Genomic DNA, 57,671 nt, shown 5'->3' with positions numbered 1-57,671 from the left:
ATCATAAAAAACTGCACATTATTTCAGAAAAGGAGCCAATCATTTGCTCCACCCTTCCTGAAATAATGTGCAAATTAACAATACCTTCAGTCCAATCAAAGTACCTTTTTAAATCAGATAGTAAACACTTTAAAAATCTACATATCTGTAAACCATTGAAGCGGAACGGTAACAATGGACGGAAACAGAATAAGCAGTAAAAGAACAAGTGTTTCTGCAAGTAAAAAAGGCCATATTCCTTTCATAATGTCCTCCATTCCTATCTTTCCAACCCCACAAGCGACATTTAACACAGTACCAACTGGAGGAGTGAGCAATCCAATGCAGTTGTTCAGTATAAACAGCACCCCGAAGTACACCGGATCGATTCCCGCCTTTTCAATAATAGGCATTAAAACAGGAGTTAAAATCAGAACAGTAGGCGTCAAATCCATTGCCGTACCAACTAAAAGAACTAACGCATTAATTGCTAGCAGAAGCAGCAATTTGTTCTCGATTAACGGTCCAAGCATATCCGCAGCTATTGATGGAATATTGGCTACTGTTATCAACCAAGCTGACAACATTGCTGCTGCTACAAGAAACATTACAACGCTTGTTGTTTTTGCAGCAGCTACTAACACCTTAAACAAATCTTGTATTTTAAGTTCTCGATAAACAAACAACCCGACAAATAACGCATAAAATGCAGCTACAACAGCAGCCTCTGTCGGAGTAAAAATCCCGCCCCGAAGTCCTCCAACGATAATAGCTGGAAGTAAAAGCGCCCAAATAGCCTGACGGGTAGCAGACAATACTTCTTTTGCAGATTTTCGGGGGAAGACTTCTACCTGCTCTTTTCTTACCATTAACCACCAACAGACAACCAAGCATAAACCAATAAGAAGCCCTGGAATGATCCCTCCCATAAATAATTTTGTAATCGACACGCCGCTTGTTACCCCAAAAATAATCATCGGTATGCTCGGAGGGATGATCGGGGCAATAATACCGCCGGCTGCAATGAGGCCAGCAGACCGATTTCGGTCATATCCAGCCTTGACCATCATCGGAATCAGAATAGCGCCAAGAGCCGCCGTATCCGCTACCGCTGAACCGGATAAACCGGCGAAAAGGACGCTTGCCATGATCGCTACATATCCTAATCCTCCACGAATATGACCGACAAGAGACATGGCAAAGTTAATAATTCGATTAGAAATGCCTCCTGCGTTCATCAATTCTCCCGCAAGAATAAAGAAAGGAATAGCCATCATCGGAAAACTGTTCGCCCCATTAATGAGGTTCTGTGCCATAATTTGAGTGTCAAAAATATTCAGAAAAAACATGAGAGCAACACCGCTCACCAAAAGCGCAAACGCAATAGGCATCCCCAACGCCATGACACCAATTAATGAGCTGACAAAAACAACAAAAGCCATCTACCTCTCACCTCCTGCCATCCCTTGTTTTTTCCCATGATGTAATTCCACGATTTCTTCATGAACCGCTTCCATAATTTCATCTTCCGATTCTTTCATTCGGATAAGCTTTTCAAGCGTATTTGGCCGAAAGAGAGCCTGATAAATATTAAATATTACTATTATTCCCATTCCGATACTCACCACAATACCCATTCCATACACATAAGCGAGTGGCAAATTCGTGGCAGGAGCTCTGCTTTCCAAGCTGCTCATAGTGATCTTCCAGCTTCCATCCAGAAGCAGCCACAGTACATAAAGAACAATCGCATTACTTAAAATAAATACAATTCGCTTTGCCCCAAGCGGCAGCTTTTTTAAGAGTACATCCACCCCTAAATGGTCGTTATCTTTCAAAGCACCGATGGCTCCTAAAAACACCATCCAAACAAATAGATATCGCGACATTTCTTCCGACCATGTAATGCCGGAATGAAAAGCATAGCGCAATACGACATTGCCAAAGACGAGAATTGCCATGGATGCTAAACATAACGCCATTAATATCTGCAACAGCTTATCTAGCATAAATGCAACCTTTTTCAACCGTACTTCCTCCTCACTTTCAAATAATTGGAAAATAACTCTTAAGAGTGAGCACACTCCTAAGAGTTAAATAGTGTCATCATTTATTTGCCTGCCTCCAATAATTTAGCAACTAGATCTTCACCAAATTCTTTTCCGTATTTTTTATAAATCGGCTGTACTTTGTCAATAAACGCTTGCTTTTGTTCATCTGTTAACTCTGTAACAACCATCCCCTCTTTTTCAATCTCTTTAAATAATTTTTCATCTTCTTCTGCATTTAACTGACGCTGATATTCTTTCGCTTCTTCAGCTGCTTTTTTTATGATCTCTTGTTCTTCGCTGGAAAGTGTTTTCCAAAACTTTTCGCTTATTAAAAACGGGCTTGCATTATACACGTGACCGGTTTTTGTAATGTACTTTTGAACCTCATACATTTTATTAGCTGCAACGTTTCCAACAGGATTCTCCTGTCCATCGACAACCCCTTGTTCAAGTGCAGTAAACAGCTCTGTAAAAGCCATTGGAACAGGATTCGCCCCTAATTCTTTCCACAGATCAATATGAAGCTTGTTTTCAAGCGTACGAATTTTTAATCCTTTAATATCATCGACACTTTTAACCTCTTTGACGTTGTTCGTTAAATGGCGAAACCCGTTTTCCCAGTAGTTTATACCAATAACACCTGTTCCTTCCAGATCTTTCATTAATTCTTGCCCAATTTCGCCATCCAAAACTTTGTAAGCGGTTTCTCTGTCTTTAAATAAAAAAGGTAAGTCCAATACGTTAAATCTTGGAGCGAAAGATGCGATCGGCCCAGTCGACATGGTTGATCCTTGAATAGATCCCATTTTTAATCCTTCAAATACTTCTAAATCCCCTCCGAGCTGTCCATCGGGATATACTTCAACTTTAATAGATCCATTTGTTTCTTTTTCGACGATTTCACCAAATTTATAAAGTCCTTTTGAGAGAGAGCGTTCTTTTGTAGTCGCCACTGCTAATTTCATAATTTTAGTTTCTGAAGATTTTGAGCCTGATTCATTATTTTCTCCCGAACTCGAACCGCTTGAACATCCGACTAACAGCAACAAACAAGATATTAAGATGAAAGAAATTTTTTTCATTTTTTCACACTCCTATCTTACAATCAATTTGATTTTCGAAAGGTTTATAGTTTTGATTTTATTAATAACTAGGCGTTTGGGGGAGCAGAAAAGGGCTGACATGGCATGGATTATCCTCATTTCTACCCTGTCAATAACCCCTTTCTTAGTCCATCTTTTTGAAAATGATCGTTTTTGTTTTCCTGCAAAAAATTGCTTCTTTAATCTTCTGGCAGGCTTCCTTGCGGGCTATAGCACCACAACAACCAAAGCGGTTCATTTCCTGTATTAACATGCTGGTGATATTCGCCCTCGGGTATGAACATATAGTCTCCTTCTTTAAATGGACGGCGGTTTCCATTTCCATCAACCACTTCTCCTGAACCTTTTATAACTACGTCCATTTCTTCAGATTCTGGATGGTTGTGAAGGGAGCTTGCTTCCCCGGGGGAAAAAATCGTAATTCCAGCCATAATATGTTTAGATCCTACAGTTTGCGGGGTAATCAGCTGGAAAACCTTGCGAATCTGGTTCAACTCCGGCTTATCCAGCCCTAACCATAATGTTTTAGCGTCTTGAAAAGGATCAAGAACTTTAATTTTCATGCCTGCGCTCGTTTTCGGCATAATCAATTCCTCCTTCATAATTTAATTGGAAATGTTTTAATCCACTGAAACATGGTGAACTTTCCTATCCGGGGAATAGATGTCCATAATATTCCAATGTCCTGCTGTCGGCGTTGGTACATTGATCATCTCCACATCAATCACAAACGGTTTATTTGCTTCAATGGCCCGCTGCAATGCTGGCTTGAATTCCGCTGCAGCTTGAACTTTTACACCTTCCACACCGTAAGCCTTCGCAATGGCTGCATAATCAGGTGAATACGGCTTTCCATCTTTTCGAAATACCGTTCCGTAGGTTGTGTCGAAGTGGGCTTTTTCCAGTCCGGCTATGGTTCCAAAAGCATGATTGTTCATGATCACCCAGACAACCGGAATATTTTCTTCAACAGCGGTGGCAAGAAGCGCCGGATTTTGTCCGAAGCCTCCATCACCGACTAATGAAACGACCACTTTATCTGGATGTGCTATTTTTACTCCTAATGCTGCGGGCGCACCAAAGCCCATCGTGCAATAGCCCCCAGGCGTGAAAATAGTGCCCGCTTCATATACCGGAAATTGCTGTCCAACCCCATTTTTATTCCAGCCGACATCCGTTGTTATAAAAGCATTTCTTGGCAGCACTTCACGCACTTCTTGTAAAATCCGCTCCGGACGCATCGGATAGCAGTCATTGCGAATATGTTCCTCATTCTGTTTACGAAATTCTTGTTTATATTGAGAAATTTTCTGTTTCAGCTCTTTATTTTCTTTTCCCTTTGGAACGAGCTCTTTCGCCACCCGGTTTATTACGGAAAGCGCTTGTTTTAAATCTGCCACAATTCCGATTTCAGTCGGATAATTTCTTCCAATCTCGTTCGGATCAATATCAATATGAATCAATTTCGTTTTCGGAATGTTAAAGGTGTATTCCGGCTCCCAGGAGCTGCAATCCGCCTCTGAAAATCTTGTGCCGAGTGCTAAAATCAAATCTGCATGCAAACACATATCATTCACAAATTTTGTTCCCCAGAAGCCTGTCATGCCCAAGGCTAATGGATGATCGTCGGAAATGGCTCCCTTGCCCATTAATGTGTAGGCAACAGGAATGTCAAAATGTTCAGCTAATTCCTTCAATTCTTTGGAAGCATCGGCTAGCATAATGCCTCCTCCAGCATAAATCAATGGATTTTCCGCCTTGATTAGTTTTTCGACAATTTCTTTTGCAGTCTCGTTATCGATAGAAGGCTTATGCAACTTTTTCGTATGATGATTCAATTTTTCAAATAAAGCAACATCGACCTCCTTCGAGAAAATATCCATTGGCACAGATACTAAAACAGGTCCTGGTCTTCCGCTTTCAGCTAATTGAAATGCTTTTTCTAAAATTTCCGGAAACAGATCCGGCCGGTCAACCCGCCATGCACGTTTAACAAACGGGCGGTATATTTCGTATTGGGATGCATCTGCATGCAGGTTAATTTCTTGATGTGGGTGCTTTCCATAGAAATGACTCGGTACATCCCCTGCAATGACAACCATCGGAATGGAATCTAAAGCGGCATTTGCAACACCTGTTGCAGCGTTCGTCAATCCTGGTCCAAGATGGCTTAAGACAACTGCCGCTTCTTTTTTTGCCCTCGCATACCCGTCTGCCATATGTGCAGCAATTTGCTCATGCCTTACATTTACAAACTTGATGGAGCTTTTTTCTAAAGCGGCTAAAACAGCAATGTTTGTGTGGCCGCAAAGACCAAAAATATGTTCAACCCCGCGGTTTTCCAAATATTGAACGAGTTGATCGGAAACCAGCTTTTTCATAATTTTTCTGCCTCCTTAAAGCTTAAAATAACTTTTCCAGCATTTCCGGAAGCGGCCGTTTCATAAGCTTCCTTGTAGTCGGTAATGGAAAAAATTTTAGAAACAATTTGTTCGACGGAAAACTCAGGATCCCGTAGATATTCAATCGCTTGCAAATAGTCATCTGGAAATTGATAAATTATTGAACCATATATTGTGATTTCACTGCGCACAATATGGACAATCGGAAAATTCGCCTCCTGCGCCAGCCCAATCAAAACGACAGCTCCTCCTGGCTTCGCCAATTTTACAGCGCTTTCAACTGAAACCTTTGTACCGGCTGCTTCAAATACAACGTCAAACGTTTCAAGCGATTCAATCTCATGCGGCAAGAAAACTGAAATATCACCGATTTCTCTAACTAAATCAAGCTTGTGCTGATTGATGTCAATCGCTGTCACTTTTGCACCTAAATAATGGGCGAGCGCCGCTGCCAGCATTCCTTCATTCCCGCAGCCGACGACAGCTACCTTCATATTTTTTTCCACATTGACCTTTTTAAAGGCATGGACGATAACTGCGAGCGGCTCTACGAGAACTGCTTTTTTATTCGGCAAGTCATCAGGCACTGCTAAAACATATTTGGAAGAAATGTTAATCTCTTGGGCAAACCCTCCATCAATATTTACGCCTAACGATTTCTTGTTTCGGCATATATTTGTCAAACCTTTTTGGCATTGATCGCATACTCCACAAAATGTATTCGGTAAAACAACGCACCTTGTTCCAATTTTAAATGAAGCTTGTTCCCCTTTTTCCACAATCACCCCAACAAGTTCGTGGCCGGCGCGAACGGGATATTTTGCATAAGGGAGCTTTCCTTTATAAACACTTAAATCAGAACCGCAAATCCCTCCATATACTAATTGAATTTTTACCTCATCGCCTTTTGGAGCTGGAACTGAGTTGTTATGCCGCAGCTCTAGTTCGTTCGGTTTTTTTACATATAGCTCAATCAATCTGTACACCACCATGTTTGTTTCATTCAATAAGGATCTTGAAAAACAATCATCTTCATTTCTGTCATTTCCTGAATTGCATAACGCGGCCCCTCCCGGCCAATCCCGCTATTTTTCACACCGCCGTAAGGCCAATGGTCAAGCCGGAAATTTGAAGTGCCGTTGATTACAACGCCTCCTACTTCCAGCTCCTTAGCTGCTTGATAAATGACATCCATGCGGTTTGTAAATAATCCCGCTTGAAGTCCAAAGGACGAATTATTTGTTTCCGCTATTGCCTCTTCAATCGTACAATACGGAATAATGCTGACAATCGGGCCGAACACTTCTTCACATACAACTTTGCTTTGCTTCGGCGGATTCAGAAGAACAGTCGGCTCAACTGTCGCCCCATGCTGTTTTCCTCCGGTAATCAACTCGGCTCCGGATTGGACTGCTTCCTTGATCCAATTCATAACGCGTTCCGCCGCTCGTTCATCCACCAAACAGCCAATATCTGTATCCGGCGATAATGGATCTCCAACCTTTAATTGCTCCACTTTCTCTTTGAAAAGTTTTGTAAACGGCTCAACGACAGTCTCGTGTACATAAATTCTTTGAACGGAAATGCAGCTTTGACCGGAATTGCTGTAGCCTGTTAAGGCACATAAAGCTGCCGCTCTCTTTAAATCAGCATCTTCGTGTACAATGGTTGCGGCATTTCCTCCTAGCTCTAACAGCACTTTTTTCATTCCAGCCAAGTCACATATATTACGGCTGGCAGCAACTCCTCCTGTAAACGAAATAACATTGACCCGGTCATCCTGAACAATTTGCTGTCCAACTTCTGCTCCTCCGAGCACCATATTAATACCGTGTTTTGGAAAGCCTGCTTCAAGCAGAAGTTTCAGCAATTCCGCTGCAATTAAAGGCGTCTGTGGAGCGGGCTTTAACACAACACTATTTCCGGCTGCAAATGCAGGTCCGATCTTATGACAAATGAGATTTAACGGCGCATTAAATGGGGTGATAGCTGCAACAACCCCAACCGGAACACGAAACGTCACGGCCAATGCTTTTGTTCCGCGCTGCGAAGCGCTTCCTGGTATCGTTTCTCCGATCAGCCGTTTTGCTTCTTCCGCTGATTGCTCCAATGTTTCAACCGAGCGGGATACTTCATCCAATGTGTTTTTCAATGGCTTACCGAGCTCCTCGGAAATAAATTTTGCGAATGTTTCTTTTCTGCAGTCTAGCAAGGAAGATGCTTTTTTTAAAATATTGGCTCTCTCGTAAACTGGAATTCCTGCAATCTCTTTTTTTGCTTGAAATGCTGAGGATAAAGCATTTTCAACATCTTCCTTTGTTGACAGCAGCTGCTCACCGATTATTTCGCCAGAATAAGGGCTCCGCACCTGTACTACTGGCCGCCCCGAATTGATCCAACATCCGTTAATAAATGGCTGGGCTTTTCTCATCTTATCACCTGCTTATCACATCGATTTGGCTCTGGTTACTTTTTTATTAGATCGATCCAATATCCGAGCTTTTTTAGATCGATCTAAAATTCTATTAGATCGATCTAAAAAAATATTTATTGTTGAAAATTTTGAAAATAATCTCTTTTTAAGAAGATTATAAATTTTATTGTAAACGGTGTCAATACATAAAAAGCATTTCAACTAAATAAGCGACCACAATGCCGAACCCAATGTACCCTAATGCAAAAATCATATTCCATGAACCGATCCGATAAGATTGTGCCTTTAATTCATCAGACAAAATTGATACTGATATATTAAATGGGCTGAACATCACAGTCGACAAGCTGCTGCATATTAACACAATGGATAGCGGAATTGGTGGTATGTCGACTAAAAACGGCTGCAAGAGCTCTGCCAATAAAGCAAAACCTACTAAAGGGTGAAAACCAATTAAAGATGTAATGAAAAAATAAAGTCCTATTGTACTATATAAAATCAACGTCTTTTCAGTTCCTAATTCAAAAACAGGTTTTAAAAATGATAGTAATTGCGAGTCTGCCAGCATTTCTACAAATAAACCTGCTCCCAAAAACATGAAAAAGTAATTGGCTAATCCCCTTGTCCGCTCTTTCCAATGCTGGATTGCAACTGTAAAATATCTTTTTCCTTTTTTAATAAACAAAGACCAAATAGCAGAAAATGGGATAATCAATAATACAACAGAAAACAGAAAACCTTTTTGTAAAAAATGTTGAACAGTCGACACCATGAATATCAACAAAAGCAGCATTCCGATTAATTCAAAAGCTTTTTTATAACCCTTTTTCTTATTAAAAAAATGAGGCGTATGAAAGGCGATTTGGATACCTTTATATTTATACGAAGACATGAGCCAATCAAACCCAAGCATTATGATTGCCATCGAAAGCAAAATTGGAAAAATGATAAAATACTGCACTTTTGTAATGTCTATCGTTGAACTCACCATCACCTCCATCGGGCTCCAAGTAAGACATAAAGCATAGGCGCGCAGCAAGTTTTGCGAATAAAATTTCGTTAGCACTTTTTTGGGCAAATCATGCAGTATAACATTTAATGATTTAATAAGAAGGGGGGCTGTAGCAATATTTAAAAATAGACCGAGTATATGACAAACTCCTGAGCTTCGCCGATATAAATGGTTCAGATCAGCAGCTTGATCCTGAAGTAACAAGCTTAAATGTTTATCATACCTTCCGACACGAATGATGGAATTCATAAATGGCAATACAAAAAACAATGAAAGCAAACCAAGCACTTGCTCAAAATGCAAAATAAACGTATGCCATGGCTGCTTACTTTGAATAAATAAAACAAATCCAATCAATAAAAATATGGCACCTGAAATGAGATATAGTCCTCTGGCATAAACCGCTGAAATTGCGAGTGCTACCAAAGCGACAGCTCCAGTGCTATAGCTTATGACTGGAGCATGAAAAAAACGAGATAAAATATAAATAGCTATCAAAACTGTATACACAAAAATGCGCAAAACCTTTCTCTCATCCTTTCTTTCTTAAAATATACTAATACATAATCTACGGGATCTTCCCTTAACATAATACAGTCTATCAAACACATAAACATTTTTACAAAACAAAAAGTCCGGACTCGATATGCCGGCATCTTTTATATGAAAAAACGCACTCTGATAACACGCCGATCCAAAAAATATAAATGCCTCCTCTCCCAAAACGGCTTGAGAAATGGAGGCAGAAGTGAATCATTATTTACATTCTTCTTAAATAATCCCCGGCTTTATCCGCTGGCAAAGGTTTACTGAAATAGTATCCTTGCATAATATGACAGCCCTTCCCTAGCAAATATTTGAGCTGAACATTTGACTCGACCCCTTCTGCAATGACATCCAAATTTAGAGAATGAGCCATTGCGATGATGGCGTTGACGATTGGATTTTCCTTTTGCCCCTGCCCGATTTGCTGTATAAACGAACGGTCGATCTTAATTGCATTGACAGGAAGTCTATTCAAATAATAAAGAGAGGAAAAACCTTTGCCGAAATCGTCCAGATGAATGTGCACACCTAATGATTGGAGCTTTTGAATAATTTTTACCGCATGTTCAAAATCTTTTATGGCCGTTGTTTCCGTTATTTCGATGACAAGCGAAGAATACGGCAGCTTGTATTTTGAAATCGATTCCTGGACTTGATGAACTAAATCACTATGAAAAAATTTACGTGCCGACATATTAACCGCAATTGTTAATTGTTGATTACTAAATTCCTCCTGCCAGCATTTAAGCTGTTTACACGCTTCATCCAATCCTAAGTTTCCTATCAATTCAATCGTATTATCTTCTTCAGCCAACTCAATAAATTCTGATGGAGATAGAAACCCTTTCTCCGGGTGATTCCATCGAACTAAAGCCTCAAACCCGATGGTTCTCCTTTGAATGATGTCAACTTTCGGCTGATAATATAAGACAAACTCGTTCTTGGCAATACCGCGCCGCAGCTCCTGCTTCAAAAGAAAACGTTCGTAATGATGTTCCATAAAAGATTGATAGAAGCGATATGTGCTTTTCCCATCCTTTTTTGCCTCATACATGGCTAAGTCAGCATGATGGATCAGTGTGTCTGCATTGTGGCCATGCTCAGGAAAAAAAGAAACTCCTATGCTTACTGTGATAAACACAGCATTTTCTCCTAAAATTAGTGGATATTGAAGCTCATTGACAAGGTTTGCAGCTAAATTATAAACTTGATCCTTTTCTACATCTCTCAGCATGATGACAAATTCATCGCCGCTATTGCGGCAAAGAAGCGCGTTTTCGTTTTTCATTATGTCTTTTAATCGTTTTGCAAATTTGACTAACAGCTCGTCTCCCTTCTTATGCCCGAAAGAATCATTGATCATTTTAAAATTGTCAATGTCAATAAAGAAAAAGCCTCTTTTTATTTCAGGATGTTTTCCTATTTCTTCATCAACCATTTTTCGAAAAGTAGCCCGTTCTAATAAATTAGTCAACGAATCGTAGTGTGCCAGCTTTAATAATCTTTTTTCCTTTTTATTCCTAGCTATTTCCTTCGCAGTCCGATCCCTAAACAAGCGAAAAATCGTTTCGGCTTTCTCCTTTGTCTCCGTCGTCTCTATGTTTATAATAAAAATGAGCCCAATGATCTCCCCTTTGCTGCTTTTAAGAGGTATTTCCAAATAACCGGCGCCTTCTATATCTCCCTTTAATCTAGAGAATAACTGGTGAATTAATTTTTCGTAAAAGCTCGCTTCCTTTAAAGAACTTTCCAAAGCTAGTATTGGCTGAACATCTCCATCAGACAAATTTCCGTTTCGATACATTGCTAGTACATTTATTTTTGAAGATGTTTCGTCCACTTCTCCGACAAGGACTATTGGCGCATGTAATGTTTCTGCAATATACTTAACAAGGGAGCGAAAGTATTCTTCTCCAACATGAGTCAGCACTTCAACAGCCCGTATACCCAGCACTCTCTCAATCTCTTCCAGAGCTTCGTGTCTTTTCATCCCCACTACGATACCCTCCACATAATACGATTCCATTTTCAAGCACCTTATACAGAAAATAGAAGTTACATTTATAGTAATAAAATACAGGAAATTTGTCATCTGATAGATGCCAAAAAATAGCTAAAAAGAAGGATAAAAAGCATGCGTTTGGTTAAACTTCAAATAAATTTTGTCAGCAGCAAAAGTGACAAACTTGACTTTTCTTTAAATTGAGACTCGCAATGATAACGCTTTAAAATTTAAAATGTAGAAACATTATTCTAAAAAAATAAAAGGGGTGAACACAATGGCAGAATCAAATGTTAAAGTAAAAATACAGAGATTCGGCAGTTATTTAAGCGGAATGATTATGCCAAATATCGGCGCATTTATTGCGTGGGGACTCATCACTGCGTTATTTATACCGACTGGTTGGACACCAAATGAAGCTTTAGCAAAACTAGTGAATCCGATGATACAATATTTGTTGCCGCTTCTAATTGGTTTTACCGGCGGACGCATGGTGTATGATCTGCGCGGAGGAGTTGTGGGTGCAACCGCAACGATGGGAGTAATCGTTGGAGCGGACATTCCCATGTTTTTAGGTGCCATGATAATGGGCCCTCTTGGTGGGTATATTATAAAGCAAGTGGACAGACTGTTCCAAGGAAAAGTTAAATCCGGATTTGAGATGCTTGTCAACAATTTTTCAGCTGGTATTGTCGCTGCTATTTTAACGATTATTGCTTTTTTAGGAATCGGCCCGATTGTCTTAACTTTGAGCAGCGTTTTGGCAGGTGGAGTTAAATTCATTGTCGATGCCAACCTGCTTCCGCTCGCAAGTATATTTATCGAACCCGGAAAAGTGCTGTTTTTAAATAATGCGATTAATCATGGAATTTTAAGCCCGCTCGGAATTGAACAAGCAGCAGAAACAGGCAAATCCGTTTTATTTTTGCTTGAAACGAATCCAGGGCCAGGTCTAGGAATTTTGCTTGCCTATATGCTGTTTGGAAAAGGAAATTCTAAACAAACTGCTCCTGGTGCAGCCATTATTCACTTTTTGGGTGGAATTCACGAAATTTACTTCCCTTATATTTTAATGAGACCATTATTAATTTTAGCTGCTATTGCCGGCGGAGCGAGCGGAGTGTTAACATTCTTACTTTTTGATGCCGGACTTGTGGCAGTGCCTTCGCCGGGAAGTATTATTGCATTAATGATTATGACTCCAAAAGGACATTATATAAGTGTGTTGGCTGGTGTTATTGTTGCAACTGCTGTTTCATTCCTCATCTCAAGCATCATCTTAAAAGCAGCGAAAGCAGACAGCAAGGAAGACTTATCAGCAGCAGCAGAGAAAATGCAGCAATTAAAAGGTAAAGAAAGCAAAGCAGCAGAAATGCTCACAAATCAAGCGCAAAAAGACAGTGAAGATGCCGAGCTGCAAGAAAATGAATTAGACAATGTCCAAAAGATTGTTTTTGCTTGTGACGCAGGCATGGGATCCAGTGCAATGGGCGCTTCCATTTTGCGAAACAAAGTCAAAAAAGCTGGGTTAAATATCGAAGTAACAAACACTGCCATCAACAATTTGCCTGATGACGCAGACATTGTATTTACACATAAAGATTTAACAGATAGAGCAAAAGCAAAGCTTCCAAATGCAACACACATTTCTGTTGAGAATTTCTTAAACAGTCCTAAGTACGATGAACTGCTAGAAAAATTAAAAGAACAGTCATAAGCAGATTGCACAGCTGTGCACTTTAAAAGGGGTGAATTCCATGTACTTGCGGGCGAGAGAACGGGAAATCATCGAATTAATGCTGCAGGAGGACCGACACATTTCCACAAAAGAGATCGCTGAACGATTAAACGTCAGCTCAAGAACAGTTCACCGGGAGCTTAAAAATATAAAAAAAGTGATAAAAAAATATGGTCTTTATATTGACAGCCTGCAAGGAAAAGGAATTCGCTTATTCGGTCCATCGCTGCGGAAACAAAATTTATTAAAAGATATCCGATCTGGAGAGCACACAGACTTTAGCCAAGAAGAAAGAAAAGTGCTTATCCTATGTTCACTTTTAGAGGCCAGCGAGCCTCTAAAACTGTTTACACTAGCCGAAAAATTAAACGTCACTTCTGCAACCGTAAGCAATGATTTAGATCAAATCGAAGAATGGATTGCTCAATTTGATTTGAAGCTCATCCGAAAAAGAGGATACGGAATAGAACTCATTGGACCAGAAAATGGAAAGAGGGCTCTCCTTGGAAACATTATAATGGAGAAATTGGATGAAAAAAGTTTTTTGCAAGCAATTGAAAGGCAAATAAAAGAAGAGAAAAATGAAAAAAGGGAGAAAATTTTTGAAATCATTGATGAAGAAAAAATAAAAACGGTTGAAGGAGTACTTGAAAATTTTCGGCAAACCATTTTATTTTCTATTGCGGACAGTGCCTATATTGCTCTTGCAGTCCATTTAATGCTGGCAGCGGAAAGAATCCAAAAAGGCGAAACGATCGATATCGATCCTCAAGTTTTTCAAGAATTGAAAGGCACAAAAGAATTCGAATCCGCCCGTATGATCGTCAAAGAATTGGAAAAAGCCTTTCAGGTCAAGTTTCCTGAAGCGGAAATCGGCTATGTCACGACTCATTTATTAGGAGCGCGCAGAAAAGAAGATAAAGATTTTTCCTTCTTTGATGTAGATGTAGACATTTCAAGAAAAGTCCATGCGCTCATTGAATTTGTTTCCAACAAAACCGGCTTTCCCTTGACGGAAGATCAATCTTTATATCAAGGGTTGGTGGCCCATTTTGTCCCTGCTATTACACGTTCAAAAGAGAAGATTCATACGCACAATCCTCTGCTGCAACAGATCAAAACAAAATTTTCCGCCCTTTTCGCGTCTGTCGAAGAAGGGGTAAAAAAAATCTTTTATGATCTTCATTTATCAGAGGATGAAATTGGCTTTCTCGTACTGCATTTTGGCTCCGCTTTGGAATCAAAGATGGAGAATATTTCGCTGCAGGGATTAGTTGTTTGCCCCAGCGGAATCGGTTCTTCCAAAATGCTGGCAACGAGACTTCGCAAGGAATTTCCTGAAATAGAAAACATTCATATTGCTTCTCTTATTGATTTAAAAAGGCTGGATGTCAGCCAATACGATATTATTATTTCAACTACCGATCTTCCGTATCGTCATGTGCCATATATTACAGTTAACCCGCTGTTAAATGAGCATGATATCGCCAAAATAAAAAGGTACATGAATGAAAAGCTGACAGAATTCAAAAGAATTGAAAACAATGTTCCGGGCATTCCTTTCCGGAAAAATCCTTCAAACGATATGATTCACATCATCGATCAATTTTTTGAACTGGGCGATATTATCAAAACAGTTTTGCTCCATTTCAATGTGAGCTTGCTTGAAAATACAGGACAGCATAAAAAAAATCTTTTGGAAATCGCCCGCACATTGCATAAAGAAAAATTGATCACAAATGATGAATCCGTTGCGAAGAAGCTTTTGGCGAGAGAACAAAAAGGAGGATTGGGAATTCCCGGGACAAAAATTGCTTTATTTCATTTAAAAGATGAAGAAGTATTGATTCCTTTATTTCGTATTTATGATTTGGACAAAGCGGACAACGTCCTCGGAATGGACGGAAATGCGATGGAAATCAGCCGGATATTGCTGCTTTTAGCTCCTGAACAGCTAACTCAAAATAAGCTGGAAATATTAAGCCAAATCAGTTCAGCTATTATTGAAAGCAAAAGCAGTTTAGCATTATTTGAAAACGGAGATGAAACAGCCGTCTATCATAAACTGAATGTGATTTTCCATCATTATATGAAAGAAAAATTTTTTAATTGGAGTGAGTGAGATGAAGCCAATACTAACAACTGACAACATTGTTTTAAATGCAAAGGTGTCCAATCAGGAGGAAGCTATTAAATTAGCCGGAAAGGTACTTGTTGAAAACGGGTATGTGAATGAACACTATATCACTAAAATGCTTGAAAGAGAGCGAATCACTTCCACATATATGGGGAACCATATAGCTATTCCACACGGAACAGACGAAGGAAAAAAAGACATTTTAACATCAGGTATTTCCATTATTCAAATTCCTGAAGGCGTAGAATATGGAGAAGGCAACATTGCTAAAGTAGTGTTCGGAATTGCCGGAAAAGACAACGAACATTTGGAGCTCTTGTCGAAAATCGCCATCCTTTGCTCAGAGGAAGAAAATGTTGACCGTATAATCAATGCAGCAACCAAAGAAGAATTAATCAATTTATTCAATGAGGTGGAATAAACATGATCGCTTTGCAGTTCGGCGCTGGAAATATAGGAAGAGGATTCATCGGCGCTCTTCTAAATCAAGCTAACTATGAAATATATTTTCTTGACGTGAATGAAAATCTAATCTCTGAGCTAAATAAAAGAGGAAGTTATATCATCGAATTAGCCAGCGAAAAAAAAGAAACAATCACCGTCACAGGTGTAAAAGGAATTAACAGTGCAAAACAAACTGACAAAGTTATCGATCTCATTTGCCAAGCTGACTTAATTACAACGGCTGTCGGTCCAAATATTTTAAAAATCATTGCACCGACAATCGCTTCAGGACTTAAGGAACGATTTAAACAGTCAGTCCAGCCTTTAAACATTATTGCATGTGAAAATATGATCGGCGGCAGCCAATTATTAAAAGAAGAAGTGCGCAAATCGCTTACAGATGAAGAAAAACAAAAATTGGATCAATATGTTGGCTTTCCTAATGCAGCTGTCGACCGCATCGTTCCATTACAAACCCACGAGGACCCTTTAAAAGTTTCTGTTGAACCATTTTTTGAATGGGTCGTGGAAAAAACAGACATAAAAGGAAGCTTGCCAAATATTCAAGGAATCACCTATGTTGACGACTTAAATCCATATATTGAGCGCAAGCTATTTACTGTCAACACTGGACATGCTACTGCAGCTTATTTAGGCTATTTCAAAAATATAGAAACAATCGACAAAGCTGTATTGGACCCGTTTGTCCGCCCAATTTTAGAAGGCGCGCTAGCTGAAACCGGCGACATGCTGGCGAAAACTTATCATTTTGATCGTTCCGAGCATCAAAAATATATCGATAAGATTATCTCTAGATTTGAAAACAAACAAATTTCCGATAATGTCACTAGAGTAGCCAGATCGCCTATTCGCAAGCTTGGCGCAAACGACCGATTAATTTTACCAGCAAAAAGATTAATGGAATTCGGTCAAAAACCTGAAAATCTCGCAACAGCCGTAGCAGCTGCGCTATTGTTTGACTATAAAGAAGACCAAGAGGCAGTCGAATTGCAAGAAATCATTAAAACAAAAGGAGCAGCTGCAGCTTTGAAGCAGTACAGCCAGCTTGACGAAAACGACCCGTTAACAAAACTAATTCTTGAAAAATATGAACAGCTCATCAAATTGAAATAATGTAAGCAGGATGGTTCATTCTGCCTGTTTAAACACCGGGGCTGTCCGATAAGTCCCTAAAATGAAGCAAGTGGAGAAAAACAATTCGTTTCTCTCCACTTGCTTTTATATTTTTTCGATTTTTATCTGAAAGTAGCTGGCGGATGCCGGCTACTTTCAGGAAGTTGTGGGCTAATGCCACAATCCCGTCAATCAAATGTAATGAACAAGAAAACATATTCATCATTCACAATCAATACTAAAACTATACAAAGAAGGCTGACTCAACATCGCTGAAAAGCAATGTGTTGAATCAGCCTTTTACTTTTGATTTCTCCGATGCTCTCTCCATGAATTGGAATATATGATAGGAAGATGCTGCGCTTTTTCCAAGGAATATACGTAAACAAAACCTTCTATATTTTGCCGGCTATCCTTGACCCAAACGCGCTCATACTCATTATTCGGCCGCCCTTCTATAAAATCCTCCAGCAAATCCATTTGCCTCAATCCTTCTTCTGTTACAATGAACCATTCACCGGCAACTTCATCTTCACCTTCATCAAGGACAAGCGCTGGATAATCTCCTACATCATATAGGCGTCCTTTCACATGTCCTCTTTCGCAAGAGATTAAATAAGGCTCTACAACATGATGATTTGCTTCCCCGACTAACAACGTTCCATACACAAAAACTTGATAAAGCATGGCTGCTCACCTCAAAAAGTATAATCAGATCAGCGAACACCGACATTTAGTTGAAAAAGAGCTATTGCACACTTCAAAAAGCATAGTCCGGTCAGCGTGTCTATGAAAGCTAGTATGTATAAAAATTTGTTTCTTAGACGACAAATACTTCGGAAAATCAAGTTGAAATGAGCGATTGTCCACCTTAAAAGCATAGCCTAGCCAGCGTGTCCTATGAAAGCTAGTATATATAAAATTCGTGCCTAGACGACAAATGTACCGGCAAACTAATTGAAACGAGCTACTACCCACCTCAAAAATCAAGTTGAAATGAACGATTCCCCACCTCAAAATGCATAGTCTGGTCAGCGAGACTATGAGAGTTGACATGTATAAAAATTTGTTTCCTAAGCGACAAACACACGTCAACCAATTGAAACGAGCTACTGCCGAATGATTTTCATAATCATCCGATTCAATACTTCGGAAAACACTAGTCCCATGGCGATGGCTCCTGATATGATAAAAGCTTTAGCTGCTAGTTCAATCGCCATAAAATAGTCTTGCTCGACGACATGGCGCATGGCATCATACGCAATCCCTCCTGGGACAAGCGGAATAATACCTGGAACAGAAAAAATGATGATCGGCGCTTTATACATTTTCGTAAACAAGTGACTAATGAAGGCAACAAGAAGCGCTGAAATAAATGCAGCGATAATTAAATCCATCTTAAAATGAATCAAGAATAAATACGAAAGCCATCCAACTGCTCCCGCAATTCCGCATGCAAATAACGTCTTTTTTGGTACATTAAAAATAATTCCAAATGCAAATGCTGCAATAAAGCTTGCTGCAAGTTGTGACAGCATGACAACAATCCTTTCAATTAATAAATCGATAAAACGATGGCAATTCCTGACCCGATCGCAAAAGCTGTTAAAAACGCTTCAGCTCCCTTTGATAATCCAGCCACTAAATGTCCTGCCATCAAATCGCGGACAGCATTCGTGATATGCAGCCCCGGTACAAGCGGCATGACAGAACCGATAATAATTTTATCTAAATCTGTCCCGATGCCCAGCTTCACCTGCCAAATGGCTGTAAATCCAATGACAAACGATGCTAGGAACTCTGAAAAAAATTTAATTTTAGCAAAACGATGAACATAAACTAAAAATGCAAAACCTAAGCCGCCTGAAATCATGGCAGGAACAAAATCTGCCCACTTTCCTTGAAACATGATTAAAAACCAGCCGCTCAAGATGGAAACGGAGGTCAATTGCAGCCAAACTGGATATTCAGGTTTTGATTCGTCTATTTGCTTCAGTTCCAGCAAAGCTTCATCAACAGATATTTCACCCTGCGCCATCCTTCTAGAAATGTTGTTCACCATCGCAACTTTATTTAAATCTATTGTCCGTTCCAGCACACGTACAAGTTTTGTCTGTTCCATTTCGTCAATGGAAAATATAATTCCAGTGGGCATAGCAAAACAATGAGACTGCTTTACACCAAGGGATGTAGCCATCCTCTGCATCGTATCCTCAACGCGGTACGTTTCCGCTCCATTTTCAAGCATAATTTTACCAGCTAGCAAACAGGCTTCAATAATCTTGTTGGAATTTAATTGCACGCTAATCTCTCCAATAAACTTCATTTCCTATTATTATATCCAAGTCTTTTGGTAAGTGAATGGCAAAACGATTCAGCCTTTTATAGGTCTTTAAGTATTAAATCTTAGCACCTCATCGACCAAATGCTCAAGCTTTTTCTTCTGATCAATTTGGGACATCACCGCGTAAATCAGCGCTCGCCGCGGAACAGAAGATTGCAATTCTTCCTTTAGAAAGGATAGCAATTCCTTTTGCTCCTCATCTGCCGATTTTTTTATTTTATCAATTTGATTGAAAAGGGATTCCTTTTTCTTTTTCCGATTCAAAGCCTCTTCCGGCTCCAGCCTTTCTACTATATCCGGATCAAATAGCTGATCCTTCGCTTTCACAACATTTTCCGCTATTTTTTCAATTCTTCTCAACGAATAAGCGATTATGCTGTTAATTTCTATTTCTGCTCCGGCAGTGACAGCGAAATGAATGGCGTTTTGAACCATTCCATACAACAACACGGCCAAATCAACCGAATACGGACGTATTTGTTCCCCGAATACTTCTGCAATCCTCTTCTGTGCCCAGCAAAGTTCATCAAAATGATACTGCTGCACCAATCCTTTAAGCTCTTCATCTTCTGACATCAGCACACCATAAAACAGAGCGAATAGTTTATTTTCTTTACTGATTTCCATCTTGACTTGAATTTGTTCGATAAACGCGTTTTTATCGTTTGCTTGCCTGCCAGCCAACACTTCCATTCTCCGCTGATCTGTTTCCATTTTAATCTTTTCAAAAATACTAATTAAAAGTTCTTTTTTCGATGAGAAATAATTATAAAATGTCCCTTTCGATATCCCGCTTTTATCTAAAATATCTTGAACTGATGTTCTCACAAATCCCTTTTCAACAAAAAGAGTATGCGCCGCTTCCATTACTTGTCTTTTTCGATCGTTCAATTTGACTGCACATCCTTTATGATTGAACTCAAAAATAAAAGTTATTGTTGATTTTTTTATACTATCAGTATATATTATTATTATCTTTTATAACAACAGTATAAAATAATATACTATAAGTACAAGGAGGATTCTCGCTTGACCAATCATGAAACATTAAACAAACCGCCTTATGGGATGATTGCCATTTTATTTGTTGGTGCCTTTGTGTCTTTTGTTAACGAAACGTTTCTAAATGTTGCACTTCCATCCATTATGAAGGATTTTGAAATATCTCCTTCATCCGCGCAATGGCTGTCAACAGGCTACATGCTGATTAATGGGATTTTAATTCCTGCCAGCGCATTCTTGTTGCAAAAGTTTACGAATCGCCAACTATATTTAACAGCAATGAGCTTGTTTACAGCCGGTACAGTGCTAGCTTCACTTTCGCCGACATTTGGCGTGTTATTGGTTGCAAGAATGTTTCAAGCGGCCGGTTCAGCGATCATGGCTCCCTTATTAATGAATGTCATGCTTGTCGCTTTTCCTGTTGAACGGCGCGGCACAGCAATGGGATTTTTTGGACTCGTAATGATCACTGCGCCAGCGATAGGGCCAACGCTATCCGGATGGATTGTTGAGCATTATTCATGGCGTACATTGTTTGACATCGTTATTCCGATCGCTGCTCTCACACTCATCCTTGCAATCTTTAAATTAAAAAACATTTTGCCTCAAAAACAAATATCTTTGGATATTTTATCGCTCATCTTATCAAGCATCGGGTTTGGCGGCATTTTATACGGGTTTAGCTCCGCCGGGGAAAAAGGCTGGGATTCCGTTTATGTATATGGAACCATTATTGTCGGAACGATCAGCTTAGTCTTGTTTATTGTGCGGCAATTAAAAATGGAAGAGCCTCTTTTGCAATTTCGAATTTATAAATATCCGATGTTCGCCTTATCATCCGCTATTTCGATCGTCCTTTCGATGACGATGTTCTCAGCGATGCTGCTTATGCCAATATATATTCAAACAATTCGCGGCATTTCACCTTTTGATTCCGGACTTTTAATGCTGCCGGGAGCAATCATCATGGGAATTATGTCGCCGATAACAGGAAGGCTTTTTGATAAATTTGGTGCTAGAGCGCTCGCCATTATCGGCTTATCTATTACCATTTTTACAACATATGAATTCAGCCACTTAACAATGGATACATCCTACAGCTTTTTAATGCTTATGTACTCATTAAGAATGTTGGGAATGTCGATGGTGATGATGCCCGTCATGGCAAACGGAATCAATCAGCTGCCGCAAACCATGAACCCGCACGCTACAGCGATGAACAACACGTTGCAGCAAGTTTCAGGAGCTGCTGGTTCAGCGCTGCTGGTCACGCTCATGCAAAACAAAGCAGAGTCGGAAGCGGAGCGATTGGCGCAATCCGCAGCGGGTGATCCAGCAAAAATGGCCGATATCATGAATGAAGCAATGCTAAATGGAATCAACTTTTCTTTCAAAATATCAGTGTTAATTGCACTGATCGCCCTCGTTCTCACTTTCTTTATCAAACGGGCAAAACCAGAAGGAGAAACATTTTTAAAACAATCCGCATCATAAAATAGAAAGCCTCTAGACTAAGTTCATCAGTCTAGAGGCTTTTTCATTCAAAATATCTAGATTTTCCAGCCGGAATTAAAAGGCAGCTTCAACAGCAGCTGAACATTTCATACCTATTTACTTATCATCAACCCTCTTATAATCAAAAAGCTGCAGAGACTGCTTCAATAATATGTTCTGCATCAGAAGTTGACATCCGATACAGTTACCCCATTTTTCTTTTGAAATCGCCTTGCCGCATGGAAACAAATAAGGCTTGATCCGACAATATATTTAACCCGTTATTTTCTCGTGTAGCCGAAGCATTCAATTTTTTCTGCGGATTTACAGCGCTTCCCAAACAGCGGCGATTCCTTGTCCTCCGCCAATACATGCAGATACAGCGCCATATTTTTTGTTTCGCCTTTTTAATTCATAAATAAGAGTTGTCGTGATTCTTGTTCCGCTTGCAGCAAGAGGATGTCCTAGCGCAACGGCTCCCCCATTTACATTACCTATTTCAAGATCAAAGCCTAATTCTTTTTGGCATGCTAAATATTGAGCAGAGAAAGCTTCATTGATTTCAATTAAGTCCAAATCAGAAATCGTTAAATTTGCTTTCTTTAATGCATTTTGAATAGCAGGAACCGGACCGATCCCCATATACTTCGGTTCTACTCCTACAACATCCCAGGAAACAAGGCGGGCAATCGGTTTTAACCCCTTTTCTTCTGCATAATCACTTGATGCAATGACAACAGCTGCTGCTCCATCAACCATACCGCTTGCATTTCCCGGCGTGACAACACCATTTTCAATAAATCTAGGCTTTAATTTACTAAGCTGCTCCATGCTCGTATGGCGGATATGTTCATCTTGATCAATAATGATGTCTCCTTTTTTCCCTTTCACAGTAACCGGTACAATTTCTTCTTTAAAATACCCTTTTTCTCTCGCTGCAATCGCACGCTCATGGCTAGATAAAGCATGACGGTCAATTTCTTCCCTCGTTAAATTATATTTGACAGCTAAATTTTCAGCTGTTTCAGCCATTGTGCAGCCGCCATACGTATCATATAGTCCATCCCATAACCAGTCTTCTACAACAGGCGAACCTAGAGGACTTCCCCATCTCATACCGCGAATGACATGCGGTACTTGACTCATATTTTCCGTGCCGCCAGCCAGCACAACATTTGCTTCTCCCGTTAAAATGTAGCGGGCGCCTGTTAGGATTGCTTCAATCCCCGTCCCGCATAAACGATTAATCGTTACGGCAGGAACTTCAATCGGGGTGCCGGCTTTTAATCCAACATGTCTTGCTAAAATGTGTGCATCTCTGCTTGATTGCTGAACGTTTCCAAACACAACATGATCAATTTCATCAGGCGAAATATTAGATTTTCGAATAGCTTCTTTAGCCGCAAATGCACCTAAATCAGTCGCAGTAGTGTTTCGAAATGATCCAGATATTTCAGCAAATGCCGTTCTTGCTCCTTCCAGCAAAACGATATCTTTCATTTTATTCACTCCTCTAAACATTTCGGTATTCCAACAGTTCCTTTGCATGTATCAAATATTTCTGATGCGTTAGTGCACAAAAACGTTTTCATTTATCAGAATAATGAAAATTATTTACACGCTCATTATAAAATTACGAAAATTAAATAACAATGTTAAAAATACTTAAAAATCAAAGGAGAATTCAGCAAATTTGCGTATAGATGAACTAAACGTCAGGTAAAAACGGTTTTTCAAAAACAACCGCTGGATTGTTAATAAGGTAAAAAATGGAATGATGTCAAAATAAGTTGGGGTGAATATTTTCGATCATTTGATGAAAGTATGATGGTTTAGTATTGGATCTTGAAGAATTAGAGATACATTATATTCTAGAAAAAAAGAATTAATTATTAAACCACTCTGGAATGTACAATTTAAAAATGGTAGAAACCCGGAAAAGAAGATGGCAGCTTATCTTATGGTACTAATCCGGACGTGTTGTTTTTAAAAACCAATCATCGAATATTACATTTCTCGCTTTAGGAAAAGGACAGGTCATTTTTATTTTCTGGTTGTTTGATTATTTTTATGGCGCTTTCTTTATATCTCTTTTCCAGCTTGGTTCTTTCGTTTTGAGAAATAGCGAACTTTTCATGAGTTAACCTCTTTTGTTTCTACTAGAGTTCTATATAGAGGCAGCGAATGCATTCTTAAATGGTTCTGTAAAATATAAATAAATGAAAAATTTTACTTGGTGTGACAAAAAAAGGGAGGTAAAATGAATATTAAGTAATTGCAATATATTGTATAGGTTTAATAAAGAATTGGTGATTAAAATATTTAACCATACCTGAAAAAGCAGTTTTCGTACTTCTAAAGAAGGCGAAATATTAAAGAAAATAATACGTGATGAAGCCTTTTTTAGTTGGCTTAGAAGTAAAGACGAGTTTTATCTAACGCTGCTAAAGAGTTACTTTTGATCTTAAAACTCAGCTTACTTCTCTTCCCAGCTAGACTACTAGATACTTCATATTTCTGATGATGATTTAACAGCTTTTAATCGAAAAAAAGGATCATTATTTTTGAAAGAAGGTGCGAAAATGATTAAGGAGCTTCATCGTTCTTTAATGGAAAATTTCGAACAATTGGTTTCGTGGAGAAGATATTTGCATCGTCATCCTGAGCTTTCTTTTCAAGAGGAAAATACACCGAAATTTATTGCAGAGAAGCTTTCCTCCTTTGGGATTGAGGTAAAGACCGGAATCGGTGGAAATGGAGTTGTCGGAATGATCAAGGGCGGAAAAGAAGGAAGAACCATTGCCTTCCGCGCTGATTTTGATGCGCTTCCGATCCATGAAGAGAACGACTCTCCTTACAGATCGTCCGTAAAAGGAGTTATGCATGCATGCGGCCACGACGGGCATACAGCAGCTCTCCTCGGGGTTGCAAAAGTATTAAGTGAAATCGACCGCAGCCGTTTAAAAGGCAACATCGTATTCATCTTTCAGCACGCGGAGGAAAAACCGCCCGGCGGCGCCAAGTTTATGATTGAAGATGGATGCCTGGACGATGTTGACCTTGTATTTGGCGCACATGTTTCCACTGATATTCCGTACGGCAAAATAGGCTTACGAGAAGGACCCGTTATGGCTGCTGTCGATGCATTTACGATTCAAATAAAAGGAAAAGGAGGCCATGGGGCCCGTCCGCATGAAACAGTAGATGCTCTTGTCATCGGCAGCCAAATTGTGAACTACTTGCAGCAAATTGTCAGCAGACGCGTGAATCCGATAGATTCAGCTGTTGTGACAGTTGGTGTGTTTCAAGCTGGAACAGCTTTCAATGTCATTGCAGAAAACGCTAGAATAGAAGGGACAGTAAGAACATTTAATCCAAACGTTAGGAAGCAAATTGAGGAGGAAATCAGAGCGATTGTTCAAGGACTATGCCAAGCTTCGCACGCAAGCTACGAAATTGATTATTTAAACGGCTATCCTCCAGTTATCAATCCTAGAAATGAAACCGAACAATTGCGAGCCATTATTAGCGAGACGTATGCATCTGACTGTTTTTATAATTATCAGCCGTCAATGGGAGCAGAAGATTTTGCATACTATTTAAAGCATAAACCAGGTGTTTATTTTCATGTCGGTGCAAGAGGAGACGATCCAAAAACTCATTATCCTCATCACCATCCCCGCTTTGACTTTGACGAGCGTGCGCTTCTCGTCTCAGGGAAAATATTTTTAAGTATTGTCAATCATTATCTTTTACAATAAAAAAATGATGTCAATTAAAAGTGGTGCAACAAATTCGAAATGTACATTGAAACAACAATAATGATGATTTTATGTAGCGAAACTGTCAACAAGCAAATGCACATTCTGTTCAGCCGCTTCGATCCATACGTTAAAGAAACGCAAACAAAAAATGCGAAATTTTGTACGCAAAATAATAGTTTACAAGGAAATGCAGGTTTTCTGTTATAAGGAGAAAACCTGCATTTTCAATAAATTTTTGAAAACAGCTTACGTACATTTTTCGCGTTTTATTTCTATATTTCTTGAGAGATGTTTTTGGTGTATAATAATGTTCATTGAGCTTAAAATTTCCCATTGGCGAGCTACTCGCCTGGGACTTTTATTTTTTTCTTTTCCGGTGTGTTACTCCATTTGAAAATCTTATTTAAAAACTTGTAAATATTTTTGCTTTCTTTCGCAAGTAGCGGTCCTACGATCGCTAAAATAAGAACATAAAGGGCAGTAAAAGGAGTTAAAATGGGATTTAATCCTGCTGTAATCCCTAAATTTGCAACAATGATCGAAAATTCTCCACGAGCCATAATGGTTAAACCAATATTGGTAGAAGCTTTATGGGATAGCCCCGCTTTCCTCCCCGAAATCATACCAGCTACAAAGTTCCCAGCAATTGTGAGTGCGGCAGCGCCTAAAGCTAACCAGATCGCACCAGCTAATGTTGATGGATCAATACTCAATCCAAAGCTGAAAAAGAAGATTGCGCCAAAGAAATCTCTAAACGGAACTACCATATGTTCAATGCGGTCTCGATAGTCAGTTTCTGAAAAAACTAGACCTAACAGCAATGCGCCAATCGCTTCTGCAACATGAAGGGTTTCTGAAAACCCAGCAACAAAAAACAATGTAGCAAATATAACAATAATGAAAATTTCGTCAGATTTAATATTCAACCATTTATTTAATAAAGGCGAACCTTTTCGTGCAATGAAAAAAAACAGCAGCATATAGCCAACCGAAATAAGAACAGAGGTAATGATACCGAGGACAGAAGTAGAGCCGGCAAGCAAGACACCTGACATTGTGGTTAAAAATAAAGCAAGGAAAATGTCGTCAAATAAGATGATCCCAAGGATTAACTCTGTTTCTGGATTTGCTGTTCTTTTTAAATCAACAAGGACTTTGGCGACGATTGCACTGGAAGACACGCTGACAAGCCCAGCAATAATAAGAGTCTCCATCCATGGCATCCCGACGATAAATCCATATAAAAGGCCTAAAACAAAATTGATTGCTACATAAAGACTCCCGCCTACCACAATATTTCGGCCTGATTTCATCAATTTTCCAACAGAAAATTCCAAACCTAAATAAAAAAGCAAAAACAGAACACCAATGCGTCCTAAAAATTGGATAATTTCTTTGCTTTCAATAAAGGTTAAGTCGATAATCCCAATCGTTGGGGCATGCGGGCCAACAAGCATACCTAGGACAATCAGGAAAGGGATAATGGAAAATTTAAGCTTATTTGCGATAATAGCTGCAATTGCAACAAGGACAAGTGCTGTTCCAACTTCAAAGACTAAATGATCCATCTATAAACCTCACTCCTTTCCTTTGTTCGATAATAAGTTGTTAACTAGTTGTTTTAGTTGGTTTCGTTCTCCTGAAATTACTAATGTATCGCCTGCCTCAATCACCGTATCCGGACCTGGGTTGTGTGTCTTCTTTGTCTTTTTTTTCTTAATAGCAATGACCGTAACTCCATAATTGTTTCTTATATCAATCTCACCGATCGTTTTATTCACAACTGGTGCACCAGGTTCTACTTGATACCATTCAATAATTAAATCATCAAACGCAAAGTCAACGGTTTCTAATGCTTTAGGTTTATATGCCATTCCGCCTAAAATTCCAGCAATTTGTCTTGCTTCTGAGTCATCAAATGTGGCAGTACTTAAAACCTCATCATGATCATCTGAATCAAAATGATAAATTTCTCTCCGTCCATCATCATGGATGACAATAACAAGCTTATCTTGGTTCTTTGTAATAATTTCAAACTTATATCCAATTCCCGGAAGTTCACTTTCTCTAATATTCATGCAAAAATTCCTCCTTATAAATGTTTTAAATGAATGGATTAAGGTTGTTGAATATTAAAGGTTTACATCAATTTCCGTTCTAATTTTTTCATCTTTCGAAATTCCTAGATATTTGAGTGTTTCAGAAGGAGACGAATGGTGAAAATATTTCTGAAGCAAAGAAATGGCGACTCCTCGTTTATAGGCATGAAATCCAAAGGTTTTACGCATAGAGTTCGTTCCAATTTTCCCTTGTATGCCGACCGCTTCTGCGGCACGATGGATAATGCGGTAAGCCTGTTGACGCGTGATGGGCTTTTTCGTTTTCGCGGACTGGAATAAATAATCTTCGCGGTTCAATTGTCTCGATTGGATATAGTGGAGAATCGCCCTTTTTACTTTTTGGTTGAGATACACTTCCTTAGTCGTTTTAGATTCTTTATGTGGAAGCAGATAAAAATCCTTTATGTAGCCGTCATCCCCCAAAACATCTCCTACTTTTATTTCCAATATTTCTGTGATCTTTAAACCGGTATTGATGCCAAACACAAAGAGTACATAATCTCGCTCTGAATGCTTTTTTAAATATCTTTTCATGGCATTGATTTGTTTTATATCTCTTAGAGCTTCAACATATTCCATATAGTTATTCCCCTTAATCCACGTTACTTAATACTATTATATACTATTATTATGTAACACGCAAACAAAGCTTTGGATTTTAAGACGAAAATAAGGGATAAGGTAAACAAACTGTTGTTTTTATGTTTAGCGGTCCTGTTATTCCTAATAAAGAGGAATTTTAATATGTAATCCTGCCCGTTTCAAGCCTTCTTTAAACAATTTTGCATACGGTTTTTTCTTCATTCCATTTCATAGGAAACAATTTAGGTACCTACTTTTTATCTTGCACTTTTATGAATTTCGCTTGAACCTCATCGCTTCCCAAATTTCGAGTTGCACCTTTGTCCTTTTGCGGCATGCCCTAAGCCCATATTGTGCACCATTAAAATAATCGTTTTTGCTCAATATCACAAAATCATCAAGAAAAGACTGATCTATTTTTAGAAAATCGGCTTATTGACGCCCCCATTAATGTTTTAGAAGCGTTGATATATCGGTGTTTATGATTTTTTGTTTTCAATGGCGATTTGACTTTCTAAGACAGCCCCCAAAGTCATCACAACCAAGCACAATTGAAAGAAACAGTTATGCTATACTTTTATATAAAAAAATGACTATTTTTCGTTCTGTTTGTGGCACATGATAAAGACGTTTTGAACTGGGGTGAAAAGCCAATGCACATAAATGGAATAGAAGTGAAAGGTAAAGTTGTCGACAGACAATCTCGTTGCAAGCATTACCATAAAGATGTGGATATTATTGCAATCAAATTTTATTGCTGCCAGACTTATTATCCATGTCATAAATGCCATGAGGAAGAGGGATGCGGAAATCCACAAGTTTGGCCCAAAGCCTTGTTTGATGAGAAGGCGATTTTATGCGGCCATTGCGGGAAAGAATTGACTATTAATGAGTATTTACACAGTGCATATCAATGCCCGAACTGCAATGCGCAGTTTAATCCAGGCTGTGGACTTCACCGTCATTATTATTTTGAAACTTAAAAAATTCATTTCAAAACGCATTACAAAAAGCCATTTCAAACTTACATTTATCAAAGTTTGAAATGGCCCTCATTTTTTAAAATAGACGTGTGTTACATACAATCTCAAAAACTAACTAAATTTTAAACTGCTGTATTAATCGATCAAAATCCATTGCTTCTTTATCCAAATGTTTTGCTGAATTTGCTACTTCCTTCATAGAAGAATTAGACTGTTCAGCAGTAGCTGTCACCTCTTCTATTCCAGCTGCAGATTCTTCTGATACAGATGCAATACTTTCAATGGATTCTCCCATTTTTTTCGTATTGTCAAGAACACTGTTAATCGATTCTGACATACCGCGAATTTTATGCGAGACTTTTTTAATGGTCTCTTTTAGTTCATTAAAGATATCACCTGTTTTGGAAATAGTTTCCGTACCTTCTGCTACGTTTCTATAGCCATCCTCCAATGAAATAACAACATTTTTAGATTCAGTTTGAATGCCTTGAATGATAGAAGTAATTTCCGAAACAGAGGAAGCTACCTGTTCTGCAAGCTTGCGCACTTCATCAGCGACAACTGCAAAACCCTTTCCATGTTCTCCTGCTCTCGCAGCCTCAATCGCAGCATTCAACGCTAAAAGGTTGGTTTGATCGGCAATTTCTTGGATGACGTTAATTAATTTGGCAATATCGTTTGTTTTTGTATCTAACCCTTTTACCATTGCGAGTGAACCTTGAATTTTCGCATCAATTGATTCCATTTTTTCGATTGATTTTATCATTGCCTGACTGCCATCCTCCGTCAGAGTAAGCATGGAGTCTGAAAATGTCTGCACTTCTTGTTGATTTTTTAATACATTTGTTACGATCGATTCAAATTCATTCATCTGTTCTAATAGCTCTGATGCAGAGTTCGCTTGTTCTTCAGCACCGCTTGATAATTCCTGCATGGTAGAAGCAATCTGTTGGCTGCCTTGCTGAACCTCTTCGGAATATTGTGACAGCGTTCTGCTTTGTTTGCTTAAATTGCCTGAAACATTTGTCATATGTCCAATAATCTGATGCAAGTTTCCTTTCATTTTATTCATAGCATTGATTAATTGGCCGATTTCGTCTTTACCGTCATAAATGACTGCATGACCTTGCAGGTTCCCGTCTGCGATTTGATTCGCCATTTTTACTGCTACAAGTAAATTTTTCCTTATAGTCCGTGTAATAAGGAAAACCACTGTTACCCCAAGAACGATTGATAAAAGGACAGATAAAACCAATATGAGTAGGCTGTGCTGCATAACATTGAATGTTTGATTGACAGCTACAATGCGTTCTTCCTCTACGGCCTTTGTCAATTGATCTAGCTGAGCAACTGTTTCTGTACGCAATTCAGCGATTTGTTCTCTTAACTTGCCGATTTCTTCCTTGTTTCCACCCTTCAAAGCCGGAACTAGCTGGTTTAAAAACAGATCATTAATCATTTCCTTGTTTGTTTCAATCTTTGCTAATAAATCCCGTTGATTTTTAGTCTCCAGTTGAGACTCTATTCCCTTCTTTTTGTCTTCATACTCCTGCATACGATCATTAAACTCTTGCAAGTTTTTTTCATCCATTGTATTTATATAATCGGCCACTCGTATGTCAGCAGCTCTGAAAAGCGAAGCCATTTCTGTTATATGTACAGCCTTTTCTCCTCTACGGTCAATTTGTTCAATGTTGTTTTTTATTTGAAAAAATTGGTTCCCTATAATAATAGACGCTATAATAAATAATCCCACTGTTACGATCAAACCAATTGAATATTTCCAGCCAATATTTAAATTTTTATACATACGTATCATAATAATCCCCCTCGTACCTTCTTATGTAACTTTTTTCTTTTTCTAGTTGGAAGTTACACATCGGCAAAGAACGTATGAAATCACTAAAATGAAAGCGGCAAAGCAGGAAGCTATTTGAATATAGCCGTTGCAAAAGAGCCGGAAAATACTAAAAAGAAAACAGGTAAGCCAGAAAGCACTTAAGCTGCCGCATAACCAAAAATCTTTCTATTTTGAGCACCGACTGAAATATAAAAACAACCACTTCGGGAAAAATGCAATATAAAATCTTTCCGAATGGCATCACGAATAAGAAGCAAGCCGAATGCTAACCAAATAGATAAAATATTTTTCCTTTAGAACCTTATATTCATTATCGTCTCACCGCTTTTTCAAGCCATTGGAAACTCCCCCTAAACCAGCCTCTGATTCATGCAATGCTAATTTCTCTTGCATTATGACAAAAGCACTAGTATATGTTTCATTTTAAACCTTTACAAAAATATTTTCATTAAAAAGAATCACACATTTGTACAAATGATTTATGAGAAAGAGTAAGCACTGACCCGTCCTTTGAAGATGGAAACCATCATTGAGACAAGCTAGTATAAAACAAAAATTAAGAAAGCAGGCACTGTTCTTCTCCAGCTTTTCCGTTATATTCGTGTTGCCTGCTTATGAAATGATTAACGCTTAAATTAGCCCTAGCTGTTTGATATCCCACTTAGTTTTGATACAACCATTTCCAGCCTGTCCGAATACGTTCAAGTTCCCCTTATTTATATCCAACTTAGTGATAAAACAAATCTACTTTTTATTTCGGTTCTAGCGGAAAAAACTTTATATCCCACTTAGTTTAGATAAAATCCTTCCGGGAACGGTCAGAATATTCCTTGTCAGTGAATTTATATCCCACTTAGTTCAGATAAAACTCACACTGATCAGACATTTCTTTTCTTAGAAGATTAATCTTTATATCCCACTTAGTTCAGATAAAACTTATACTTGTCTGCCAGGATTACCAGTCTCAGATTAATCTTTATATCCCACTTAGTTCAGATAAAATCATTGACATACCTAGTCCGCGACATGTCGCCAAAACCCGCTTTATATCCCACTTAGTTCAGATAAAACCCCCATCAAACAAAAATGCCAAAATAACGATAGTATCAAGCTTTTTTATAGACTTGCGAGATCAAGTATTTGTGCAGTTTGCAGTAAAGGTTAAATCGTGTTTTGGGATCTATGAAAAAAAGCTTTGAAACCTAGAATTCATCGAAGGTTTCATCACTTTTTTCATATAATAGGTTTGCTGCAAATATTGATTTTTGCCTTCAACATTGAGATAATGTTGATACTTGTTGACAAAAACAACATTCCTTAGGCTAAGAATATTTGTCTATCCTTGCTACTCTTCCAATCTTGATCCATATCCCTACGAAAACAAGTCTCATTTAAGTCTTTTTCATTAAAATTACAAATACATACTAGCTGTAAGTAGCCCATTTCATGCATCATCATGAATTGAGTTCATTAAAATAATGAATGTATACTAACCTTCCCAAAAAAAGATTAGAAACACTAGTACCCTATGTCAATCAATACAATCTATTATAACAACATTGTTCTCGTAAACACTATCACATATTACTGAATTTTTTAAAAAATCGGCACAATCAATTATACTGCTTTTTTCATTAAAGGAATAAAGCCTCAAAACTTTTTTCCTGCCCATACACTTTCTTTTTTATGTTCCGCGGTTTTTTCACTTCATAAACATAAATCGAATCTTCGTTTTTGTTAATAATCGCCTCAAGCTCTGACATGCATTTGGCAAGGCTGCTTAAAGTGATTTCCCCTTCGAATACAGAATTTTGCGTCCAATAAAGATACTCTTTTAATTTTTTTCGAACTTTATTTACTCTTTTCTCTCCAACATCGTACGTTATTATGACAAACACACTTACCACCACGCTTTCAAAGGCTTGTATTTTTCGTCACCGATTACATGCTTGATCAGCTTATAGCATTCCAATCGGATTAAATATCGATACGTTACTTGACGCTTCAACTTTCGATGTTTTATAGAAGTTTGCATTTTCTTTTCCCAACTTTCAATAAACCGTTTGCGCCCTTCTTCATTTAATAAACAGAAGCCATGTTCATATGAAAATTGCTTTGGTGTAATTCGACGGTTATTAATCAGCGAAAAAATTAGCGGCTCTACGATAAGGGGTTTAAAAATTTCCGCAATGTCCAAGCTTAAAGAAAATCGTTTAACTGAAGGTTCATGCAAATAGCTAATCGTAGGGTTTAACTGTGTTTTATATATTTCCGTCAACACTGTCGTATACATTAAACTATTCCCAAAAGAAAGTAAGGCATTTATCGGACTGGTTGGCGGACGCTTCTCTCTTTTTTCCATAGAGAACTCAGGACGTAAAAATTGTGAAAATGATTGATAATAACAATTTCGAATTCGGCCTTCAATTCCCATTATTTCTTGAACACTATTGGCATTTTCCAATTTTTTTCGTTCTTCAGTTATCATGAGAATTGTATCTGACGTCTTTTCTTTATGAGATTTTAAATTCCGCAATATATGAAATGACGCACTCTCTATAAAAGAACGGGCAATTTCCAGTCTTTTTTCTTCTTTCAAATAATGTTCAGCCTGTTTAACTAGTACGAAACCGGAAACCTTTTTTTCTCTTGGAACATATGAACCAGCATAAAAACCATATTAATTGTATAAATGAAGAAAACGTTGATAGTTGATCTCGTTAACAGCAAAACAGCTGCAGACATCGGAGGATTCATTTTTTCCACATGAAAAGCATTGTTTCTTTGATTTCTTCTCTTGCTATGTTCATGAACGAAAACAGAGGACAGTGTGCTAAAGCGGGACGAATAACGTAATGCAGATTTCCATAAAATAACGGTGATTCGCTCTGTTATTCTTTTCAGCCAAACCATTTCTAAATTTGCAGCATGCTTTTTTAAAAAAATGAAGCAAAAGTGTTGACTAATTTATAGTAATCTTATAGGATTTAATTGACTAATGAGTCAGTCAGGGGGGGTATAGTGCAGGCAGAAGCTCGAAGACAGGAAAGAAAACAGCAATTATTGCAAATTGCATTAGAATTATTTGCGACAGTTGGCTATGAAAAAACGAAAGTCTCAGATATCGTCGCAAAAGGCAATGTGTCCCAAGGGACATTTTATTGGTATTTTAAAAGCAAAGAAGCGATCGCGCTTGAGATGCTAGAAATAGGTCGTGCCCAACTTTTAGATGCAATCAAACTAGGGTACCGCACAAAAAAAGTGGACTTGCAAGATTCCGTTGCTTCCACGACACAAATGTTTGAACGTATTTTTCATTTCGCTGAAAACAATAAGTATTTCATGAACATATTGCTAAAAGGCATTCATTCTCAGCCAAAGATACAAGAAAAAGTAGAAGAGATTAAAGCAGACATGGAAACAGCTTTTGCGGAAAATATTGCACAGGCCAAAGAACTGAAAATGATCTCGCGTGAAGTAGATCCAAAATTACTGGCAGTATTCATCATGAGCCTCCTGGAAGGAGTTTTAGCCAGATGGCTATTTCAATCGCCATCATCAAAAGATGCATTACAGCAAAAAACACTTCAACAGCTCATTGAAGAAACTGTACACTTTGAATTTTTTGGAATCTTTGGTGTCTAATGAAGGAGGATAAACATGAAAAAAATAAGATGGTTCATTTCACTCATTGCAATAGCAGCTCTAATACTTTCAGCATGCGGCAATAACAATGATCAAAAAGAAAAACAAACTCAAGATCAAGAGAAAAACGCATTACAGGAAATCAAAGATAAAGGCGAAATCACTGTCGGCATTATGGGTACTTATGCACCGTATAATTTTATGAATGAAAACAAAGAATACGACGGCTTTGACGTTGACATTGCGAAAGAATTGGCAAAACGTCTAGGAGTTAAAGCAAATTTTGTTGCACAAGAATTTTCTGGTTTAATTCCTGGGCTTCAAAAAGGTAAATTCGATATTTTAGTAAGCCAAGTGACAATCACAGATGAACGGAAAAAACAAATCGATTTTACAGAACCATATATTACAAATAAAGTCAAAGTGATCGTTCGGGAAGACAATAATGACATCAAATCTGTTAATGATTTTAAAGGAAAAACAATCGGAGTTGGACTTGGTACGAATGATGAAGCATATTTGCGAAATGAATTATTGCCAAAAGTGGGCGATTTTAAAATCAACACATATGATGACGTGATTACAACATTAAAAGACTTGGATGCTGGCAGAATTGATGCAACGATCAACAATGTCTATGCATTAAAACCAGTCATTGAAGAAAACGGCTATAAAATTAAAGCCGTCGGCGATCCAATTAAGGAGGACCAAGCTGGCGTTGCTGTGAAAAAAGGCAATAAAGAATTGGTGGATGCTTTAAATAAAGCATTGAAAGAAATGAAAGAAGACGGAACATATAAAGAAATTTATGTAAAATGGTTTGACGAAGAGCCGACCGAAGAATGATGAAAGTAGGTTGCCAAAATGGACTTAGTCATTGAAAACTTGCCTTTTTTGTTAAAAGGGGCATATTATACATTACTCATTACTGTAGTTTCCATGTTCTTCGGTTTAATCATTGGTTTAATCATTGCGATTGCCCGGCTTAAGGGCAATCGCATTCTGCGTGGTATAGCAAGAGCCTATGTGTCCATTATTCGGGGGACACCGGCATTGGTGCAAATCGTCATCGTTTATTATGGCTTAGTTGATTATGGGATTGAATTAGGCCCATTAACTGCTGCGTATATTGCACTAAGTATTAACATCGGCGCTTATGTTTCAGAAGCGTTTCGCGGTGCGATTCAATCCATACCAAAAGGGCAAACAGAAGCAGCGCTCGCAACTGGTATGACGGAACGCCAGGCGATGCGCCGAATTATCATCCCTCAAGCGATTCGCTACGCTATTCCCCCACTTGGCAATACATTTGTCGGAATGTTAAAAGAAACATCGCTCGTATCCGTTATTGCGGTCACAGAATTAATGCGCTCTGCTCAATTATTAGTGGCGCAATATTATGTTTACATGCCGTTTTATGCAGCCATTGCAGCGATGTATTGGATTATGAGTACATTCTTTACATTTTTATTAAATAAAATCGAAAAACGGCTGTCTGTTTATTAAGGTGGTGACAGCATGATAGAGATTAAAAATTTACAGAAAAATTTTGGACAGCATGAAATATTAAAAAATATTTCATTATCCATTCCAGCCCATCAAGTAGTGGCAGTCATTGGTCCAAGCGGTTCAGGAAAAAGTACGTTTTTAAGATGCATCAACGGACTTGAAACAATTACAGGCGGCACCATTACAGTCGACGGTCACGTGATTGATGCAAATGCTTCAAAAAAAGCACAACAAAAAGAAATTTATGCCATTCGTCGAAAAACAGGGATGGTGTTTCAACAATTTAATTTATACCCGCATAAAACGGCCGTCCAAAATGTAATGGAAGCTTTATTAGTAGTGAAAAAAATGCCGAAGGAAAAAGCATACAGCATCGCAGCCAATTTGTTAGAAAAAGTCGGGCTTGCAGCAAAAGAAGATGCTTATCCGTCTCAGCTGTCAGGCGGGCAGCAACAGCGTGTAGCGATCGCAAGAGCTCTTGCGATGGAACCGAAGTTGATGCTATTCGATGAACCGACTTCTGCACTTGATCCGGAGCTTGTAGGAGAAGTATTAAAAGTAATGAAAGAATTAGCAGAAGACGGCATGACGATGATTATTGTAACGCATGAGATGAAATTTGCCCGGAGTGCCGCTGACCGCATTTTATTTATGGCAGACGGCGTTATCGTAGAAGATGCGAAGCCAGCAGCATTTTTTGAACATCCGCAAACAGCGCGGGCACAAAAATTTTTGCAACAAGTTACAGAGTTTTAAAAGAGAGGAATTGAACAATATGCAAATTAAAGCAACATGGCAGGGCGGCCGTGCTTTTGAAGCAGTCGGTCCATCCGGATACAAAATGGCAATGGATGCCACGGAAAACTACGGTGGAGAAGGAAGTGCCGCAACCCCAACAGAAATGCTCCTAGCGGCTCTTGCCGGCTGCATTGGAATTGATGTAACGATGATTTTAAGACATGAATTAGATCATATTGAGGCAATTGATATTACAGTCGACGGCACGCGTCGCGAAGAATTGCCCTCTTCTTTCACCGCTTATACCATCACATTTACAGTAAATGGGGATATAACGCCGAAAAAAGTTTGGCGCGCCATCCAATTAGGCAAACAAAAATATTGTGCGGTTTCTGCATCTTTAAAGGGTGACGTTACGTTCAAACTAATATTGAACGGCAAAGAAATTCCTGCTGAAAAAGAGTGAAAAAACGAAGTAAAGTTTTGATTGCAAAGGATATTGAAAAATCTTTTGCAATCATTTTTTTATACAAATTTTGTTTTAGCAGCTGCCTTTAACTACCTATTTTCTTGTTTCTAACAGCTGTTCCGCTGTCCAAGCCGGAGTGTTTGCGGTTTTAACTAACTATTTTCTTGATTGGGGCTGTCTAATAAGTCGTTTTTTGGCTTATTGACGGCCCCCTTTTATGTTTTAGAAACGTTGAAATATCGATGTTAATGATTTTTGGTTTTCAATAGGGATTTGACTTTCTGGACAGCCCCGTGCCACATTTTTTGTTTTTGCTGAAAAAAATAAACGACCTTTTCCCGCAATTCATTTGGAAAAGGCCGCAATTCGGATATCTATTCTTTTTCCAATCAATTTTTGTAACCTACTTCACAAAAATCGTTCTGCCATTTTTTATTTATAAATTTTCGACAGCTCGCTCATCTTCTTTTACATAGGAATATGCTAGCTCATGGAAGGACACTTGATTTCCAATAACATAATCATGTTGTTTTCGATTTTCATGCGCTTTTTGGAACACATCGCTGTGGAACCAGCCTTCGAAGCTTTCTTTGTTCTCCCATGTTGTGTATACACGAACTTCGTCATAATCTTTTAATCCGTCCGTTACTAAGAGATCTAAACGAATGAACCCAGGAAATTTCTCAATTCCCTTTCTAATTTTAAAACGCTCCACTAACTTTCCGGAATATCCTTTTTTCACGCGAATGGAATTGGTAACGATGTACATTCTTTTTTCCCCTTTCTTTTGAATCGTTTTGGAATAAACATTGGTTTTCCATCCATATCATGGATGGAGACAGAAATACCAAATACCTCTTCAAACATTTTTTCCGAAAATACTTCCTCTGGACTGCCTTGTTGATAAATCGTCCCGTCTTTCATCACGATTAAGCGGTCACTATACTGTGCGGCTTGATTCAGATCGTGAAGAATCATGATGACCGTCCTGTTATACTGTTGATTGATCGTTTGGACAACCTCCAAAATTTCCAATTGATGTACAATATCTAAAAACGTGGTCGGTTCATCCAATAATAAATATTCAGTACTCTGGGCAAGAACCATCGCAATCCACGCTCTTTGCCTCTCGCCTCCTGATAAGGAGGACAAGTGTTGATGTTCATATTGTTTCACATTGGCAAGAGCTAACGCCCAATCAACGATTTCTTTATCTTCTTGACTGAATGGGGCAAATTTGCGTTTATAAGGGTTCCTGCCGAACTCTACTAATTCACGTACGGTAAAATCGAGCGTAACATCATGTGTTTGCGGCAGCATAGTTAATTGTTTTGCGATATCTTTTCGATTCGCAGAAACGATATTTTTTCCATCGAGAATGATCTCGCCATTTTGGGGCTGTAATAAGGCAGCGATGAGCCGCAGCAAGGTGGATTTTCCTGATCCATTAGGCCCGATAATACTAATCACTTCACCCTTTGGCAATTCCAGATTCATTTCGTTGATGCCGAATCGTTTGGAATGGTGGTAAGTCAGATCTTTAACGGTGAGCATGCTTCACTCCCCCTTTAAAGACCAAATATAGGAAAAACGGACCGCCTAGAAAAGACAGCAGGATCCCTACCGGCAGTTCAATAGGATCAAACCAGCTTCTTGCCGCAGCATCTGCGAACACAACGAGTATGCCGCCGCCTACACAGGATAATGGCAGCAAATAACGATAATCGTTTCCGATGAGCAATCGAATGATATGCGGAACGATAAGACCTACAAATCCTACCAGTCCAGCAACACTGACGGCTATTCCAGCTAAAAGAGCACTGACAAAAATTAAGAAAAATCTGCTTCTTTCCACTTGATGGCCTAATAAAGTGGCCACCTCATCCCCCAGCATCAGCATGCGGATATGTTTGATGGAAAAAAACGCTAATACCAGTGCAAAAATGGCATAATAAACAATCATCTCTACATGCACCCAGCTTACGCCGCTAATCCCGCCATTTAGCCACGGCAGAACCGCTTGAACTTTGTCGCTATGTAAAATCATAATACATGACATGATCGCACCTAAAAAGGCGTTGATTGAAATCCCGACCAGCATAATTCGAACAATGGAAGTTCCATCTTGCCAAGCTAGCAAATAAATGAGCATAGCCGTAAGAAAAGCGCCAAGAAAGGCTGCTAAAGGCAAAATGTGCAGTTGATCGGGATACAGCACCATGATCACCGTCGCTGCCAGTCCTGCCCCAGACGTCACGCCAATAATACCGGGATCCGCAAGCGGGTTTTTCATTACACCTTGTAAGATAGCACCCGAAACCGCTAAACACATGCCGACAAGCAGCCCAACGAGAATCCTTGGGAGCCGCAAATCCCAAACAACACGGTACACTAACGATTCCTTATCGCCCATATCCGCAAAAAATTCCTTAAATGAAATAGAGATACTGCCTGCTGTCAGGCTATAGAATACGCTTAGAAACAATAAGATGATCAGAATGATGATAAGCCATATTCGTTTCTTTCGATTCATCATGAATCCTTTCCTATATCTTTCAAGCTTTGACGCATATATTCCACTGCTTCTGTGATCTTTGTCCCCGGATTAGTGCCAAACAAATTCGATGGCAGCACCACAATGTTTCCTTTTTTTACTGCATCTAAGTTTTTCCAAGCTGCATTTTTTTCCATTTCTTGTTTAAATGCTTTTTCTACCCCGCTAGGATCACCGTGTGTGATTAAGTAAATGATATCTGGATCAGCTTCCACCACACGTTCTACCGCTAATTGAGCGTATTGCGGATATTCTTTTAACTTTGGAAAGTTCGATGCTACATTAATTCCGCCCGATTTTTCTAAAATATCTCCTGCCAATGACGTTGGGAGAGCTGCTAAAAATGATCCAGGTGCTCCATAAACAAGCAATGCTTGAGCTTCGGAAGCTTCCGTTTGCTTCTCAACGACTTGCTCGATTTGTTTAATCAGCTCTTGAGCTTTCGATTCTTTACCGAGAAGAGTTCCATATGTTTCGATGTTTTTCTTTATATCTTCAATGGAATTCGCTTCCGTCATGAGAGTTTGTATTCCTTGATTCTCCAATGCGGGGATGTTTTTATCAAAACCAACATTGGCAATTAACACATCTGGCTTCAAACTTACGATCTTCTCTATATTCGGCTGGTGTGTATTTCCGATTTCTTCTACTTTTTCTAATTCTTCCGGTATCTCTACCTTCGTACTAGGCCTGCCGACAATTTCCCCTCCTAATTGATGAATGATATCCATATCACCGATCGTTAATGAAGCAAATTTTTTCGGATGAGTGTCAAAAGCAACTTCACGACCTGATGCATCGGTCACTTTCACTTTGCTTTCTGTTACTTTTGTCCCTCCTGTTGATTCAGTTCCTTTTACCCCGCATCCGGTAAATAAGAGCAATAAGAAAAACGTGAGGGTGAATTGGAAAAGTTTTGTTTTCAAAAGTATCCCTCCTTTACCATTTTAATTAAAAATGATTATCATTGTCAATTGTTATTTTCGAAATTTTCTACCATTTACTTGTTCTCCTTTAATTTTGCATGTATGACAAGTCTCCCTTCTCCTCCAGGAAACGTGTAATCACAAGTAGATAAAGTTAAAATTTGATCATTCGGTTCGATATCAATATCGGTCTTATAAATGGAACGATCTTTTAACTGATTGACGAATGATAAAAATTCGTCATCAGAGGAAAATTCAGTATCGATATAATAAAAATCTGTAGTCGTTTTATATACTGAAAAGATTTCAGCATCGTAGCTTTCATATAACGTATCAAAATAAATGGTGCGGTGATGCTGGAAAAACGATTCATCCAGATATTTATCTAATTGTCCAAACATCGTGTCATCTTTCATACGATGTCCGTAAAGGATAACATTTTGATTTAGGCCTTTCACATCATTTCGATAATCCATAAAAATGCTTCCAGCCCTTGATTTCTCTTTTTTATAATTTCTTGTTAAATAAAACTCATTGTTTTCCGCTTGAAGAATCGGATACGAAATGTATGTGTCGGGAATTTCAATCCAACCAACAATATCTTGGTTAATGCGCTGCAATTCAATAAAAGACGAACGAATTCTTTCAAAGTCCTTGCCTTCATGAGAAGTTCTCTCGGTACGATTTTCTTGATAAACCTCTTGAATTTCAGCTAAAACTTGCCGGTTTGTATAGTAATCGTAAAGGATACTTATAATTTGATACGCTGAAAAAAACAAAATCCCAATGCAAACAATGCTAACGAGTTTCCCAATGATCTTTCTCAATCCCCGATCATTCATGTCGCATTGTCATTCCTTCTAGCAACTCCCATTGGCACAACATAAAATCCGCTTTGATCATTATGATTGACTATGGCTCTTACCCCATAAATGCTTTCAATCATTCCTTCCGTGATCACTTCTTTTGGAGAACCTTCCGTCACAATTTCGCCGTTTTTCATCACAATAATCCAATCACTATAACGAATGGCTTGATTCATATCATGCAGCACCATCACAATCGTAATGTTATACTCCCTGTTTAACTTCTTGATGAGCTCTAAAATTTCGAATTGATAATAAACATCCAAATATGTTGTCGGTTCATCCAAAAACAAAATAGGAGTTTTTTGCGCCAATGCCATCGCTATCCAAACTCGCTGTCTTTCTCCCCCAGACAGCTGTTCTACTTTTTCTTTTCGTTTTGATTGCAAATTGGTAATGGAAAGCGCCCAATCAATCACTTCTTCATCCTCTTCTGAGTTATGATGATGAAAAAATCTTTTATACGGCATGCGGCCGTAGCTCACCAGGTTCTCGACATTGATATCAAAAGGAATTTCATTTTTTTGATGAACAACCGATAGTTTCTTCGCCAATTCCTTCGGCTTATATTGTTGAATCAATTTTCCGTCCAAAATAATCTGGCCTTTTTGCGGTGCATTGTGGCTAGACATAACTTCTAATAATGTGGACTTTCCGCATCCATTCGGACCGATAATCGTCGTAATTTTACCAGGTTCAACAGCAAGGTTAATTGATTTTAACTGATCCTCTTTTTGATTATATGAGAATGAAACATTTTTAACCTCCATAGATGCGATCACTCCTTCTAATCAATATAATCAAAAAGGGACCGCCGATTAATGACATAATAATGGATGCAGGAAGTTCCGTCGGCGCTAAAAACACCCTTCCGATTGTGTCGGCCGTTAAAATAAGCAAAGCTCCTGATAAAATGGAGAATGGTGTTAATATTTTATAATCTGAACCGACTAATAGCCGTCCAATATGGGGAATTAGCAAACCGACAAATGCAATGACCCCAACAGTTGCGGTTGTGACGCTTGCCAAATAAACTGCAATCGCAGATATAATAACCCGAGCTCTTGTCACGTGAAGCCCCAGATTTCGCGCCGTTTTATCTTGTAAAGCCAGCATGTTGCACCAAGAATAAACGAGCAAGGACAATATTAAACCGATGGAACCATATATAACAATTGTTTGAACATCGTCCCACGTTTGTTGAGATAATGTTGATGCAGTAGCTTTCGCAGAACTGGTTGTCGTATAGCCTCTGTAGTTAAAGGATTCATATAATGCAGTAAACACCGCATTGACTGCCACCCCAACTAAAATTAATCGAAGGGGGCTGAGTCCTGATTTCCATGAAAAGGAATAGACAAGAAAACAGGCAAGTATCCCTCCAAGAAAAGCAAACAGCGGCATCCAAAAAAACAACGTAGGAAAGAAGCTGATCATAGTTAATGCAACAAAATTGGCTCCTGAAGAAATCCCGATGATCCCAGCTTCCGCCAAAGGATTTCTCATAACTGCCTGCAATAATAATCCCGATACCGCCAAATTTGCTCCAGCAAAAAGGGACACAATGATCCGTGGAAATCTCATATCCTTTATGACTTCTACATCTTCATTTCCACCAAACAAAAGGCCTCTGATCAACTCAGCAACGCCAATTTCCAAACTTCCGTTCACAATAGAGAAAAAAGTGACAACAACCAGCATTGTGGTCACTACTGCAAAAGTTAGCCACGTTTTCTTCATGGATCAGCACCCTTTTCTTTTTTGTCCGCTTATTCATGAAACTCAGGATACAAATATTTCACCAATTCATCTAAAGCTTCATCCGCTCGAATGGTTGCGGTAGTCGGGAACAATTCTTCTTCCAGATCATACACCCTGCCATTTTTGACAGCATCAAAATGCTTCCATATATCGTTTTTCTTAAATTCTTCATCGAACATTTTGACTACTTCCTCCGGCATGCCGTGAGCAAGCCTTAATATGACATCGGGATTGGATTCATATAAATATTCTGTGTTAGATTCTAAATACTCCACTTTCTCTCCTTGAATCACGTTGTTTCCACCCGCCAATTTCACTAGATCGCCAATATAGGAATGCTCTGTTGCCACTAAGTAACTTCCGGGAACTCCGAGTAAGATTAAAACATTTGGTTTTTCCAAGTTACGAGTTTTTTTCTGGATTTCTTTTACTTTTTTTTCGAATCTATCAACGATCTTCTTCGCTTGTTTTTGTCGTTCATATTTTTCTCCGAGTGCAAGAATTTCCTTTTCCATTGATTGAAGACTGGTTAAATCCAAAAAATCTACTTGAACGTTATGTTTTTCAAACACTGGCTCTAAATCATATTGAATAGTTGAAACAGAGTATACATCAGTAGGTTTTAAAGACATCAAAACTTCCATATCAGGATTTTTAGCATACCCCACTCTTTTCGCATTCTTATACCGCTCCGGCAGTTTTTTGCTGCTTGTGGGGACGCCAACTAAATCAATATCTAATGCATCAAAAATTTCCGTAACGGCAACAGATAATGAGACAACTCGATGATCCTGTTTTTTCGGCTTTTTTTGTTCCGTTGATTCAGCAGCAGATGAAGAACAACCGGCGACGACAACCAGCAGCATTATCAAAAGGATCAGCCATCCCATTCTTCTTTGTTTACACACTTAAACAAAGCCTCCCCGCTTTCGACCGACCTAAAAAGTCGTTGTCATATTTTTTAAATAAGAAAATGTTGTCTTGATGCGCATGTCCGCATCAAGACAACAGTCAGGTTATTTTTTCAAATGAATAAGGAGCCTTGAGCGATTCTTCCAAACTATGATGGCAAGAGATCCTAGCAGCAATGCCAAATACAAACCAATTTGGGAAAGATCAGCCGTTTTGGCATTCACGGTTGAATTATTTGAGTTATTGGAAGCGTCATCGTCTGTCGACTGTTGATCTGCATCTCGGTTAAAGGTTAGTGAATCGTCATCGCTATTGCTATTTTGTAGATTTTGATCCTGATTTTGGTTTTGATCTTGATCGCTGGAATTCGTATTCCTCGTTGGAACATCTGTTCCATCATATGGTTTTACACTATCTGGATCAAAAGCAATTTGGATATCATACGTATTGTGATATTGAAGATCTGGAATATCCACCTTGATCTTAGCATTCACTTTTTTAGATAAATCTTCGATCGGGAAACCTACTACTCTTGTATCTTCTTTTTCATTTTTGCTTCGCACTTCCACATCTTGATATTGGCCGTTTCTTTCCACTTGTAATTTCGTGATCCATGAGCTTTTTAGCAATGTGAACGCAACATCTAATTGTCCATTTTTTACAGTTAATAGTGCCGGGCTGACAACATAATCATTGACCATTGACGGTTCTTCTGTACCATTTTTTAATACAGTAAATTCCACGGTATATAGACCGTCAGCCAACTCATTTCTTGTTTGTCCGCCATTGTTATTTCCAGAATTTTGATTGTTATTGTTCGATGGATTGTCTCCAGGCTTATTTGTACCCGGATCTTTCCCAGGATCTTCTGGTTTTTGTCCATCCTCATCCGGCTGATCCTTCTTTACTGGTTTGATGCTGTCTACATCAAACTGGATTTGAACCGTATAAGATCCATCATAACCATATTGCGGTATAACAACTCTTGTTTGAACATTCAGTTTTTTCGTTAAATCGTCCACTTCAAACTTGACGACTCTTGTGTCTTCTACGTCATTCGTCGATACAACCTCCGCATCGACATATTGACCGTTTCGCTCTACTTGAAAGCTTTTAATCCATCCGCTGTTTTTTAACGTCACGGAGACGTATTTTTTGCCATCCTTCACCGATAAGCGAGCCGGTTTCACAGTATAGCCATCCATCATCGAGATATCTTCTGTCTTGTCTTTTAAGACCTTAAAGTCAATCGTATATTCACCGTCTTGAAGCTCTTCAGCAGGCTGTTCATCCTGATCGCCATCTTCTCCCGGCTGCGGATTTGGCTCATTATCTCCAGGAGCTGGATCATTCGGTTCCTCGCCATCTTCTTGTCCTGGATTTTCAGGCTCTTGGCCTCCTTCTTCCGGCTGCTCCGCCTGCACTGGTGTAATGCTGTCTACATCAAACTTGAATTGAACGGTATGCGTCATTTCATACATGTTCGGAACCGAAACAGTCAATTGAGCATTCAATTTTTTTGTTAAATCGTCTACTTCAAACTTGACGACTCTTGTATTTTTTTCTACATTTGTCGATACAACCTCTGCATCGACATATTCTCCATTTCGCTCTACTTTAAAGCTTTTAATTAATGAACTGCTTTTTAACGTCAATAAGACGTATTTTTTGCCGTCCTGCACTGTTAAACGGGCCGGCTTCTCTGTATAGTTATCCATTGATGAGATATCATCTGTCCCGTTTTTGAACACTGTCAAGTCAATCGTGTATTCTCCGTCTTGAAGCTGTTCAGCAGGCTGTTCATCTTGATCACCATCTTCTCCAGGAGCTGGATCATTTGGTTCCTCGCCATCTTCTTGTCCCGGATTTTCAGGCTCTTGGCCGCCTTCTTCCGGCTGTCCATCCTGCACTGGTGTAATGCTGTCTACATCAAACAAGAATTGAACAGTATGAACCGTATCATATACCCCTGGTACGGCAACTCTTGTTTGAACATTCAGTTTTTTCGTTAAATCATCTACTTCAAATTTGACGACTCTCGTATTTTCTGTCTCATTCGTCGATACAACCTCCGCATCGACATATTCACCGTTTCGTTCTACTTGAAAGGTTTTAATCCATTCGCTGCTTTTTAACGTCACTGAGACGTATTTTTTGCCGTCCTGTACTGTTAAACCAGCTGGCTTCACAGTATAGCCGTCCATTGTTGAGGTATCTTCTGTCCCGTTTTTCAAGACCCTAAAGCCAATCGTATATTCGCCGTCTTGAAGCTGTTCCGCAGGCTGTTCATCTTGATTGCCATCTTCTCCCGGCTGCGGATTTGGCTCAGTATCTCCAGGAGTTGGATCTTTCGGCTCTTCCCCATCTTCTTGACCTGGATTTTCAGGCTCTTGCCCGCCCTCTTCCGGCTGCTCCGCCTGCACTGGTGTAATGCTGTTTACATCAAACAAGAATTGAACCGTATGAACTGTATCATATACGCCTGGTACGGCGACTCTTGTTTGAACATTCAATTTTTTCGTTAAATCATCCACCTCAAACTTGACGACTCTTGTGTTTTCTGCTTCATTCGTCGATACAACCTCCGCATCGACGTATTCACCATTTCGTTCTACTTGAAAGGTTTTAATCCATTCGCTGCTTTTTAATGTCACTGATACATATGTTTTGCCGTTCTGCACTGTTAAGCCGGCCGGCTTCACGGTATAGCCGTCCATTGTCGAGGTATCTTCTGTTCCGTTTTTCAAGACCCTAAAGCCAATCGTGTATTCTCCGTCTGCTAAAGCCGATTCAGCAAAAACAGGCTGTATTTTGACGGTCGGCAATAATAGCAGGACAACCATAAAAATGGCAAAAAACTTTCTAATCCTTTTCTTCACAAGAAACCTCCCCTTCTACGAAACTTTAAATCTAGATTTGAATTTAAAAGTTAGAAATGCTGCAGATAATAAAAATAAACCGATGAAAACATAAAGTGACGTGCTGTCACTAGTTTCCGGATTATTTTCTGTCTGCTTGTCTGTTTCATTTTGATTGTTTGTTTTATTTTGACTACTTTTTTCATTGCTTGTTTTTGTAGAAGCAGAGGTAGATGATTCGTTTGAACTATTAGAATCTGAGCTAACAGCTTTAATGCTATTTTGATCAAACTTTAGTCTTATTGTGTAATGGCTGTCATAAACACCCTCTCCAGGAAATTCTTCTTCTGGAATATAAACATGTATTTGAGAGGTTACAATGTCGGGAACTTGATCTACTTCAAATTGCGCAACTCTTTTATTTGCAGAAGTATCTGTGCTTATCACTTTTGTATCTACATTAGAGACTTTAAATTCTTTAATCCACGAACTATGATTTAATCTTACTTGAACAAAGTATTTGCCATTTTTCACAATTAGTTTTGCAGGCTTTTCCCAATAATCATTGGCTATGGATACCGAATCATTATCTGCTTTTAAAACTTTATAGTTGATGGTATATGTTCCATCAGCCAAGGAATTATTCGCCGATGCCGGCAATGAAGCATAAAAAACTACAAAAAGTAAAAAGACGACTGAAAAAATTTTTTTCATTTTTTGATCCGTACCCTCCTTTAAAATTTAATTAATAGATTGTTATATTCCAGAATTAAATAGCTTTCCCCCTTTCGGCCACTTATCAATAATGATTCTCAATCTCAAGAGTCATTTTATTAATAACGATTCTCATTGTCAATAAATTTTTATGAATCTTCCAGTTTTCCATCATTATAGAAATTTTTCATTTAGTAGTTTTTTATTCAGTGGGATACTCCGTATTAGAAGACTTTAGTCGAATTTTTTACAGGAAAATAGAAAAATCTTGTTTAATTGAATTTCATCCATAAAAAAATAATTTGTATTTATCGGAATGATTGATTCGCTTTATGTCTGAAAAATTATTCGGACAGTGTATTATTCATGTGAATATAAGCTATCGATTAACAAAATGAATAGAAGAAAAAATGGAGATGCAACAAATTAGATCAGTTCCCTTTTTTCGGAAACGTGGTAGGGTAATAAAGCTGTTAAGGCCAAGGGGAAAATGGAAGATTTGGAGTATTTTTAAAAAATACTGTTTCATTGATTAAACTTTATTAAGAAAATTTAATGTTTGTACCAGCACTTTCTTCTTTATGTATCGATAACGCAATATGAACTCCATAAAAATATGTATGGAGAAGCTGTTATCTCCATAAAAATAAGTTTAGATTCTATAAAAAAGTAATATAGAGCAGATACAAAAACGGTAAAAATTGGACATGAACTTTTTTAAAAAGTGTGAATACGAAATGGAGTGTAAAACGGAATTAATTATTTTTGAATAATTTTTTTAAATAATATTCGCCAGCTATTCTATATGAGTTTACAACTAGGAATAAAGTATTGAAAATACATATGAGCATTTCTTCAAACAATAATATTTTCGCTGCACCTACAATGAAACTTCAAAACAAGCTCAGAATACTAGTAACTCTCATGTCTTTTTATCAATTTGTCCGATCTGTACAATCAACTGTTGACTTTCAAATTATTAAGATCTATTATTATAGAAAATTAAACCTAGCTAAATAGTATGATTTAAATTTAGAACGACTCAATTAGATGGTGCAGATTTTTGAATGGATAAAAGGTGCAGACGACGAAGCGGCAGGTACAGATTTAGCATTACTCATCTACTAACAGAGTGTGGATCAAATACATCCTCTCGTTCATCAATTGACACTGCAAAAATAGTGATTCAAAAGCTTGCATATGACAGAGCCTATCCTTATGCAAATGAAATCATATATAATTTGTGACTGCACAGTCAGTTGGATTAAAATGTTCAGGCATTTAGAATGCTCATTCCTCAAACGCCGGCTGCAGCACTTTCAAATTTTTGTACAGCCACTGTCAATTTTATTAAAGCACATCATTAAGTCATAGGGTGCCATTGCATGAAATAATATTAAGAGCTTAACATGTCGGAATTTTTTGAATTTTATATTGATATGTAGTTTTGGAGAATATTTATAAAACTACCAGACTTAAGCTTGAAGGAAAGAGGTGGATAACATGCTGGAAATTAAAAATGTACATAAATCATTTGGGAAAAACAAAGTTTTAAACGGAGTTGATTTAAAAATAGATAAAGGGGATGTTGTCGTCATACTTGGACCGAGCGGATCAGGAAAGACAACATTGCTAAGATGCATAAATTTTCTTGAAAAAGCAGATCAAGGTCAGGCAATTTTTGGGGATATTCAGGTTGATCTTCATAAAGCAACTAGAAAACAAATTCATGCAATAAGACAAAAGACTGCATTTGTATTTCAAAATTACAATTTGTTTAATAATAAAACAGCATTAGAAAATGTAACAGAGGGGCTTATTATTGGCAGGAAGATTCCAAAAGAAAAAGCGAATGAAATTGGAAAAAAAGCATTGGATAAAGTAGGACTGTCCCACAAATACAATGCTTACCCTAGTGAATTATCGGGCGGGCAGCAGCAAAGGGTTGGCATTGCAAGAGCGATTGCTTTAAATCCAGACATCATTTTATTTGATGAACCAACTTCAGCACTGGATCCGGAATTAGTTGGTGAAGTTTTAACAGTTATGAAGCAAATTGCCAAAGAAGGAACAACAATGTTGGTTGTAACTCATGAAATGTCTTTTGCGAAAGATGTTGCCAATCGGGTGATTTTTATGGATGGCGGAGTCATTGTAGAAGAAGGATCACCTAAAGAAATTTTCACACATCCAAAAGAAGAAAGAACAAAACAGTTCTTAAAGCGGGTAATACCCGAGGATTTTACTTACTATATTTAAACAATTGAACAGCCTCTGTCCTTTCACATCACTGTAAATACAGACCCAAACACAGAATTCCTAGCCCTAAACGATTCAAATACGAATTGTTTAGGGCTTTTGCCGAATATTGATTGATTTCCTTCAATATCCTTTACGAGCACCACTATTCAAGCTGTTTCCACTGGGCATCCTACGGAATGAACATATCAGGATGTGGAAGCTCCCGTAAAAATAAAGAACCTTCGAAACGATCCGAAATTTCCCATTAAAGTATTAAATAGCCATCACTACCAAATATTTTAACAACACGACAAGCAAAAGCAAGTTTCTCAAGAACGTGGTAAAATAATAGCATCAGCATAGCACTGTTCAGCAGCGTAGTATTCTTTCGAAATGCATGAGTACAAGCACTTTATTGATCCAACAGTAATGCAAAATTCTCACACCGTTATGCGAAGAAGTTTTTCAAGGAAGATTTCGATCAAGTGGCAATTATACAAAGCTGAATATCTATCCATATGTTTCCAGAAAAAATGTCCTATTCTTTTGAAACCCGGCAAAATGTAAAGCATCGTTGTCTGTGCAATGAACAAGCAGTTCATCGGTTTTACCCAGATTTTATCCTATACGTTCGCCAACTTTTTCTAAAATAGGTAGTTTTGAAAACGTTTACTTTTTATAATTTGTCAGATCTCCTGACGATAATATTGAGAATGCTGCATTTTAAAAAAATAATCTATTTAAAGACAGTTTAAATGGGATGCTGCTTTTAATAAAGACGGAATATTTTCATTATAGATTATTAAAACCATTTTAAGGAGGTGGAATTATTCAATTAATGATTGCAGATGTTGTGCTTGAGCCTAATACCATGAAATTGGTAAGATCGCTGCCGAATGTAATGAATTGATGACGACACCTTTGATTTGTGAAACTGCTGAACAATCGGCAAGATTAATTAAAAATAACTATGAACTAACAGAGATTTTTATATATGCTGACCCCGTGTTTTTCTACTTAGCAAAAATCGCGTTTCCTATTAGTAATTTTTCGTATTACATCCCTTTTGCAGGATAAATGATCGGCAAAGAATCGATCAATCAAAAAGGAAAGCCAGGCCGAATTTAGGAAAAATCAATATTACGAAATTAGCAAAACACGTAAATGAAAAAAGAAAAGCAAATATTTAGTTTTCTTCATAACTGTAAATCCTTGGAGAATTGGCTGCATTTATAGAAGCAAACAAAATGTAATCTGCGATTCTCGGTGTTTGGCTGACCATGTAGAGATTCTTTTTTCGCTATATTACTCTTTATGTTACCTTCGGCGGTATGAGCTTCTGGCGCAGAATATTTTGGTACGAATCTTGTTTAGGCTTTCTAATTGTTCAGAAATTTTTTTCAATAATGATCGACAAAACGGGTGATTCTTGTTCATTTCAATTGACCCTTCATTATTGGATTTAGGACTGTAAAAATGCAAAAGGGGGGCAAGAATTAATGAGGAATTCATTAGGCTATCCACAATTACTTTCGCAGTTGCGTCAAGACGATTCCCTAGACCTTTTGGCAGACCGTATTGGTGAAATGCTTGAATGTCCAATTACGATAGAGGATTCCAATCATCAGATCATTTCCTACAGCAGACATAAAGAAAATGTAGATGAAGCAAGAATGGCCACGATTATGAGTAGAAAAGTGCCAGATAAAATCATTAACAGCCTTTGGAAAAATGGGATTATGGCAAAACTGTTCGAAAGCGATGAACCTGTTATTGTCCCTGCAATCAAAGAAGTTGGACTAGGCAACCGTGTCGCTGTTTCGATTCGAAAACATAATGAGGTTTTAGGTTTTATATGGGCACAAATCAATGATAAAACAATGGACGATGATCAATTGCATTTGCTCAAGGAAGCTGCAAAGCTTGTGAAAAACCAGCTCCTCCTTCAGCGAATAAGAAAACGAAAAGAAGAAGAGAGTCATCAAGAATTTCTATGGAAGCTATTAACAGGTCATCTGAACGATGTGTCTAAGATTAAACACCAGGCTAAACGAGTTGGGGTTAATCTGGATGGAAATCTTGCTGTTGCTATCATTAACTTTGAAAATGATATAACACAAGCTATTGAAAAACATGCCTATTATTTAGCTGAAACATTGCACCAAGTTCAAGTAGTCAGCAAATTATTTGATCAAAATCAACTAATATTGCTTACCCGGCTCAGAACAGAAAAAGAGGCGATTAACGCTCTTTCCGGTTTTATTAAAGATTTTATCAACAAAATAAGTATGCGTTTACAAATCCGAAATATATCTGGTGCTTTCGGCTCCGTTTATCATTCTCCGGAGCATGTTCATTGCAGCTATAAACAAGCATTGAAAGTATTAAGGCTTAAGGAAAAATTCCCCGATGAATTACAGCAAAAGTATAGTTTTCAGGAGATCGGCATCTATCAGTTTTTAGATGAACTTTATCAAATCCGAGTTCGTGACCACTATCAAAGTGAGGCAATCAAAAAATTAAGAGAGTATGACCTCAAGCATCACACCGATTTATTGCTTACGCTTAAAAGTTATTTAGAATGTGACTGCAATGTTTATCAAGCAGCGCAATTATTACATGTTCATCCGAATACGTTAAATTACCGTTTAAAAAGAGTTGTAGAAATAACAGGAGTAAACCTGAAAGACCCTAACCAGAAAATAACATTATTTCTGGATTTAAAACTTGAAAGCATGAATGTCGAGTAATTTGTATATTTACACAAATTACTTTTGCGGTTTTCTGATTTTTTCATAAAGTAAGGTTCAACTAAAAGAGATATGATAGTGGTGCAGATGTTATTTTAAGGAGATGGTGAGGATGATCATCGGGGTACCGAAAGAAATTAAAAATAATGAAAATCGTGTAGCTATCACACCTGCAGGGGTTGTGCAATTAATAAATGCAGGACATAAAGTTGTTATTGAAGCAAACGCTGGAATCGGAAGCGGTTTTACCGATGAAGAGTATAAACAGGCTGGTGCCGAGATTGTTGAAAGAGCTTCAGAGGTTTGGGAAAAAGCAGAAATGATTCTGAAAGTAAAAGAGCCCCTCCCGGCTGAATATGTATATTTCCGAAAAGGGTTAATTTTATTTACCTATCTCCATTTGGCAAATGAACCGGAATTGGCCAAAGCTTTAGTGGAAAATGAAGTAACCGCTATTGCTTATGAAACAATTACCGTCAATAATACACTGCCATTATTGACACCAATGAGCGAAGTTGCCGGCCGCATGGCAGCTCAACTCGGGGCGCAATATTTGGAAAAATCTAAAGGAGGAAAGGGAATACTGCTAAGCGGTGTTCCTGGTGTCAAACGCGGGAAAGTCACGATTATTGGCGGCGGTGTAGTCGGAACGAATGCAGCAAAAATTGCACAAGGCCTTGGTGCAGATGTAACAATTATTGACTTAAATCCTGCTCGCCTGCGTCAATTAGAAGACATTTTTGGTTCAACTGTGCAGACGTTAATGTCAAATCCTTATAATATTGCAGAATCTGTCAAAGACTCCGATTTAGTTATCGGTTCGGTGCTGATTCCCGGTGCAAAAGCACCTAAGCTTGTAACGGAAGAAATGGTAAAATCTATGCAGCCCGGGTCAGTCATAATCGACGTTGCTATTGATCAAGGCGGAAACTTTGAAACGATTAATTATGCAACAACTCATGACAATCCTATTATCGAAAAATATGGAGTGCTGCATTATGCAGTCGCCAACATTCCAGGTGCGGTTCCACGTACAGCAACAATTACCCTAACAAATGTCACGATTCCATATGCTGTGCAAATTGCTTCCAAAGGTGTAATCAAAGCAATTAAAGAAAGTGAAGCGATTAAAACAGGCGTGAACGTCATGAATGGAAATATAACCTTTAAAGCAGTAGCACATGACCTTGGCTATGACTATGTTCCAGTCGATGACGTTATCTCCGAACGATTGTATTCTTAAAACGCTGATGAAACACCCTTCATGCTTAGCTGTGAAGGGTGTTTTTAGGATTCTTTAAATGGACGAACGTTCATTTGCATTTTTATTCCATCTTTTTTTCGGCACATCATGCCAATTATTGAATAATAATTCTCAACAACACTCAGCAACTGAAAATTAGATGTGTGTATTATGCCACTGTGTACGGATTTTTCATTTCATAAAATCCAGAAGGGGAGATCGCGTCCAACAACGATCTCCCCTTCTTATGTATCTACTATTCTTCTAATAGCAATGATTTAAGTTCTTCTAATCCTTTTTGACGCTCAATTGGATCCAGAAACCCCACACATGAATAGATTCTTAAGCAATAAAAAAACACCCATTCACAATTGACCATCATCTAAAATGAATGGGCATTTAAAAATTTTTAGAGCATATGTTCAGGAAAAATCTACTTTTGGACTGGAGGCTGCTTTATTTTATCGAGTAGAGGACTCTACATAGCCTTTCTGACCCAGCACATAGAAGACATCTTGACGACTCTCCAAAATGTAGGAGGGAGCAGGCTTGCCTCGGTTCGCCCGGTGACCAGCAAGGTGAGCCTCGCTCTTCTCCCAGGCTTTCCAAGCCTCTTCTGATTCCCAGCGAATCATAACGAGTACTTCTTCATTCCCTTTTCTCTGCCTTTTCTTAAGCACGCTTAAATCGATAAAACCCGGCTGCTGTTCGATTATTCCCTGTGAAGTGAAGCGGTCAACAATTCGATCGGCATGTCCTTCTGTCACTAAAATAGTTTTTATTTGAACAAACACTCACATTACTCCTTTCATTGTGATTATACATTATTATATTTGATAACAATTATCATTTTCAATAATACCCGCAAGAAATATTCATCTTTTTTCAAAACGCTTCTCTATCAATTCATTTAAAAAGATGATGGCCAATAGCAAAGCGCCTGATCCGCAGCACAACATATGACGATATGGCTCCGCTGTCTCCACCAGATGAAAAATTGAATTTCCGGCACACTATCACTATTTAATTGTTTCTCTACTTGTCCGGCTTTCGTATCAGATACTCCATTAGCCAAGATAATATTCATTCATTATTTTAAAAAACTATTTTAATATAAAAGTTCACAACAAAAAAACACACGTTTATGAAGTCAAACGAAATCAGCTCCTAACATGTATTTTTTACGTGACAATATTGTTGTCAATCTTGATAAATAAGTTTAAATTTTATCCAAGACAGGTGTCTTTTTACGAACACAAGTTTTACAATACTTTTAAGGCTGCGGCAGAGCAAGCTCTTTATTGTCAAAATGGCTTTCCATTCAAATTCCGCATGTGTGTAACACCGTAAGGATAAACTCTTTTGGTTATCATAATAAAACTCCCCATGAAGATAAACAGATTTTTATTTTTTAATCTGTCTACCTAATGGGGAGGCATATCAAAAATCAAAACGTCATTAAAACAAAAAACACATAAACATCAATATATAAACGTTACTAAAACATTAAAGGGGAGGTCTATAAATCGAAAAAACGACTTATTAGACATCCCTCTTTTTTTCGTCGTGACAAAAAATTTTTAAAAACGGATTATTTTCAATTATATTCTATTATTCTGCAATTTTTTTATATTAGCTCTGCTTTAAAATCATTGACTTATCAGTCTCTTTTCTTTATTATAGAAACAATTATCCACTGATGAAAAGTGGCTGTTTTAAACTTTATTCATTCCACACCTTTGTTTCTCATCCAAGAAATTAGCTATAAACCGGTTCTTTTTCGTTTACACCAGAGATCGGTTCTTGTCCGTTTAGACCGAGCGTCTCTGCTGTTGAAGTATGAAGTTCATGGAAAAGATCCGGGTTTTCCACTAGTGACACACCATAAGAAGGAATCATTTCTTTAATTTTCGGTTCCCATTTATTCAAATGTTGAGGGAAGCATTTTTTAATTACTTCAAGCATTACGTGTACGGCAGTAGAAGCTCCAGGAGAAGCACCTAGCAATGCAGCGATCGAGCCATCTGCAGCCGTAACAACTTCTGTACCAAATTGAATCGTTCCTTTACCGCCAGCTTCAGTATCTTTGATAATTTGCACACGTTGGCCTGCGACGACTATATCCCAGTCCTCTGATTTAGCCGTCGGGATAAATTCACGCAACTCATTCATGCGCTTTTCTTTCGTTAACAGAAGCTGCTCGATCAAGTATTTTTCCAAAGAAAAGTTTTTAAAGGCTGATGCCAACAAAGTTACGAAATTGTGCGGTTTTACGGAAGCAAACAAATCCAAATTTGAACCAGTTTTTAAGAACTTAGGCGAGAAGCCTGCAAACGGTCCAAAGAGCAATGTTTTTTTGTTGTCGATATACCGTGTATCAAGGTGCGGAACTGACATAGGAGGTGCACCAATTTTAGCCTTACTGTAAACTTTTGCATGATGCTGCTCTACAACTTCTGGATTATTACATACCATAAATAATCCGCTTACAGGAAAACCACCAATATGTTTACCTTCTGGAATACCAGATTTTTGAAGCAAGTGCAGACTTCCCCCGCCGGCTCCAATAAATACGAATTTAGCCTTATGGATTTCAACTGAACCGCTATTGAGATCCTTCACTTTCAATTCCCACAAACCGTCGCTTGTGCGTTTAATATCCTTAACACTATGCTTGTAGTATATTTCGACATCTTTCTCTTTTAAGTAGTCAAATAACATGCGTGTTAAAGCTCCAAAGTTAACATCCGTACCTGAGTCGATTTTGGTTGCTGCGATCGGTTCATTCGATGTACGTCCTTCCATTATAAGCGGAATCCATTCTTTCAGTTTTTCCGGGTCATCAGAAAATTCCATTCCTTGGAATAATGGATTGTTTGATAGCGCTTCAAAACGTTTCTTTAAATATCTCACATTATTTTCCCCTTGGACTAAACTCATGTGGGGCAGCGGTCTGATGAATTCCTGCGGATTTTGTATTAGATTGTTTTTTACAAGGTAAGACCAAAACTGTCTGGAAACTTGGAACTGTTCATTAATTTTTATAGCTTTGCTAATATCAATAGATCCATCCGGTTTCTCGGGTGTGTAGTTAAGCTCACATAGTGCAGCATGCCCCGTTCCTGCATTATTCCATTCATTAGAGCTTTCTTCTCCTGGTTTGTCGAGTTTTTCAAACACTTTAATTTCCCATTCCGGCGCTAATTCTTTCAACAGTGTCCCTAAAGTCGCACTCATAATTCCGGCACCAATTAAAATAACGTCTGTGTTAGTTTGTCTGCTACTCATTTTTCCCCATCCTTATCCCCAAATATTTGTAGAAAGGATGCAGGCGACCTGCCTAATTCAAAGCT

47 protein-coding genes and 1 pseudogene are annotated in these 57,671 nt (G+C 38.3%); 15 read left to right on the top strand and 33 right to left on the bottom strand.

The genetic code is table 11. The features are described from left to right. Positions 1 to 137: 137 nt before the first annotated feature. The 9 genes from NSQ61_RS18330 to NSQ61_RS18290 all read right to left on the bottom strand — a co-directional run bounded on the left by NSQ61_RS18330 (position 138) and on the right by NSQ61_RS18290 (position 11,517). Complete coding sequence (locus NSQ61_RS18330) at positions 138 to 1,421, bottom strand: TRAP transporter large permease subunit (protein WP_063386816.1); 1,284 nt, start codon at positions 1,419 to 1,421, stop codon at positions 138 to 140. After that, entirely contained in the window at positions 1,422 to 1,988 is a 567-nt protein-coding gene (locus tag NSQ61_RS18325; protein ID WP_375338819.1) for a TRAP transporter small permease, read from the bottom strand. A 101-nt stretch (positions 1,989 to 2,089) separates the two neighbouring features. Then, positions 2,090 to 3,112 (bottom strand): TRAP transporter substrate-binding protein, encoded by a 1,023-nt coding sequence (locus NSQ61_RS18320; protein WP_311066534.1) that lies wholly within the window; start codon positions 3,110 to 3,112, stop codon positions 2,090 to 2,092. 200 nt (positions 3,113 to 3,312) lie between these two features. After that, positions 3,313 to 3,717 carry a cupin domain-containing protein gene (locus NSQ61_RS18315; RefSeq protein WP_242009354.1) on the bottom strand — a complete coding sequence of 135 codons (405 nt, stop codon included), beginning with the start codon at positions 3,715 to 3,717 and terminating at the stop codon, positions 3,313 to 3,315. 36 nt (positions 3,718 to 3,753) lie between these two features. After that, a complete protein-coding gene (locus NSQ61_RS18310; RefSeq protein ID WP_340807828.1) occupies positions 3,754 to 5,514 on the bottom strand; it encodes a thiamine pyrophosphate-binding protein in 1,761 nt (586 codons plus the stop codon). Then, the gene (locus tag NSQ61_RS18305; protein WP_340807824.1) at positions 5,511 to 6,512 is read right to left on the bottom strand and encodes a zinc-dependent alcohol dehydrogenase; all 1,002 of its coding nucleotides are present in this window, start codon (positions 6,510 to 6,512) and stop codon (positions 5,511 to 5,513) included. Before NSQ61_RS18305 ends, NSQ61_RS18310 begins: the two co-directional genes overlap by 4 nt. A gap of 26 nt (positions 6,513 to 6,538) precedes the next feature. Next, positions 6,539 to 7,966, bottom strand: a complete 1,428-nt coding sequence (locus NSQ61_RS18300) for an aldehyde dehydrogenase family protein (protein ID WP_339193376.1) — start codon at positions 7,964 to 7,966, stop codon at positions 6,539 to 6,541. Positions 7,967 to 8,147: 181 nt separating this feature from the next. Next, the gene (locus tag NSQ61_RS18295) at positions 8,148 to 9,407 is read right to left on the bottom strand and encodes a hypothetical protein (protein WP_340807822.1); all 1,260 of its coding nucleotides are present in this window, start codon (positions 9,405 to 9,407) and stop codon (positions 8,148 to 8,150) included. Positions 9,408 to 9,741: 334 nt separating this feature from the next. Next, entirely contained in the window at positions 9,742 to 11,517 is a 1,776-nt protein-coding gene (locus tag NSQ61_RS18290; protein ID WP_311067370.1) for a putative bifunctional diguanylate cyclase/phosphodiesterase, read from the bottom strand. Between the two features lie 289 nt (positions 11,518 to 11,806). Between NSQ61_RS18290 and NSQ61_RS18285 the strand changes: the two genes are divergently transcribed. Genes NSQ61_RS18285 through NSQ61_RS18270 form a run of 4 tightly spaced genes read left to right on the top strand, consistent with a single transcriptional unit; the run spans position 11,807 to position 16,982 of the window. Then, entirely contained in the window at positions 11,807 to 13,246 is a 1,440-nt protein-coding gene (locus NSQ61_RS18285) for a PTS mannitol transporter subunit IICB (protein WP_339193378.1), read from the top strand. A 40-nt stretch (positions 13,247 to 13,286) separates the two neighbouring features. Continuing rightward, the gene (locus NSQ61_RS18280; RefSeq protein WP_339193379.1) at positions 13,287 to 15,389 is read left to right on the top strand and encodes a BglG family transcription antiterminator; all 2,103 of its coding nucleotides are present in this window, start codon (positions 13,287 to 13,289) and stop codon (positions 15,387 to 15,389) included. A gap of 1 nt (position 15,390) precedes the next feature. After that, complete coding sequence (locus tag NSQ61_RS18275; RefSeq protein WP_144598413.1) at positions 15,391 to 15,825, top strand: PTS sugar transporter subunit IIA; 435 nt, start codon at positions 15,391 to 15,393, stop codon at positions 15,823 to 15,825. A gap of 2 nt (positions 15,826 to 15,827) precedes the next feature. After that, on the top strand, positions 15,828 to 16,982 hold the full coding sequence (locus tag NSQ61_RS18270) for a mannitol-1-phosphate 5-dehydrogenase (protein WP_063386827.1): 1,155 nt from the start codon (positions 15,828 to 15,830) through the stop codon (positions 16,980 to 16,982). A gap of 28 nt (positions 16,983 to 17,010) precedes the next feature. Here NSQ61_RS18270 and NSQ61_RS18265 read toward each other — a convergent pair whose 3' ends face one another. The 5 genes from NSQ61_RS18265 to NSQ61_RS18245 all read right to left on the bottom strand — a co-directional run bounded on the left by NSQ61_RS18265 (position 17,011) and on the right by NSQ61_RS18245 (position 20,217). Then, positions 17,011 to 17,208, bottom strand: a complete 198-nt coding sequence (locus NSQ61_RS18265) for a hypothetical protein (RefSeq protein WP_339230037.1) — start codon at positions 17,206 to 17,208, stop codon at positions 17,011 to 17,013. A 74-nt stretch (positions 17,209 to 17,282) separates the two neighbouring features. Further along, positions 17,283 to 17,669 carry a gamma-glutamylcyclotransferase family protein gene (locus NSQ61_RS18260; RefSeq protein WP_311066542.1) on the bottom strand — a complete coding sequence of 129 codons (387 nt, stop codon included), beginning with the start codon at positions 17,667 to 17,669 and terminating at the stop codon, positions 17,283 to 17,285. A gap of 422 nt (positions 17,670 to 18,091) precedes the next feature. Further along, positions 18,092 to 18,520, bottom strand: coding sequence for a threonine/serine exporter family protein (locus NSQ61_RS18255; protein ID WP_327848619.1), 429 nt, complete (start codon positions 18,518 to 18,520; stop codon positions 18,092 to 18,094). A gap of 17 nt (positions 18,521 to 18,537) precedes the next feature. Then, complete coding sequence (locus NSQ61_RS18250) at positions 18,538 to 19,308, bottom strand: threonine/serine exporter family protein (protein WP_063386830.1); 771 nt, start codon at positions 19,306 to 19,308, stop codon at positions 18,538 to 18,540. Positions 19,309 to 19,374: 66 nt separating this feature from the next. After that, positions 19,375 to 20,217 carry a TetR/AcrR family transcriptional regulator gene (locus NSQ61_RS18245; RefSeq protein ID WP_144598416.1) on the bottom strand — a complete coding sequence of 281 codons (843 nt, stop codon included), beginning with the start codon at positions 20,215 to 20,217 and terminating at the stop codon, positions 19,375 to 19,377. Between the two features lie 177 nt (positions 20,218 to 20,394). Between NSQ61_RS18245 and NSQ61_RS18240 the strand changes: the two genes are divergently transcribed. Then, positions 20,395 to 21,822: a DHA2 family efflux MFS transporter permease subunit gene (locus tag NSQ61_RS18240; RefSeq protein WP_144598421.1), complete on the top strand. Its 1,428-nt coding sequence runs from the start codon at positions 20,395 to 20,397 to the stop codon at positions 21,820 to 21,822. A 324-nt stretch (positions 21,823 to 22,146) separates the two neighbouring features. Here the strand turns inward: NSQ61_RS18240 and NSQ61_RS18235 are convergent, their stop codons facing one another. After that, positions 22,147 to 23,322, bottom strand: a complete 1,176-nt coding sequence (locus NSQ61_RS18235; protein ID WP_063386832.1) for an acetyl-CoA C-acetyltransferase — start codon at positions 23,320 to 23,322, stop codon at positions 22,147 to 22,149. 1,082 nt (positions 23,323 to 24,404) lie between these two features. Between NSQ61_RS18235 and NSQ61_RS18230 the strand changes: the two genes are divergently transcribed. Next, complete coding sequence (locus tag NSQ61_RS18230) at positions 24,405 to 25,583, top strand: M20 metallopeptidase family protein (protein ID WP_311066543.1); 1,179 nt, start codon at positions 24,405 to 24,407, stop codon at positions 25,581 to 25,583. A 344-nt stretch (positions 25,584 to 25,927) separates the two neighbouring features. Here the strand turns inward: NSQ61_RS18230 and NSQ61_RS18225 are convergent, their stop codons facing one another. From NSQ61_RS18225 to NSQ61_RS18215, 3 genes are read right to left on the bottom strand one after another with little or no spacing between them, the layout of a single operon-like run. Continuing rightward, positions 25,928 to 27,154 carry a cation:proton antiporter gene (locus NSQ61_RS18225; RefSeq protein WP_144598418.1) on the bottom strand — a complete coding sequence of 409 codons (1,227 nt, stop codon included), beginning with the start codon at positions 27,152 to 27,154 and terminating at the stop codon, positions 25,928 to 25,930. Between the two features lie 9 nt (positions 27,155 to 27,163). Then, positions 27,164 to 27,664, bottom strand: coding sequence for a cation:proton antiporter regulatory subunit (locus NSQ61_RS18220; protein WP_066250077.1), 501 nt, complete (start codon positions 27,662 to 27,664; stop codon positions 27,164 to 27,166). Between the two features lie 54 nt (positions 27,665 to 27,718). Next, on the bottom strand, positions 27,719 to 28,285 hold the full coding sequence (locus NSQ61_RS18215; RefSeq protein WP_130157422.1) for a tyrosine-type recombinase/integrase: 567 nt from the start codon (positions 28,283 to 28,285) through the stop codon (positions 27,719 to 27,721). Positions 28,286 to 28,941: 656 nt separating this feature from the next. Between NSQ61_RS18215 and NSQ61_RS18210 the strand changes: the two genes are divergently transcribed. Beyond that, positions 28,942 to 29,271 carry a CHY zinc finger protein gene (locus NSQ61_RS18210; protein ID WP_066250083.1) on the top strand — a complete coding sequence of 110 codons (330 nt, stop codon included), beginning with the start codon at positions 28,942 to 28,944 and terminating at the stop codon, positions 29,269 to 29,271. 115 nt (positions 29,272 to 29,386) lie between these two features. Here the strand turns inward: NSQ61_RS18210 and NSQ61_RS18205 are convergent, their stop codons facing one another. From NSQ61_RS18205 to cas1b, 3 genes and pseudogenes are all read right to left on the bottom strand, one after another. Next, entirely contained in the window at positions 29,387 to 31,090 is a 1,704-nt protein-coding gene (locus NSQ61_RS18205) for a methyl-accepting chemotaxis protein (RefSeq protein ID WP_066250086.1), read from the bottom strand. A 1,676-nt stretch (positions 31,091 to 32,766) separates the two neighbouring features. After that, positions 32,767 to 33,030 (bottom strand): CRISPR-associated endonuclease Cas2, encoded by a 264-nt coding sequence (gene cas2, locus NSQ61_RS18200; protein WP_340807814.1) that lies wholly within the window; start codon positions 33,028 to 33,030, stop codon positions 32,767 to 32,769. A 2-nt stretch (positions 33,031 to 33,032) separates the two neighbouring features. Further along, positions 33,033 to 33,800, bottom strand: a pseudogene (gene cas1b, locus NSQ61_RS18195) (type I-B CRISPR-associated endonuclease Cas1b); the annotation flags it as partial. A gap of 353 nt (positions 33,801 to 34,153) precedes the next feature. Here cas1b and NSQ61_RS18190 point away from each other — a divergent pair. The 5 genes from NSQ61_RS18190 to NSQ61_RS18170 are packed head-to-tail and all read left to right on the top strand — an operon-like array spanning position 34,154 to position 37,490. Next, positions 34,154 to 34,777, top strand: a complete 624-nt coding sequence (locus NSQ61_RS18190; protein WP_232515597.1) for a TetR/AcrR family transcriptional regulator — start codon at positions 34,154 to 34,156, stop codon at positions 34,775 to 34,777. A gap of 15 nt (positions 34,778 to 34,792) precedes the next feature. Further along, positions 34,793 to 35,623 carry a substrate-binding periplasmic protein gene (locus NSQ61_RS18185; RefSeq protein WP_063387722.1) on the top strand — a complete coding sequence of 277 codons (831 nt, stop codon included), beginning with the start codon at positions 34,793 to 34,795 and terminating at the stop codon, positions 35,621 to 35,623. Positions 35,624 to 35,641: 18 nt separating this feature from the next. Next, on the top strand, positions 35,642 to 36,283 hold the full coding sequence (locus tag NSQ61_RS18180) for an amino acid ABC transporter permease (protein WP_130157528.1): 642 nt from the start codon (positions 35,642 to 35,644) through the stop codon (positions 36,281 to 36,283). A gap of 12 nt (positions 36,284 to 36,295) precedes the next feature. Continuing rightward, complete coding sequence (locus tag NSQ61_RS18175; RefSeq protein WP_066250100.1) at positions 36,296 to 37,042, top strand: amino acid ABC transporter ATP-binding protein; 747 nt, start codon at positions 36,296 to 36,298, stop codon at positions 37,040 to 37,042. Positions 37,043 to 37,061: 19 nt separating this feature from the next. Continuing rightward, positions 37,062 to 37,490 (top strand): OsmC family protein, encoded by a 429-nt coding sequence (locus NSQ61_RS18170; RefSeq protein ID WP_063387719.1) that lies wholly within the window; start codon positions 37,062 to 37,064, stop codon positions 37,488 to 37,490. Positions 37,491 to 37,929: 439 nt separating this feature from the next. Here NSQ61_RS18170 and NSQ61_RS18165 read toward each other — a convergent pair whose 3' ends face one another. The 10 genes from NSQ61_RS18165 to isdC form a co-directional block, all read right to left on the bottom strand. After that, positions 37,930 to 38,262 carry an antibiotic biosynthesis monooxygenase gene (locus NSQ61_RS18165; RefSeq protein ID WP_063387718.1) on the bottom strand — a complete coding sequence of 111 codons (333 nt, stop codon included), beginning with the start codon at positions 38,260 to 38,262 and terminating at the stop codon, positions 37,930 to 37,932. Beyond that, the gene (locus NSQ61_RS18160; RefSeq protein WP_130157530.1) at positions 38,232 to 39,047 is read right to left on the bottom strand and encodes an ABC transporter ATP-binding protein; all 816 of its coding nucleotides are present in this window, start codon (positions 39,045 to 39,047) and stop codon (positions 38,232 to 38,234) included. Before NSQ61_RS18160 ends, NSQ61_RS18165 begins: the two co-directional genes overlap by 31 nt. Beyond that, positions 39,034 to 40,029 carry a FecCD family ABC transporter permease gene (locus NSQ61_RS18155; RefSeq protein WP_339197614.1) on the bottom strand — a complete coding sequence of 332 codons (996 nt, stop codon included), beginning with the start codon at positions 40,027 to 40,029 and terminating at the stop codon, positions 39,034 to 39,036. Before NSQ61_RS18155 ends, NSQ61_RS18160 begins: the two co-directional genes overlap by 14 nt. After that, complete coding sequence (locus NSQ61_RS18150) at positions 40,026 to 40,973, bottom strand: ABC transporter substrate-binding protein (RefSeq protein WP_339197617.1); 948 nt, start codon at positions 40,971 to 40,973, stop codon at positions 40,026 to 40,028. The genes NSQ61_RS18155 and NSQ61_RS18150 overlap by 4 nt, the downstream gene beginning before the upstream one ends. A 74-nt stretch (positions 40,974 to 41,047) precedes the next feature. Then, on the bottom strand, positions 41,048 to 41,815 hold the full coding sequence (gene srtB, locus NSQ61_RS18145) for a class B sortase (RefSeq protein WP_063387714.1): 768 nt from the start codon (positions 41,813 to 41,815) through the stop codon (positions 41,048 to 41,050). Further along, positions 41,812 to 42,609 (bottom strand): ABC transporter ATP-binding protein, encoded by a 798-nt coding sequence (locus tag NSQ61_RS18140; protein ID WP_130157533.1) that lies wholly within the window; start codon positions 42,607 to 42,609, stop codon positions 41,812 to 41,814. The genes srtB and NSQ61_RS18140 overlap by 4 nt, the downstream gene beginning before the upstream one ends. Beyond that, a complete protein-coding gene (locus tag NSQ61_RS18135) occupies positions 42,599 to 43,579 on the bottom strand; it encodes a FecCD family ABC transporter permease (RefSeq protein ID WP_063387712.1) in 981 nt (326 codons plus the stop codon). The genes NSQ61_RS18140 and NSQ61_RS18135 overlap by 11 nt, the downstream gene beginning before the upstream one ends. 29 nt (positions 43,580 to 43,608) lie before the next feature. Continuing rightward, positions 43,609 to 44,490, bottom strand: a complete 882-nt coding sequence (gene isdE / locus NSQ61_RS18130; protein WP_063387711.1) for a heme ABC transporter substrate-binding protein IsdE — start codon at positions 44,488 to 44,490, stop codon at positions 43,609 to 43,611. Positions 44,491 to 44,616: 126 nt separating this feature from the next. Then, on the bottom strand, positions 44,617 to 47,391 hold the full coding sequence (locus NSQ61_RS18125) for an NEAT domain-containing protein (RefSeq protein WP_340807812.1): 2,775 nt from the start codon (positions 47,389 to 47,391) through the stop codon (positions 44,617 to 44,619). 15 nt (positions 47,392 to 47,406) lie between these two features. Beyond that, on the bottom strand, positions 47,407 to 48,084 hold the full coding sequence (gene isdC, locus NSQ61_RS18120; protein ID WP_063387709.1) for a heme uptake protein IsdC: 678 nt from the start codon (positions 48,082 to 48,084) through the stop codon (positions 47,407 to 47,409). A 1,503-nt stretch (positions 48,085 to 49,587) separates the two neighbouring features. Here isdC and NSQ61_RS18115 point away from each other — a divergent pair. The 3 genes from NSQ61_RS18115 (at position 49,588) to ald (ending at position 54,318) form a co-directional block, all read left to right on the top strand. Then, positions 49,588 to 50,343, top strand: a complete 756-nt coding sequence (locus NSQ61_RS18115; protein WP_063387708.1) for an amino acid ABC transporter ATP-binding protein — start codon at positions 49,588 to 49,590, stop codon at positions 50,341 to 50,343. 1,481 nt (positions 50,344 to 51,824) lie between these two features. Further along, positions 51,825 to 53,075: a PucR family transcriptional regulator gene (locus NSQ61_RS18110; RefSeq protein ID WP_144598286.1), complete on the top strand. Its 1,251-nt coding sequence runs from the start codon at positions 51,825 to 51,827 to the stop codon at positions 53,073 to 53,075. 112 nt (positions 53,076 to 53,187) lie between these two features. Next, positions 53,188 to 54,318, top strand: coding sequence for an alanine dehydrogenase (gene ald, locus NSQ61_RS18105; protein ID WP_340807809.1), 1,131 nt, complete (start codon positions 53,188 to 53,190; stop codon positions 54,316 to 54,318). A gap of 461 nt (positions 54,319 to 54,779) precedes the next feature. On the opposite strand, the gene NSQ61_RS18100 is transcribed toward ald, so the two are convergent. Together NSQ61_RS18100 and NSQ61_RS18095 are read right to left on the bottom strand one after the other, a co-directional pair. After that, the gene (locus tag NSQ61_RS18100; RefSeq protein ID WP_066250125.1) at positions 54,780 to 55,112 is read right to left on the bottom strand and encodes an antibiotic biosynthesis monooxygenase family protein; all 333 of its coding nucleotides are present in this window, start codon (positions 55,110 to 55,112) and stop codon (positions 54,780 to 54,782) included. A gap of 964 nt (positions 55,113 to 56,076) precedes the next feature. Next, positions 56,077 to 57,606 (bottom strand): malate:quinone oxidoreductase, encoded by a 1,530-nt coding sequence (locus NSQ61_RS18095; RefSeq protein WP_339197633.1) that lies wholly within the window; start codon positions 57,604 to 57,606, stop codon positions 56,077 to 56,079. Between the last annotated feature and the right edge of the window lie 65 nt (positions 57,607 to 57,671).

The organism is Aeribacillus sp. FSL K6-1121 (assembly GCF_038003725.1).
Lineage (GTDB): Bacteria > Bacillota > Bacilli > Bacillales > Aeribacillaceae > Aeribacillus > Aeribacillus composti.
The sequence above is the reverse complement of the archived record's forward strand: the minus strand, read 5'-3'. Positions and strand labels throughout refer to the sequence as shown.

Bases quoted from the DNA above. Each gene is read 5' to 3' on its own strand.
- NSQ61_RS18330 (WP_063386816.1), bottom strand. From the start codon at position 1,421: ATGGCTTTTGTTGTTTTTGTCAGCTCATTAATTGGTGTCATGGCGTTG.
- NSQ61_RS18325 (WP_375338819.1), bottom strand. From the start codon at position 1,988: ATGCTAGATAAGCTGTTGCAGATATTAATGGCGTTATGTTTAGCATCC.
- NSQ61_RS18320 (WP_311066534.1), bottom strand. From the start codon at position 3,112: ATGAAAAAAATTTCTTTCATCTTAATATCTTGTTTGTTGCTGTTAGTC.
- NSQ61_RS18315 (WP_242009354.1), bottom strand. From the start codon at position 3,717: ATGCCGAAAACGAGCGCAGGCATGAAAATTAAAGTTCTTGATCCTTTT.
- NSQ61_RS18310 (WP_340807828.1), bottom strand. From the start codon at position 5,514: ATGAAAAAGCTGGTTTCCGATCAACTCGTTCAATATTTGGAAAACCGC.
- NSQ61_RS18300 (WP_339193376.1), bottom strand. From the start codon at position 7,966: ATGAGAAAAGCCCAGCCATTTATTAACGGATGTTGGATCAATTCGGGG.
- NSQ61_RS18290 (WP_311067370.1), bottom strand. From the start codon at position 11,517: ATGAAAAGACACGAAGCTCTGGAAGAGATTGAGAGAGTGCTGGGTATA.
- NSQ61_RS18285 (WP_339193378.1), top strand. From the start codon at position 11,807: ATGGCAGAATCAAATGTTAAAGTAAAAATACAGAGATTCGGCAGTTAT.
- NSQ61_RS18280 (WP_339193379.1), top strand. From the start codon at position 13,287: ATGTACTTGCGGGCGAGAGAACGGGAAATCATCGAATTAATGCTGCAG.
- NSQ61_RS18275 (WP_144598413.1), top strand. From the start codon at position 15,391: ATGAAGCCAATACTAACAACTGACAACATTGTTTTAAATGCAAAGGTG.
- NSQ61_RS18270 (WP_063386827.1), top strand. From the start codon at position 15,828: ATGATCGCTTTGCAGTTCGGCGCTGGAAATATAGGAAGAGGATTCATC.
- NSQ61_RS18265 (WP_339230037.1), bottom strand. From the start codon at position 17,208: ATGATGAATATGTTTTCTTGTTCATTACATTTGATTGACGGGATTGTG.
- NSQ61_RS18260 (WP_311066542.1), bottom strand. From the start codon at position 17,669: ATGCTTTATCAAGTTTTTGTGTATGGAACGTTGTTAGTCGGGGAAGCA.
- NSQ61_RS18255 (WP_327848619.1), bottom strand. From the start codon at position 18,520: ATGCTGTCACAACTTGCAGCAAGCTTTATTGCAGCATTTGCATTTGGA.
- NSQ61_RS18250 (WP_063386830.1), bottom strand. From the start codon at position 19,308: ATGAAGTTTATTGGAGAGATTAGCGTGCAATTAAATTCCAACAAGATT.
- NSQ61_RS18240 (WP_144598421.1), top strand. From the start codon at position 20,395: ATGATTGCCATTTTATTTGTTGGTGCCTTTGTGTCTTTTGTTAACGAA.
- NSQ61_RS18235 (WP_063386832.1), bottom strand. From the start codon at position 23,322: ATGAAAGATATCGTTTTGCTGGAAGGAGCAAGAACGGCATTTGCTGAA.
- NSQ61_RS18230 (WP_311066543.1), top strand. From the start codon at position 24,405: ATGATTAAGGAGCTTCATCGTTCTTTAATGGAAAATTTCGAACAATTG.
- NSQ61_RS18225 (WP_144598418.1), bottom strand. From the start codon at position 27,154: ATGGATCATTTAGTCTTTGAAGTTGGAACAGCACTTGTCCTTGTTGCA.
- NSQ61_RS18220 (WP_066250077.1), bottom strand. From the start codon at position 27,664: ATGAATATTAGAGAAAGTGAACTTCCGGGAATTGGATATAAGTTTGAA.
- NSQ61_RS18215 (WP_130157422.1), bottom strand. From the start codon at position 28,285: ATGGAATATGTTGAAGCTCTAAGAGATATAAAACAAATCAATGCCATG.
- NSQ61_RS18210 (WP_066250083.1), top strand. From the start codon at position 28,942: ATGCACATAAATGGAATAGAAGTGAAAGGTAAAGTTGTCGACAGACAA.
- NSQ61_RS18205 (WP_066250086.1), bottom strand. From the start codon at position 31,090: ATGATACGTATGTATAAAAATTTAAATATTGGCTGGAAATATTCAATT.
- NSQ61_RS18185 (WP_063387722.1), top strand. From the start codon at position 34,793: ATGAAAAAAATAAGATGGTTCATTTCACTCATTGCAATAGCAGCTCTA.
- NSQ61_RS18180 (WP_130157528.1), top strand. From the start codon at position 35,642: ATGGACTTAGTCATTGAAAACTTGCCTTTTTTGTTAAAAGGGGCATAT.
- NSQ61_RS18175 (WP_066250100.1), top strand. From the start codon at position 36,296: ATGATAGAGATTAAAAATTTACAGAAAAATTTTGGACAGCATGAAATA.
- NSQ61_RS18170 (WP_063387719.1), top strand. From the start codon at position 37,062: ATGCAAATTAAAGCAACATGGCAGGGCGGCCGTGCTTTTGAAGCAGTC.
- NSQ61_RS18165 (WP_063387718.1), bottom strand. From the start codon at position 38,262: ATGTACATCGTTACCAATTCCATTCGCGTGAAAAAAGGATATTCCGGA.
- NSQ61_RS18160 (WP_130157530.1), bottom strand. From the start codon at position 39,047: ATGCTCACCGTTAAAGATCTGACTTACCACCATTCCAAACGATTCGGC.
- NSQ61_RS18155 (WP_339197614.1), bottom strand. From the start codon at position 40,029: ATGATGAATCGAAAGAAACGAATATGGCTTATCATCATTCTGATCATC.
- srtB (WP_063387714.1), bottom strand. From the start codon at position 41,815: ATGAATGATCGGGGATTGAGAAAGATCATTGGGAAACTCGTTAGCATT.
- NSQ61_RS18140 (WP_130157533.1), bottom strand. From the start codon at position 42,609: ATGGAGGTTAAAAATGTTTCATTCTCATATAATCAAAAAGAGGATCAG.
- NSQ61_RS18135 (WP_063387712.1), bottom strand. From the start codon at position 43,579: ATGAAGAAAACGTGGCTAACTTTTGCAGTAGTGACCACAATGCTGGTT.
- isdE (WP_063387711.1), bottom strand. From the start codon at position 44,490: ATGGGATGGCTGATCCTTTTGATAATGCTGCTGGTTGTCGTCGCCGGT.
- isdC (WP_063387709.1), bottom strand. From the start codon at position 48,084: ATGAAAAAAATTTTTTCAGTCGTCTTTTTACTTTTTGTAGTTTTTTAT.
- NSQ61_RS18115 (WP_063387708.1), top strand. From the start codon at position 49,588: ATGCTGGAAATTAAAAATGTACATAAATCATTTGGGAAAAACAAAGTT.
- NSQ61_RS18110 (WP_144598286.1), top strand. From the start codon at position 51,825: ATGAGGAATTCATTAGGCTATCCACAATTACTTTCGCAGTTGCGTCAA.
- ald (WP_340807809.1), top strand. From the start codon at position 53,188: ATGATCATCGGGGTACCGAAAGAAATTAAAAATAATGAAAATCGTGTA.
- NSQ61_RS18095 (WP_339197633.1), bottom strand. From the start codon at position 57,606: ATGAGTAGCAGACAAACTAACACAGACGTTATTTTAATTGGTGCCGGA.